The organism is Saccharomonospora iraqiensis subsp. iraqiensis (assembly GCF_000430445.1).
In the GTDB taxonomy this organism is placed as follows: Bacteria; Actinomycetota; Actinomycetes; order Mycobacteriales; family Pseudonocardiaceae; genus Saccharomonospora; species Saccharomonospora iraqiensis.
On record NZ_KE387086.1, the window covers coordinates 72,475 to 130,145 of the forward strand.

48 protein-coding genes (1 of these 48 running past the window's edge) are annotated in these 57,671 nt (G+C 68.0%); 17 read left to right on the forward strand and 31 right to left on the reverse strand.

The features are described from left to right. The 3 genes from ACTIR_RS25005 to ACTIR_RS0111385 all read left to right on the forward strand — a co-directional run. The coding region (locus ACTIR_RS25005) for an Atu4866 domain-containing protein (RefSeq protein WP_199285604.1) at positions 1-439 on the forward strand (439 nt) is incomplete at its 5' end. Next, entirely contained in the window at positions 439-1,836 is a 1,398-nt protein-coding gene (locus ACTIR_RS0111380; RefSeq protein ID WP_034239484.1) for an amidohydrolase family protein, read from the forward strand. The genes ACTIR_RS25005 and ACTIR_RS0111380, both read left to right, overlap by 1 nt. Before the next feature lie 112 nt (positions 1,837-1,948). Further along, complete coding sequence (locus ACTIR_RS0111385; protein WP_026454381.1) at positions 1,949-2,785, forward strand: helix-turn-helix domain-containing protein; 837 nt, start codon at positions 1,949-1,951, stop codon at positions 2,783-2,785. A 39-nt stretch (positions 2,786-2,824) separates the two neighbouring features. Here the strand turns inward: ACTIR_RS0111385 and ACTIR_RS0111390 are convergent, their stop codons facing one another. Next, entirely contained in the window at positions 2,825-3,736 is a 912-nt protein-coding gene (locus ACTIR_RS0111390; protein ID WP_026454382.1) for a helix-turn-helix transcriptional regulator, read from the reverse strand. A 165-nt stretch (positions 3,737-3,901) separates the two neighbouring features. Between ACTIR_RS0111390 and ACTIR_RS0111395 the strand changes: the two genes are divergently transcribed. After that, positions 3,902-4,741 (forward strand): SDR family oxidoreductase, encoded by an 840-nt coding sequence (locus tag ACTIR_RS0111395; RefSeq protein ID WP_026454383.1) that lies wholly within the window; start codon positions 3,902-3,904, stop codon positions 4,739-4,741. Between the two features lie 210 nt (positions 4,742-4,951). On the opposite strand, the gene ACTIR_RS0111400 is transcribed toward ACTIR_RS0111395, so the two are convergent. Further along, positions 4,952-5,584 (reverse strand): peroxiredoxin, encoded by a 633-nt coding sequence (locus ACTIR_RS0111400; RefSeq protein WP_026454384.1) that lies wholly within the window; start codon positions 5,582-5,584, stop codon positions 4,952-4,954. A 301-nt stretch (positions 5,585-5,885) separates the two neighbouring features. Between ACTIR_RS0111400 and ACTIR_RS0111405 the strand changes: the two genes are divergently transcribed. Then, positions 5,886-6,953 carry a DUF2157 domain-containing protein gene (locus ACTIR_RS0111405; protein ID WP_026454385.1) on the forward strand — a complete coding sequence of 356 codons (1,068 nt, stop codon included), beginning with the start codon at positions 5,886-5,888 and terminating at the stop codon, positions 6,951-6,953. 132 nt (positions 6,954-7,085) lie between these two features. Here the strand turns inward: ACTIR_RS0111405 and ACTIR_RS22885 are convergent, their stop codons facing one another. The 5 genes from ACTIR_RS22885 to ACTIR_RS0111430 all read right to left on the reverse strand — a co-directional run bounded on the left by ACTIR_RS22885 (position 7,086) and on the right by ACTIR_RS0111430 (position 12,208). Beyond that, positions 7,086-7,586: a hypothetical protein gene (locus ACTIR_RS22885; protein WP_233345885.1), complete on the reverse strand. Its 501-nt coding sequence runs from the start codon at positions 7,584-7,586 to the stop codon at positions 7,086-7,088. After that, positions 7,583-8,149 carry a dihydrofolate reductase family protein gene (locus tag ACTIR_RS0111415; protein WP_026454386.1) on the reverse strand — a complete coding sequence of 189 codons (567 nt, stop codon included), beginning with the start codon at positions 8,147-8,149 and terminating at the stop codon, positions 7,583-7,585. Before ACTIR_RS0111415 ends, ACTIR_RS22885 begins: the two co-directional genes overlap by 4 nt. Positions 8,150-8,250: 101 nt before the next feature. Next, a complete protein-coding gene (locus ACTIR_RS0111420) occupies positions 8,251-9,831 on the reverse strand; it encodes a glycerol-3-phosphate dehydrogenase/oxidase (protein ID WP_026454387.1) in 1,581 nt (526 codons plus the stop codon). A gap of 22 nt (positions 9,832-9,853) precedes the next feature. Beyond that, the gene (gene glpK, locus ACTIR_RS0111425; RefSeq protein ID WP_026454388.1) at positions 9,854-11,371 is read right to left on the reverse strand and encodes a glycerol kinase GlpK; all 1,518 of its coding nucleotides are present in this window, start codon (positions 11,369-11,371) and stop codon (positions 9,854-9,856) included. 18 nt (positions 11,372-11,389) lie between these two features. Beyond that, entirely contained in the window at positions 11,390-12,208 is an 819-nt protein-coding gene (locus ACTIR_RS0111430; RefSeq protein ID WP_026454389.1) for an MIP/aquaporin family protein, read from the reverse strand. 222 nt (positions 12,209-12,430) lie between these two features. On the opposite strand from ACTIR_RS0111430, the gene ACTIR_RS0111435 reads away from it, so the two are divergent. Together ACTIR_RS0111435 and glpK (ACTIR_RS0111440) are read left to right on the forward strand one after the other, a co-directional pair. After that, positions 12,431-13,198 (forward strand): IclR family transcriptional regulator, encoded by a 768-nt coding sequence (locus tag ACTIR_RS0111435; RefSeq protein ID WP_026454390.1) that lies wholly within the window; start codon positions 12,431-12,433, stop codon positions 13,196-13,198. Between the two features lie 8 nt (positions 13,199-13,206). Then, positions 13,207-14,733 (forward strand): glycerol kinase GlpK, encoded by a 1,527-nt coding sequence (gene glpK / locus ACTIR_RS0111440; RefSeq protein ID WP_026454391.1) that lies wholly within the window; start codon positions 13,207-13,209, stop codon positions 14,731-14,733. Between the two features lie 112 nt (positions 14,734-14,845). On the opposite strand, the gene ACTIR_RS0111445 is transcribed toward glpK (ACTIR_RS0111440), so the two are convergent. After that, entirely contained in the window at positions 14,846-15,481 is a 636-nt protein-coding gene (locus ACTIR_RS0111445; RefSeq protein ID WP_026454392.1) for a TetR/AcrR family transcriptional regulator C-terminal domain-containing protein, read from the reverse strand. Between the two features lie 70 nt (positions 15,482-15,551). Here ACTIR_RS0111445 and ACTIR_RS0111450 point away from each other — a divergent pair, with 70 nt between their 5' ends. The 3 genes from ACTIR_RS0111450 (at position 15,552) to ACTIR_RS0111460 (ending at position 19,386) form a co-directional block, all read left to right on the forward strand. Then, positions 15,552-16,511 carry a quinone oxidoreductase family protein gene (locus ACTIR_RS0111450; RefSeq protein WP_026454393.1) on the forward strand — a complete coding sequence of 320 codons (960 nt, stop codon included), beginning with the start codon at positions 15,552-15,554 and terminating at the stop codon, positions 16,509-16,511. A gap of 34 nt (positions 16,512-16,545) precedes the next feature. Continuing rightward, on the forward strand, positions 16,546-17,736 hold the full coding sequence (locus ACTIR_RS0111455; protein WP_026454394.1) for an FAD-dependent monooxygenase: 1,191 nt from the start codon (positions 16,546-16,548) through the stop codon (positions 17,734-17,736). A gap of 189 nt (positions 17,737-17,925) precedes the next feature. Further along, positions 17,926-19,386 (forward strand): MFS transporter, encoded by a 1,461-nt coding sequence (locus ACTIR_RS0111460; RefSeq protein WP_026454395.1) that lies wholly within the window; start codon positions 17,926-17,928, stop codon positions 19,384-19,386. Positions 19,387-19,471: 85 nt separating this feature from the next. Here the strand turns inward: ACTIR_RS0111460 and ACTIR_RS27180 are convergent, their stop codons facing one another. The 5 genes from ACTIR_RS27180 to ACTIR_RS0111485 form a co-directional block, all read right to left on the reverse strand. After that, entirely contained in the window at positions 19,472-19,693 is a 222-nt protein-coding gene (locus tag ACTIR_RS27180) for a hypothetical protein (RefSeq protein WP_199285605.1), read from the reverse strand. Positions 19,694-20,256: 563 nt separating this feature from the next. After that, a complete protein-coding gene (locus ACTIR_RS0111470) occupies positions 20,257-21,741 on the reverse strand; it encodes an SAVED domain-containing protein (RefSeq protein ID WP_026454396.1) in 1,485 nt (494 codons plus the stop codon). Continuing rightward, the gene (locus tag ACTIR_RS0111475) at positions 21,741-22,661 is read right to left on the reverse strand and encodes an AAA family ATPase (RefSeq protein ID WP_026454397.1); all 921 of its coding nucleotides are present in this window, start codon (positions 22,659-22,661) and stop codon (positions 21,741-21,743) included. Before ACTIR_RS0111475 ends, ACTIR_RS0111470 begins: the two co-directional genes overlap by 1 nt. Before the next feature lie 33 nt (positions 22,662-22,694). Continuing rightward, the gene (locus ACTIR_RS0111480; RefSeq protein ID WP_034239491.1) at positions 22,695-23,210 is read right to left on the reverse strand and encodes an HORMA-1 domain-containing protein; all 516 of its coding nucleotides are present in this window, start codon (positions 23,208-23,210) and stop codon (positions 22,695-22,697) included. Positions 23,211-23,212: 2 nt separating this feature from the next. Then, a complete protein-coding gene (locus ACTIR_RS0111485) occupies positions 23,213-24,211 on the reverse strand; it encodes a CBASS oligonucleotide cyclase (protein WP_026454399.1) in 999 nt (332 codons plus the stop codon). A 457-nt stretch (positions 24,212-24,668) separates the two neighbouring features. Here ACTIR_RS0111485 and ACTIR_RS25430 point away from each other — a divergent pair, with 457 nt between their 5' ends. Continuing rightward, positions 24,669-25,211: an NUDIX domain-containing protein gene (locus tag ACTIR_RS25430; RefSeq protein ID WP_233345892.1), complete on the forward strand. Its 543-nt coding sequence runs from the start codon at positions 24,669-24,671 to the stop codon at positions 25,209-25,211. A gap of 134 nt (positions 25,212-25,345) precedes the next feature. Here the strand turns inward: ACTIR_RS25430 and ACTIR_RS0111495 are convergent, their stop codons facing one another. From ACTIR_RS0111495 to ACTIR_RS24820, 11 genes are all read right to left on the reverse strand, one after another. Continuing rightward, entirely contained in the window at positions 25,346-25,822 is a 477-nt protein-coding gene (locus ACTIR_RS0111495; RefSeq protein WP_026454401.1) for an Imm1 family immunity protein, read from the reverse strand. After that, the gene (locus tag ACTIR_RS25905) at positions 25,819-26,571 is read right to left on the reverse strand and encodes a DddA-like double-stranded DNA deaminase toxin (protein WP_154663725.1); all 753 of its coding nucleotides are present in this window, start codon (positions 26,569-26,571) and stop codon (positions 25,819-25,821) included. Before ACTIR_RS25905 ends, ACTIR_RS0111495 begins: the two co-directional genes overlap by 4 nt. A 6-nt stretch (positions 26,572-26,577) precedes the next feature. Further along, positions 26,578-26,829, reverse strand: coding sequence for a hypothetical protein (locus ACTIR_RS0111505; protein ID WP_026454403.1), 252 nt, complete (start codon positions 26,827-26,829; stop codon positions 26,578-26,580). A gap of 143 nt (positions 26,830-26,972) precedes the next feature. Beyond that, positions 26,973-27,758 carry a hypothetical protein gene (locus tag ACTIR_RS0111510; RefSeq protein WP_026454404.1) on the reverse strand — a complete coding sequence of 262 codons (786 nt, stop codon included), beginning with the start codon at positions 27,756-27,758 and terminating at the stop codon, positions 26,973-26,975. 258 nt (positions 27,759-28,016) lie between these two features. Beyond that, complete coding sequence (locus ACTIR_RS0111515) at positions 28,017-30,122, reverse strand: DEAD/DEAH box helicase (protein ID WP_034239494.1); 2,106 nt, start codon at positions 30,120-30,122, stop codon at positions 28,017-28,019. After that, positions 30,115-31,419, reverse strand: coding sequence for a BREX system ATP-binding protein BrxD (gene brxD / locus ACTIR_RS0111520; protein ID WP_026454406.1), 1,305 nt, complete (start codon positions 31,417-31,419; stop codon positions 30,115-30,117). Before brxD ends, ACTIR_RS0111515 begins: the two co-directional genes overlap by 8 nt. Then, complete coding sequence (gene pglZ / locus ACTIR_RS0111525) at positions 31,416-34,229, reverse strand: BREX-2 system phosphatase PglZ (protein ID WP_026454407.1); 2,814 nt, start codon at positions 34,227-34,229, stop codon at positions 31,416-31,418. Before pglZ ends, brxD begins: the two co-directional genes overlap by 4 nt. Beyond that, on the reverse strand, positions 34,226-37,996 hold the full coding sequence (locus ACTIR_RS0111530; protein WP_026454408.1) for a DUF6079 family protein: 3,771 nt from the start codon (positions 37,994-37,996) through the stop codon (positions 34,226-34,228). Before ACTIR_RS0111530 ends, pglZ begins: the two co-directional genes overlap by 4 nt. Beyond that, a complete protein-coding gene (pglX, locus tag ACTIR_RS0111535) occupies positions 37,993-41,574 on the reverse strand; it encodes a BREX-2 system adenine-specific DNA-methyltransferase PglX (protein ID WP_034239498.1) in 3,582 nt (1,193 codons plus the stop codon). Before pglX ends, ACTIR_RS0111530 begins: the two co-directional genes overlap by 4 nt. A 49-nt stretch (positions 41,575-41,623) precedes the next feature. Further along, the gene (gene pglW, locus ACTIR_RS22890) at positions 41,624-45,949 is read right to left on the reverse strand and encodes a BREX system serine/threonine kinase PglW (RefSeq protein ID WP_065388572.1); all 4,326 of its coding nucleotides are present in this window, start codon (positions 45,947-45,949) and stop codon (positions 41,624-41,626) included. Between the two features lie 205 nt (positions 45,950-46,154). Further along, a complete protein-coding gene (locus tag ACTIR_RS24820) occupies positions 46,155-46,853 on the reverse strand; it encodes a hypothetical protein (RefSeq protein WP_052583841.1) in 699 nt (232 codons plus the stop codon). A 543-nt stretch (positions 46,854-47,396) separates the two neighbouring features. Here ACTIR_RS24820 and ACTIR_RS24825 point away from each other — a divergent pair. Then, entirely contained in the window at positions 47,397-47,918 is a 522-nt protein-coding gene (locus ACTIR_RS24825; protein ID WP_154663727.1) for a hypothetical protein, read from the forward strand. Between the two features lie 219 nt (positions 47,919-48,137). On the opposite strand, the gene ACTIR_RS0111555 is transcribed toward ACTIR_RS24825, so the two are convergent. Then, positions 48,138-49,424: a helix-turn-helix domain-containing protein gene (locus tag ACTIR_RS0111555; protein ID WP_065388573.1), complete on the reverse strand. Its 1,287-nt coding sequence runs from the start codon at positions 49,422-49,424 to the stop codon at positions 48,138-48,140. Positions 49,425-49,834: 410 nt separating this feature from the next. Between ACTIR_RS0111555 and ACTIR_RS0111565 the strand changes: the two genes are divergently transcribed. Further along, positions 49,835-51,013, forward strand: coding sequence for a JmjC domain-containing protein (locus tag ACTIR_RS0111565; protein ID WP_026454411.1), 1,179 nt, complete (start codon positions 49,835-49,837; stop codon positions 51,011-51,013). Then, positions 50,986-51,900, forward strand: coding sequence for an aldo/keto reductase (locus tag ACTIR_RS25435; protein WP_026454412.1), 915 nt, complete (start codon positions 50,986-50,988; stop codon positions 51,898-51,900). Before ACTIR_RS0111565 ends, ACTIR_RS25435 begins: the two co-directional genes overlap by 28 nt. Here ACTIR_RS25435 and ACTIR_RS25910 read toward each other — a convergent pair. The 4 genes from ACTIR_RS25910 to ACTIR_RS0111590 all read right to left on the reverse strand — a co-directional run bounded on the left by ACTIR_RS25910 (position 51,786) and on the right by ACTIR_RS0111590 (position 54,281). After that, a complete protein-coding gene (locus tag ACTIR_RS25910; protein ID WP_154663728.1) occupies positions 51,786-52,364 on the reverse strand; it encodes a hypothetical protein in 579 nt (192 codons plus the stop codon). The two genes, ACTIR_RS25435 and ACTIR_RS25910, sit on opposite strands and share 115 nt — an antisense overlap. 332 nt (positions 52,365-52,696) lie before the next feature. Next, positions 52,697-53,530 (reverse strand): helix-turn-helix domain-containing protein, encoded by an 834-nt coding sequence (locus tag ACTIR_RS0111580; protein ID WP_026454413.1) that lies wholly within the window; start codon positions 53,528-53,530, stop codon positions 52,697-52,699. After that, positions 53,527-54,057, reverse strand: coding sequence for a DUF6879 family protein (locus ACTIR_RS22910; RefSeq protein WP_052583846.1), 531 nt, complete (start codon positions 54,055-54,057; stop codon positions 53,527-53,529). Before ACTIR_RS22910 ends, ACTIR_RS0111580 begins: the two co-directional genes overlap by 4 nt. Further along, the gene (locus tag ACTIR_RS0111590; RefSeq protein ID WP_026454414.1) at positions 54,057-54,281 is read right to left on the reverse strand and encodes a hypothetical protein; all 225 of its coding nucleotides are present in this window, start codon (positions 54,279-54,281) and stop codon (positions 54,057-54,059) included. Before ACTIR_RS0111590 ends, ACTIR_RS22910 begins: the two co-directional genes overlap by 1 nt. Positions 54,282-54,509: 228 nt before the next feature. Here ACTIR_RS0111590 and ACTIR_RS0111595 point away from each other — a divergent pair, with 228 nt between their 5' ends. Beyond that, on the forward strand, positions 54,510-54,734 hold the full coding sequence (locus ACTIR_RS0111595) for a hypothetical protein (RefSeq protein WP_026454415.1): 225 nt from the start codon (positions 54,510-54,512) through the stop codon (positions 54,732-54,734). Then, on the forward strand, positions 54,734-54,964 hold the full coding sequence (locus tag ACTIR_RS0111600; RefSeq protein WP_034239504.1) for a hypothetical protein: 231 nt from the start codon (positions 54,734-54,736) through the stop codon (positions 54,962-54,964). Before ACTIR_RS0111595 ends, ACTIR_RS0111600 begins: the two co-directional genes overlap by 1 nt. Positions 54,965-55,319: 355 nt before the next feature. Here ACTIR_RS0111600 and ACTIR_RS25440 read toward each other — a convergent pair whose 3' ends face one another. Together ACTIR_RS25440 and ACTIR_RS0111610 are read right to left on the reverse strand one after the other, a co-directional pair. Then, positions 55,320-55,712: a DUF397 domain-containing protein gene (locus tag ACTIR_RS25440; RefSeq protein WP_084789439.1), complete on the reverse strand. Its 393-nt coding sequence runs from the start codon at positions 55,710-55,712 to the stop codon at positions 55,320-55,322. Then, positions 55,709-56,584 carry a helix-turn-helix domain-containing protein gene (locus ACTIR_RS0111610; protein WP_026454418.1) on the reverse strand — a complete coding sequence of 292 codons (876 nt, stop codon included), beginning with the start codon at positions 56,582-56,584 and terminating at the stop codon, positions 55,709-55,711. The genes ACTIR_RS25440 and ACTIR_RS0111610 overlap by 4 nt, the downstream gene beginning before the upstream one ends. A gap of 833 nt (positions 56,585-57,417) precedes the next feature. Here ACTIR_RS0111610 and ACTIR_RS24835 point away from each other — a divergent pair. After that, positions 57,418-57,671, forward strand: partial view of a hypothetical protein gene (locus ACTIR_RS24835; protein ID WP_154663729.1) — the 5' portion only. Its footprint extends 229 nt past the window's final position; only the first 254 of its 483 coding nucleotides appear in the window; its start codon is at positions 57,418-57,420; its stop codon lies off the right edge, out of view.

Genomic DNA, 57,671 nt, shown 5'->3' on the forward strand with positions numbered 1-57,671 from the left:
GGCCGGAACGCTCGCGCCGGGCGCCGACGCGGACCTCGTCGTCGTCGACCGGGACGAGGCGGAACCGGCCGCGGCGGTGCGGACCGCTCTCACCCGACCCGATCACGTGCTCGCCGCGCTGCGTGCCGGATCGCCCGTCACCTGGGCCGGCCACGTGGTCGGCGAGCCCGTTCCCTCGTGGGACCCCGACGCCATCGTCGTGGACGCGCACCGGGTCGGGGTATGGACCGACACGGAGGGTTTCCTGCACCAGGAGCTGACCGCCGATGGCCGGTACGACGAGACCCGCGGTGGTCGCGCGCATGCCTTCCAGGGCCGTTACCGGGTGGACGGTGACCGGATCGACTACCTGGACGACCTCGGTTTCTGGGCATTCGGTCGGTTCGACGGCGAGACCCTGCACCACGCCGGCTACACGATGCGCAGGAGGGACGACTGATGGACCACACCGATCGGACTCTCGACGAGCTGCGACGTACGGCGACCGATCCCGGGCGTCTCGTCCTGCTGACCGGTGCGACGGTCGTGACGATGGATCCGGCGCTCGGGACCATCGCCGGCGGAGACGTCCTGGTCAGAGGAGACCGCATTGTCGACGTCGGACGGGGCCTCCCGGCAGACGGCGCCCTCGTCGTCGACGTAGGGGGCAGCATCGTCGCTCCCGGAATGGTCGACACCCATCGTCATGCGTGGCAGACACAGATGCGGCGCACGATCCCCGACGTCGATGACCTGCCGGGCTACCTGCGGTCCACCCTGATGTCCGTCGCCCCCGCCTACACGCCGGACGACGTCCACCTCGGTACGCGCCTGGCCGCGCTGACCGCGCTGGACAGCGGGATCACGACGATGCTCGACTTCGCACACAACTCCCGCAGCGCCGCGCATTCGGACGCCGCGATCACCGCGCTGATCGACTCGGGGATCCGCGGGGTACACGCGTCCATGGCTCCGCACTTCGGCGAGTGGGACGGCCAGTGGCCCCGGGACCTGGAACGGCTGCGTTCGACCCATGTGCCCGACGACGACCGGCTCGTCACGCTGCGCCTGGCGGCGCTGGCCACCCCGGCCATCGCTGAGCACCTCGCCTACGGCCCGGAGCTGGCGCGGATCGCGGCCGATCTCGACATCGGGGTCAGTCTCGATGTGATGTTCGGGCAGGCGGCATCAACGGCCATCCGCAACTGGGAGAAGGAGGGCCTGCTCGGCCCGCACCTGGAGTCGATCCATTCCACGGCGCTGTCCGCCGATGCGTGGGCCGCGATACGCGAGCACGGGATGACGGTGGCGCTCGCCCCGACCTCGGACGCGCAGATCGGGCTGGAGGACGCCGTTCCCCCGGTGGACGAGGCACTCGCGCACGGCATCCGGCCGGGCTTGTCGGTGGACGTGGAGGTCGCCCTGGCCTCGGACATGTTCACGCAGATGCGGGCGTTGCTGACCGTTCAACGGATGCGGGCGGTCAACGCCGTGCACGGCACCGACGAGACGCCGTCCAGGATGACGACCCGCGACGTCCTCGACTTCGCCACCCTGTCCGGTGCTCGCACGCTACGGCTGGACGACCGCACCGGGTCGGTCACCCCCGGCAAACAAGCCGATCTCATCGTCGTGGACGCCGAGGCGCTCAACACCATGCCGCTGCACGATGCGGTCGGCACCCTTGTGCTCGGCGCCGACCGCTCGAACGTCACCTCGGTCTGGGTGGCCGGCCAGGTCCGCAAGTGGGGCGGCGCGCTCGTCGACGTCGACATCGACTCCCTGCGCGATCGGGTCCACGACTCGGTCGCGGCGATCACCGCCCGCGTCGCGGCCGCCCCGGCGGACGGTCGGTGAGACCGTGGCATCACACCGAATTCGTGATGCCCCGCCGAGGAAACGGCACCCCGCGGCAACCAGGACCTGGCACGGCCTGGTTGCCGCGGGCAGGACGCCTTACCGTCGACGCATGCACACCGACCTCGGCCGCTACCTCAAGGCACGGCGCGGACAGGTACGGCCCGGCGACGTCGGGCTGCCGGCGCACACTCCACGCCGCGTGCCCGGATTGCGACGGGAGGAGGTCTCGATGCTCGCCGGCGTCAGCGTGGACTACTACGCACGCCTGGAACAGGGCAGGGAACGCAACCCCTCGCCGTCGGTCCTGGACGCGCTCTCGGGCGTGCTGTGCCTCGACGGCGACCAGCGCGACTACGTCTTCCGGTTGGCAGGCCTGACCCCGGCCCCCGTGGCGACACCCGTTCCCGTGCCGTCACAATCGTTGCGGGACCTCCTGGACGCATGGGCGCAGACACCGGCCATGGTCATCAACCGCTGTCTGGACGTGGTCGCCTTCAACCGGTTGGCCGGTGCGCTCCACACCGACTTCGAACGCGTCGACAACCTGGTGCGCATGACGTTCCTCGACCCTGCCGGACAGCGCTTCTACGCGGACTGGAACAGCGCTGCCGAAGCGTGCGTGGCCACCCTGCGGCTGGCGCTGCCCTACGTGGCCGAGGCCGACGACGTGCGCAAGCTGGTCGCCGAGACGTCGGACGCCAGCGCATCGTTCCAGCGCCTGTGGGGCCGGCACGACGTGCGCGGCAAGACCCGTGACGACAAGGCGTTCCACCACCGGGAGGTAGGGGACCTGGTCCTCGCCTACCACGCGTTCGACGTCAAGGACGCCCCGGGCCACCAGCTCGTCGTTTACCACGCGGCCCCCGGCTCACCCAGCGCGGAGAAGCTGCAGCTGCTGGCGTCGCTGCATGCCGAGTCGGAGCCTGTCCGCGACTCGCGCACCTAGGACGTCGGTGCCGACGAGCGTCGCGGAGGGCCGCGACACTCAGAGTTCGTCCCGACGGTCCGCTCGGCCGGTGGCCGCGGAACGGAACCGGAACCGCCCGCCGCTCGGTCGGGACTGTTCCGCGGCGAGGAGCTGCAGCGCGTGAGCCGAGGGCGACCCGGGTTCGGTGTCGTAGATCATGACGGTCTGGTCGGGGTCGTCGCTGGGGGCCAGAGCCTGGTACGTGATCGTGAGGTCGCCGACGAGTGGGTGGTGGTAGGCCTTGGTGCCGGTGCTGCGCTGGTGCACACGCTGGCGGGCCCACAGGTGCCGGAACTCGGGACACCGGATGGACAGGTCACCGACGAGACTTCCGAGTCCGGGGTCCTCGGGATGTCTGCCGGCATCCATGCGGAGCATGGCGACGGTGTCCGCGGCCACCCGGTCCCAATCCACGTAGAGCTCACGCGCATGCGGGTCGAGAAACACGAAGCGGGCCTGGTTTCGCTCGGCCGCGGGCATGGCCTCGAAATCCGCGATCAGGAGCGCCGCGAGCCGGTTCTGCCCCAGGATGTCCAGGCGGCGCCCCAGGACGAAAGCCGGTCGGGAGACCGTGTCGAGGTCCTCGAGCAGGCTCCGGGTCGCCGGATGTAGCCGTTGCGGCTTCGCTGCCCGGCGACGGTGGGACGGAGCGGGTCGGGCGAGGGTGTGCAGATGCGCGCGCTCTGCGTCGTCGAGCCGCAGGGCGTCGGCGATGACGTCCAGGACCTGCGTCGAGGCGCTCGTGCTGCGCCCCTGTTCCAGCCGGGTGTAGTAGTCGACGCTCACCCCGGCGAGCATCGCCAGTTCCTCACGGCGAAGTCCCTCGACGCGCCGTGGTCCCTCGTCGGTGATACCTGCTTGGTCCGGGGTGATCCGTGCACGCGCGGCACGCAGGAAATCGGCCAGGCGCGGCTTGAGACGGTCGGACATGTCCGTGATTCTCCCGGCTCGACGGGGCATCCGCGAGGGCGCTGGGGTGCCCAAACCGTCCCAGGAATCCCGGGGCCTTCCCGGCCGTCGCGGGCCGCCACACGATGGGTCCAGTCGCACGAAGCGGCATGTCGACGACGAACACTTCCCGGAAGGAACCCTGACATGTCTGTATGGATGATCACCGGCGCCGGCCGCGGCCTCGGCCTGGAGACCGCGCGCGCCGCCCTGGTCGGAGGTGAACGGGTCGCCGTGGCCGCGCGTCGCCCGGAGAGGTTGCCGGAGGATGTGCGTACTCACCCGAACGCCTTGCCGGTGGGGCTGGATGTGACCGACCAGGCGCAGATCGCCTCAGCTGTCACCCAGGTGGTCGATCGGTTCGGCACCATCGAGGTACTCGTCAACAACGCCGGTCGGGGTCTGCTCGGCGCCCTGGAGGAGATCACCGACGCGGAGACACGCTCGCTGTTCGACGTCAACGTCTTCGGCCTGGTCAACACCACCCGCGCCGTGCTGCCGATCATGCGGGCGGCAGGCACCGGCAAGCTCGTCCACATCGGCTCCCGCTCCGGGTTCGAGGGCGAACCCGGCGTGAGCATGTACTCCGCCTCCAAGTTCGCCGTCGCGGGCGTCAGTGAGGCCCTTGCCGCCGAACTGGAGCCCTTCGGCATCCAGAGCATGGTCGTCGAGCCCGGCGTGTTCCGCACCGACTTCCTCGACGCCTCCTCGGTGCAGCTGCCCGACGATCGCATCGCCGCCTACGACGACACCCCGGCACACCTCACCCTCGACTGGGTGGAGAAGGCCAACCACACCCAACTCGGCGACCCGGTCAAGGGAGCCGCGTTCATCTACCAGGTCGCCTCCGGCGAGAAGCTCCCCCTGCACCTGCCCGTGGGCCGGGACGCCCTCGACCGCCGTGCCGTGATGACCGAGCGTATCGAACGCGAGACCACTCCCCTCCGCGAAGCCTCCGCCGCCACCGCGCACGCCGAGGGCGGGTAGACCCGCGCCGAGAACCTTCCGGCCGTGCCGGCTCCACCTCCTCGCCGGCCCGGCCGCTGGGTCAACGGCCGGACGATCGTCACCAACGGCGGCCTGGCCTGACCGGCCGGGGGAAGAGCGGCCCTCAACCCAGGAACCCGGCCGGCCGGACTACCGCGGTGCCGCCCCGTACCGGCGGGCGCACCCGGTAGCCGGTCGGCGTGGCCGGCGTCAGCTCTGCGGGTACGCCGCCCAGCGCAGGTAGGGCTTGGCCTCCTCGACCTGCTCGAACCGCTGCCGGGCCTCGTCGGTCGCCATCGCGGGGGACACGATCACCTGGTCGCCGGGGGTCCAGTCCGCCGGAGTGGACACCGGGTGCGCGTCGGTCAGCTGCAACGCGTCGATCACCCGCAGGATCTCGTCGAAGTTGCGGCCGACGGACTTCGGGTAGGTCAGCGTGAGCCGCACCTTGTTCTGCGGGTCGATGATGAACACCGAGCGCACGGTCGAGGTGTCCCCCTCGCCCGCGTGGATCATGTCGTAGAGCGCGGAGACCCGGCGGTCCGGGTCGGCGATGATGGGGAAGTTCAGGTCGGTGCCACCGACGTCGCGAATGTCCGGTGCCCAACCCCGATGGTCCTCCACCGGGTCCACCGACACCGCGATCGTCTTGACGTCGCGCTTCTCGAACTCGCTGTTGATCGTCGCCGTGCGGCCCAGCTCGGTGGTGCACACCGGGGTGTAGTCGGCGGGGTGGCTGAACAGCACCGCCCACTTGCCGGCCTTCCACTGGTGGAAGTCGATCGAACCCTCGGTGGTCTCGGCGGTGAAGTCGGGGGCTTCGTCGCCCAGGTGAATGCTCAAGAGTGTTCTCCTTTCAGTTCCGGTACGGGGTACTCGCCCCCAAAGTAGATCAGACGGCCCGGGTCAGGGCGCGGAACGTCCGGCCGTGAACATGGCCCTCCACGACCGGAACACGCGTTTCGATTTTCTCCGAACCACTCCGGCTGCGAGACGGGATACCCGGCGACCGCGGGGGCATGCCACCACGGTTCCCGGTACGCTCGGTTCGCACGCGGACCGGACCGAACCGTTTACGTCGTCGGCCGAAGGAGGACCTCGTGTTCCCGACGCCCGCGCGGCCCTGCGCGGCCGGAGCCGTCCGATGATGCGACGTGTGCCGCCCCGGCGCCATGGGGACAACCTGACCGACCGGCTGGACCGCTGGGTCGCGCACGGGTTGCTCACCCGCGAGCAGGCGGACCGCATCCTCGCAGCGGAGAGAGAGTCCACCGAGACCGCCGAGGAGACGGGCCGGACACCGTCACCGGTCGCCGAGGCACTGGGCTATGTCGGCGGCGTGCTCGTCCTCGTCGCCACCGGGCTCGTCGCCGGCCGCTACTGGTCCGAACTGGGTGTCGCGGGCAGGCTCTCGGTCGCCTTCGGCGCGGCCGCCCTGCTCCTCGCGGCGGGAGCGAGCCTCCGGCCGCGCCTGGGTGAGACCGGGCGGCGGCTACGCGCCGTGTGCTGGCTGCTGTCGGCGGCGGCGGTCGCGCTCGGCACCGCCCTGCTCGGCGAGGACGTGCTTGATTTGCCCGGCGAGGTGACGCCGGTGCTGGCCGCCGCGGTCACGGCGTGTTACGCGGCGGCCCTGTGGCCACTCAGCCGGGAGATTCCCCAGCAGGCGGCTGTCGTCGTCGCGCTCGCGGTGACGGCGGGGACGGCGACGGCGCTGCTGCCCGGGTCGACCACCGCGGTCACGGGCCTGGCGGTCTGGGGCGTCGGCACGGCGTGGGTGCTGCTCGGCTGGGGTGGGCTGGTCACGCCCCGCTCCCCCACGTGGGTGCTCGGGGGCGGCGTCGTGATCGTGGGCTCGCTGCTGATGCTCGACCCCGCATGGGGAACCGGCGTCGCCCTCGGCACGGCGGCGGCGCTCGTCGCCGCCGGAGTGTGGCAACGCGACCTGCTGCTGCTCGCCATCGCGGCGGTCGCGACGTTGGTGGCCGTGCCCGCGACCCTGGACCGGTTCTTCCCGGACACGCTGACCGCGCCGCTCGCGCTGCTCGCGACCGGTGCCCTGCTCATCGTGGGCGCCCTGTACACAGCACGCCGCGGGCGTCCGGCGCCGACCCGGTATTCGCGGCGCCCTGCCGACCCGCGACTGGCCGCGGGCCTGGCGGCGGGAGTCGTGACTGCCGTGGCCACCGCCGTCGTCCTGCTCGGCGTGAGCTGACACCGTCGCCCGCGTCGCGGCGCCCATGTCCCGAATTCCTCGCGTCCTGCGGTGCAATCATCCATTTGTGCGGATAACGGGCGCAGGGCGATTCGTCGCGGAGGGCAGACCGGGTGTCCGTGTCGGTACTGTTCAGGCGCGGATCCCGGCCCCGTAAGCATCGGTCTGCTTGTGCACCACCTCGGCGGCGACCGGAGCCGGCCACACCGACAGCAGATACGTCTCGACCACCTCCTCGGGTGCCAGGTCGACGGCGTTGTCACGCCCCCTGGCATGGACGCGAAGACGGTACGGGCCCGGGCCGTGGAACGACAGGGTGAGCAGGTCCGGTGGCGGGTCGGTCATCAGCGGTGTGGCGATCATCCGCCCGTGCGGCGCTTCGAAGGACACCTCGACGACGTCGTCCCACTCCGTGACATCAACGGGAGGTTCGGTGTGGTGTAGCTGCTCGATGACGTTGACGACGCCGGTGTGGATGCCGGTGAGCACCACCACCGCTCCGGGCGCCGTGCCCACCAGCCCATTCCTCCGACCTACGGTGTCCGTCGGAAACTTGACTGGATCATCCAGAAGGAAGAACTGGTGGTGCGACACATCCAGTTCGCCCGTCGCGGTTCTCGGCGGCTCACTCATCCGCGTTCCGCTTCGTAGCGCAGGAGAACCGAGCCCGACTCGAAGGTGCGGTTCTCCACCAGCTTCATCTTCAGCCATTCGTCCAGAGACGGGAAGAACCGTATGCCGCCACCGATCGCGACCGGGGTGACCAGTACGTGGAATTCGTCCACGAGACCGGCCCTGACCAGGGGGGCGGCGAGCGTGGCTCCGCCCACCTCTATCAGGCCGTCGGTCTCGGCTTTCAGCCTTGTCGCCACCTCGACCACGTCACCCCGCTCCAACGTGGAGTTCCAGTCGACCGACTCCAGGGTCCGCGAGAAGACGACCTTCGGCGTCGCGAGCCACAGCCGGGCATACTCGGCCTCCACCGGGGGCACGCCGGGTGCCTGTCCTGCGGTCGGCCAGTGAGCCGCCATCAGCTCATACAGTTTCCGCCCGTACAGCGACAGCGCGACGTCCCTGGTCCGGTCGTTCCAGTACTGATGCAATTCGTCGTCCGGCACGCTCCAACCGAGGTCGCCGTTCGCGTCGGCGATGTAGCCGTCCACCGAGACGTTCATGCCATAGGTCAGCGTTCCCATTCCGGTGAAGCTACCGGAGCGAGGGAGTCATCGCGCGGCAACACGGTATTGTGGCACTGAGATCAACATGTTTGCAGTACATCCGGACGTGTGGACACTTTCTAGAGGTGCGTGACCCGGGAGAGCCCGTCGACACGACCGGCCACCGGGCCGTCGTGCTCGAGCACCGCAGCCACCCGCTCGCGGACATCGGCCGTGTCCAGCCCCCGCACGGTGAGCGTCGTGCGGCGGCGCAGCACGTCGTCGATCGTACAGGCCCACTCGCGCTCCATGGCATACACGACCTGCGCCCAGATGTCGGGGCCGTCCGGATGCACCCGCTCCAGCAGCGCCGGCTCGTCCAGGCCGAGGGCCAGCACCTCGTGGCTCACCGAGCCGTAGTGGCGGGCCAGGTGCGCGGTGACGTCGTGGGGCAGCTCGGGCGCCGCGTTGCCGAGCACGTACTCGACGGCGTCCGGACTGGCCGCGCCGGGCAGCGGGGCGATGCCGGTGTCGGGTCGTGCCTGCGGGAGCGCCGTGGACAGGTGCGCCAGGACCTTGCGTCCGATGTCGCGGAACGTCGTCCACTTCCCGCCCGCGATGCTGACCATGCCGCCACGGCCGACGCTGACGACGGTTTCCCGCTTGGCGTGTTGGGTGTCGCCGTCGCCACCCGGGAGCACCCGCAGACCGGAGAACGAGTAGACCACGTCGCTGCGGCGGAGGTGTTCCTGCCCGATCGACAGCCCCGCCTCGCCGAGGATCTGGTCGACGTCGGCGTCCGAGGGCCGCAGCGCCGCCGGGTCGCCCGTGTACTCCTCGTCGGTGGTGCCCACCAGCAGCTGGTCCTCCCACGGGATCGCGAACGACACCCGGCCGCCGTCGAGCGGGGTGGTCACGGCCGCGTCCCACCGGTCGTGCCTACGCAGGACGAGGTGCGTGCCCTTCGACAGGCGCGTGCTGGGCCGCGCAGCGGGGTCCTCCATGCGCCGCAGGTGGTCGACCCACGGGCCCGCGGCGTTCACGACCACCGCGGCGTCGATCCCGAACTCCGTGCCGTCCGTGCCGTCCCGGACATCCACACCGGACACGGCACCGTGGACGGTGCGTAGGCCGAGCACCTCGGCGTGATTGAGCAGCACGGCGCCGGATTCGGCGGCGGCCCGCGCGGTGGTGACCGCGAGCCTCGCGTCGTTCATCTGGTGGTCGTGATACAGCCCGCACGCCGAGAGACTCCCGGCCCGCAGCGCCGGAACGTACTCGCGTGCGCGTCCCGGCGGGAGCAGCCTGCCGACACCGTCGGCGAACCCGGACAGGGCGGTGTAGGCGAGCATGCCCGCGCCGATGGTCGCGGGTCCGTGCGGGCCGCCGCGACGCAACGCCACCAGGAAGGGCAGCGGCCGCACGTGGTGCGGTGCGACAGTCGTGCCGAGCGCCCGCCGCTCCCGGTGGTTCTCGCGGACCAGCCTGATGTTGCCCCTCGCCAGGTAGCGCAGCCCGCCGTGCACGAGCTTGGACGACGCGCTCGACGTGGCCGAGGCGAAGTCGCCCTTGTCGACCACCGCGACGCGCAGCCCCGCCCTGGCCGCCTCCCACGCGGTGGAAAGGCCGACGATTCCGCCACCGACGACCAGCACGTCGAAGCGGCCGGTGGTGAGCCGGGCCCGCGTGCGGGCCCGCTGCTCGCTGAGTTGTTCGCGCACAGTTACGTTCCTTCGCTTTCGCTCAGTCGACGTCGATCCAGCCGACGGTCCGGGACACCGCCTTCTGCCACCCCGCGTACCCGGTGGCACGCTGCTCGTCCGTCCAGCCCGGTTCCCACCGCCGGTCCTCCTGCCAGTTCCGTTCCAGCTCGTCGGTGGAGTTCCAGAACCCGACCGACAGGCCGGCGGCGTAGGCAGCGCCCAGCGCCGTGGTTTCGGCGACCACCGGACGCGACACCGGGACGCCGAGGATGTCGGCCTGCAGCTGCATGCACAGCCGGTTGCCGGTGACCCCGCCGTCGACGCGCAGCACCCCGAGCTCCACGCCCGAGTCGGCCGTCATGGCCTCGACCACGTCCCTCGTCTGGTAGCAGATCGCCTCCAGGGTCGCCCGCGCGACGTGGGCGTTGGTGCTGTACCGGGACAGGCCGAGCAGGGCTCCCCGCGCGTCGGACCGCCAGTACGGGGCGAACAGCCCGGAGAACGCCGGGACGAAGTAGACCCCGCCGTTGTCGGACACCTGGCCCGCCAGCGACTCGCTCTGCGCGGCGCCGCCGATGATGCCCAGCTGGTCGCGCAGCCACTGCACGGCCGAGCCGGTCACCGCGATGGACCCTTCCAGCGCGTACACGGGCTTCGCGTCACCGAACTGGTAGGCGAGCGTGGTGAGCAGCCCGTGCTCGGAACGGACGGGCTCGTGCCCGGTGTTGAGCAGCAGGAAGTTCCCGGTGCCGTAGGTGTTCTTGGCCTCGCCGGGACGGAAGCACAGCTGGCCGACGGTGGCGGCCTGCTGATCGCCCAGCACGCCCGCCAGCTTCACCTCGCCCCGGAACGGGCCGTCGGCCCGGGTGACCCCGTGAAGCGCGGGATCCCCCGACGGCCGGATCCGCGGCAGCATCCGCCTCGGGATGTCGAAGAACGACAGCAGTTCGTCGTCCCAGTCCAGGGTCTCGAGGTCCATCAGCATGGTGCGGCACGCGTTGGTGACGTCGGTGACGTGCACCCCGCCGTCGACGCCGCCGGTCAGGTGCCACAGCAGCCAGGTGTCCATGGTGCCGAACACCGCGTCGCCCGCCTCGGCCGCGGCACGGACGCCGTCGACGTTGTCGAGGATCCACTGCAGCTTGCCCGCGGAGAAGTACGTCGCCGGAGGCAGACCCGCCTTGCGGCGGATGACGTCACCACGGCCGTCCGCGTCCAGCGCGGCGGCGATCCGGTCGGTCCGGGTGTCCTGCCAGACGAGGGCGTTGCCGTACGGGCGGCCGGTGTGCCGGTTCCACACGACGGTGGTCTCCCGCTGGTTGGTGATGCCCACCGCGGCCAGGTCGGCGGCCCGCAGGCCCGTCTTCGTGAGCGCGGTCTCGATCACCGCGCGGGTGCGTTCCCAGACCTCGGTCGGGTTGTGCTCGACCCAGCCGGGCCGCGGCATGATCTGCTCGTGTTCGAGCTGATGGCACGCGACCTCGTTGCCGTCGTGGTCGAACACCATGAACCGGGTGCTGGTCGTGCCCTGGTCGATCGCGCCGATGTAGCTGCACATGGTCGTCACCCTTCCTGGTCAGACCCGGGCCGCGACGGCGTCGGGAACGGGGGCCGGCCCGGGTTCCGCCGGGGGCAGGAACCGGCCGATGAGCAGCCGGTAGAGCCCGGCGCCGAGCACGCCACCGATGAGCGGGCCGACGAGGGGCACCCAGAAGTACAGGTGGCCGTGCTGGTCCAGCCACGCGGTGTCGTAGCCGGTGAGGAACGAGGCGAGGCGGGGACCGAAGTCGCGGGCGGGGTTGATCGCGTACCCGGCGTTGGTGCCCCAGGCCATGCCGATACCGACGACACAACCGCCCACGAGCAGCGGTGTCATCCACGGCGGCGGGGTCACGTTGCGCGCGTGGGTGATGGCGCACACGACGAACAGCAGGATCGCGGTGCCGAGGATCTGGTCACGCAGGGCGCCGAGATCGCCCACCGGCAGCTCCCCGTTGCCCGGCAACGTGGAGAACACGCCCTGCGTCTCGATCGTGTGCCCGGGGTCGGCCGCGGCGAGGACCTCCGAGTAGTTCCACCGCACCAGCAACGCGCCCACGAACGCGCCCGCGGTCTGCGCGAGCGCGTAGGGCAGGACCTTGCGCCAGGGGAACTCGCGGAACACCGCCAGCGCCACGGTGACGGCGGGGTTGATGTGGCCGCCGCTGATCCGCACGGACACGAGCACGCCGAGAACCACGCCCAGCCCCCAGGCCCAGGCGATACTGTCGTGGTCACCGATCCCCGCCGCGGCCACCTGCGCCACGACCCCGGCCCCGAACAGGATCAGGATCATGGTTCCGGCGAACTCGGCCGCGAGTTCACCGGCGAGCCCGCGTGCCTTGAGACGCTCCATTGCCACCTCCGGAAAATCCGTCGTCCCGCGCCGTCGCGGAACAGCGGTGACGCTAGGAACCGCATCCGGGACCGACAACGCCGACCATTCGACATGGCCGAACGGCATGCCTTCGCCGGGTGTGGTCCGCGGCGGGACGCGCAGGCAGGCGCGGTTCGGGCCGTTCGACAATGCCGAATATCCGGAGTTCCGAGGAAGGTTCCGACCCTCTAGAGTTCCCCCATGCCCGGGTCCATCCAGTCGATCGAGCGCGCCGCCGCGGTCCTGCGGTTGCTGGCACGCGGCTCCGCCCGGATCGCGCTCGCCGACATCGCGACCGGTCTCGGGCTGGCGAAGGCCACGGCCCACGGCCTCCTGCGCACGCTGCAGGGCGTGGGTTTCGTCGAGCAGGACCCCACCACCGGTAAGTACCAGCTCGCGGAAGCCATGCGCGGCCTCGGCCCCGGTTACCTCGACGCGAACGAGCTGCGCTCACGGGCCAGCAACTGGGCCGACGCGCTGGCCGCCTCCAGCGGTGAGGCGGTCCGCCTCGGCGTTCCCGACGAGGACGCCACCGTGCTGGTGGTGCACCATGTTTTCCGCCCCGACGACACGCAGCAGTCGCTCGAGGTGGGTGCGCACCAGCCGATGCACGCCACGGCGCTGGGCAAGGTGCTGCTCGCCTTCGACGCGGACCTGGCCTCCGCCGTGCTGGCCGGCACACCCGAGGCCTATACCCGGCGGACACTCACCACCGCGCAGGCGCTGGCGCCCGAACTGGCCGGGGTCCGGCGGTCGGGGTGGGCCGCCGAGGCGGAGGAGTTCGTGCCGGGTGAGGCCGGGCTCGCCGCGCCGGTCCGGTCGTTCGGCGGTCTCGTGGTCGGTGCGATCAGCGTCGCGGGGGCCGTCGACCGGATCTGCGACACCCGGCGGCGTCCCCGGGACCGACTGGTGCGCACGCTGCGGGAGGCGGCGCTCGCCGTGAGCCGCGACCTCGAGACCGACCGCTAGGAGTACCGATGCCCGCCCAGTACGTGATGGCGATCGACCAGGGCACCACGTCCACCCGGTGCCTGGTGTTCGACCAGCGGGCCAGACTGGTGGCCGTGGTGCAGCGCGAGCACCGCCAGTACTATCCGAAGCCCGGCTGGGTGGAGCACGACCCCACCGAGATCTGGCGCAACGTGGACCGCATCGTGCCGCAGGCACTGCGCGAGGCCGGTGTCACCGCCGAGCAGGTCGCCGGGCTCGGCATCGCGAACCAGCGGGAGACCACGGTGCTGTGGGATCGCCACACCGGCGCTCCCGTCGGTCACGCACTGGTGTGGCAGGACACCAGGACCGACGACCTCGTACGGGAACTGGGCCGGCGCCCCGACGCCGACCAGGTGCGGAGCAGGAGCGGCCTGCCGCTGGCGACCTACTTCTCGGCCCCGCGCATCCGCTGGCTGCTGGACCACACGCCGGGGCTGCGTGAGCGGGCCGAACGCGGCGACGTCCTGTTCGGCACGATGGAGAGCTGGCTGATCTGGAACCTCACCGGCGGCCCCGACGGCGGCACCCACATCACCGACGTCACCAACGCCAGCAGGACCCTGCTGATGAACCTGTCCACCCTGGACTGGGACGACGGGTTGCTGGCGTTCTTCGGGATACCGCGGGCCATGCTGCCCGAGATCCGGCCCTCGGCCGGGATCCACGGCACCACCCGCAGAGTCGTTCCGGGACTGCGGATCGCCGCCGCGCTCGGCGACCAGCAGGCGGCGCTGCTCGGCCAGACCTGCTTCGATCGCGGCGAGGCCAAGTGCACCTACGGCACCGGCGGCTTCCTGCTCATGAACACCGGGACCGAACCGGTCACCTCGGCGCACGGCCTGCTCAGCACCGTGGCCTTCCAGTTCGGCTCCGAGCCGGCGCACTACGCGCTCGAGGGATCCATCGCGGTCACCGGGTCCCTGGTGCAGTGGTTCCGGGACGCGCTCGGGCTGATCCGGACGGCGCCGGAGATCGAGACCCTCGCACGCACCGTCGACGACAACGGCGGGTGCTACATCGTGCCCGCGTTCGCGGGCCTGTTCGCCCCGCACTGGCGCAGCGAGGCGCGGGGCATCGTGGTCGGACTGACCTCGTATGCGGGTAAGGGGCACCTCGCCAGGGCCGTGCTGGAGGCGACGGCGTGGCAGACCCGCGAGGTCGTCGACGCGATGAACGCCGACGCCGGGCTGACCGCCACAGCGCTCAAGGTGGACGGCGGCATGACCGCCGATCACCTCCTCATGCAGCTCATCGCCGACGTACTGGGCGCGCCGGTGATGCGGCCCATGCACGCCGAAACCGTCTCGGTGGGCGCGGCATACGCGGCCGGCCTCACCGTCGGCCTGTGGCCCGACCTGCAGGGGTTGCGGCGCAACTGGCACCGGGCCGCCCAGTGGCTGCCGCAGATGGCGGCGTCGCAGCGCGAGGCCGAGTACGCGAACTGGCAACACGCCGTGCGGCTCAGCATCGAATGGGGCAACCGTGGGACCGCGCCGGGTGAGCAGACCTAGGGAGCCTTGATCCGGTCGATCGCCCCCCAGAAATCACCCGACGACGCCCATGAAGCGTTGGATCGCGAGCATCTCGGCCTGCCCCCGCGCCACGCCGCTGATACAGCCCAATTCAGCGTAGGCCGGCCGCGAGCCCGTCGAGAACGACGTCGAGCTGCCGTTCGAACCTGCGGTCACCGTCGTCGCGGAGGTGCCCCGCGGCTTTGACCAGTTCGGCGCCGTCGCCCAGCCACGCGTCCCGCTCGGTGAGCGAGTAGCGGTTCGGGTCCGTATCGGTCAACGGGTGCCGTTCCTGTTCCTCGATGACGAAGCCGACCACGAACGCGGTGACCAGGTCGAGGGCGTCGTCCGCCGCGTCGAGCGCGAATCCGGCCGCTGTCAAGCGCGCGAGCCAGGGCTCTTTCGCTTTCACCACGTCCGGATCGGAGATCCGCGTGCCGCTGAAGAGGCGCGCCCCGTCCCGGTAAAGCAAGTACTCCGAGCGCAATACGCGAGCGTAGGCGGCTACGTCGTCACGCCAACTCGCCCCGGGAGGGATCCCGGAGAGCGCGTCGGTGACGCGGCGCATGACGAACGTGCTCATCTCGTCGAGCAGTTCCTGCTTGTTACGGACATGCCAGTACAGCGCGGGAGCTGCTACGTCGAGCCGGGAGGCGAGCGCACGGACGGTGAGAGCGTCCATGCCCCTGTCGTTCAGCAGTTCGAGCGCCGCCGCCACGATGCGTTCCCGCGTGATTCCCTTCGCCACGCTTGACACCTTAACAAAGTTCAGTGAAGGTGGGAGCCACTCGTAATTGAACTTAGTTAAGGAGCCTGTCGTGCGTGCTGCAGTCGTCAACACCGCTGGAGAGGCCCCCGTCTGTGCTGACTTCCCGAACCCGGAACCGCGGCCGGGCCGGCGGCCGCTGCGACTCGTCGGTGCGGGTCTGCACCACGTCGTCCGGGCACTGGCCTCCGGCCACCACTACGGCAGCGAACAGGCCTACCCCCTGATACCGGGTGTGGACGCCGTCGCCCGGAACGACGAGGGACGGTTGGTCTACACCGGTCTCGCCGAATCGCCGTGGGGCACGATGGCCGAATGGCTGGCCACCCCGTTCGAGGTGGAGCTGCCCGCCGGGACCGATCCGCTCGCGGTCGCCGCCGGCATGAACGCCGCCATGTCGGGCTGGATGGCGCTGGCCGCTCGGCGCGAGGAGGTGGGCGATCTGGGCACCGTTCTGGTGCTCGGCGCCACCGGCATGTCGGGCGGCTTGGCCGTGCGGGCGGCGCTGTTCCTCGGCGCGGAACGGGTCATCGCGGCCGGGCGAGACCACGAGACGCTGGAACAGCTGCGTGCCTGCGGCGCTGTCACCGTCGCCCTACCGGCCGCCGCCCCCGATACCTGGGCGGTCGCCCTCGGCACGGCCGTCGCCGGGGCGCAACCCGCTCTGGTGCTCGACTTCGTGTGGGGGCCCGTCGCCGAGGCCGCCTTCGCCGCGCTGGGAACGCCGGGCACGGACACCCACAGAGCGGCCATCGACTACGTGCAGATCGGCTCGCTCGCCGGGACCGAGGTGGCGCTGCCCGCGGCGCTGCTGCGCAGCCGGCGAATCAAGATCAGCGGTAGCGGCGCGGGCTCGGTACCGAAGGCACAGATGATCGCCGAGGTTCCCGAGATCATCGCCCGGTTCGCCGACGGCACCTTCGACGCGCCCTACACCCTCTACCCGCTCAGCCGCGTCGGCGAGGCCTGGGCGCACCAGGGACGCACCCGCGCTGTCGTCGTCCCGGACTGACCGGACCGGATACGAGGGGAACAGGGGTGACGTCGTGCCGAAGCATGCGTTGGTCGTCGGGCTGGGGATCGCGGGTATGTCAGCGGCGATCGGGCTGCGGCAGGCCGGCTGGACGCCGGTGATCGTCGAACGGGCCCCGCAGCGCCGAACGGGTGGATATTTCGTCGGCCTGATGGCGGAGGGAAGACGGGCGACCGTCGCCCTCGGTATCGCCGATCATCTCCACACCCGCAATCCGCCTGACGGTGGGAAGGCGTGGTCGCTGACCCGGCGTGGGGATCGTGAGCCGGGCGTGGGATTTCTGCACCAACCGGGCGATCCCGCGGCAGTGGTCCGCGGCGACATCGAGGCCGCTCTCTGGCGGGGCATCAGTGGGGAGGCGACGGGCGAGCCCGTCGACGTGCGGTTCGCGACGACACCCGTCGAGATCGACGACACCGGCAACGATGTGCGGGTGCTGTTGGAGGACGCCGGTACCGGCGCGCAGTACCGCGAAAGCTTCGACCTGGTCGTCGGCGCCGACGGGCTGCGATCGCGCGTGCGCCGCATGGTCTTCGGCCCGCACGAGGATTACATGACGACGTGGGACGCGATGATCTGCGTGTTCCAACTCCGGGAACAGGTACCGTCCTTCGCCGCGGCGGACAGCATCATCAGTGCCCGCGCGGGCCGTGCGGTGTGGGTGTTCGGGTTCGCCGACCGGCCGCCCACCGTCCTGCTGACTTACCGTACCGATGACACGCGGAGGCAACTCACCGGATCCACGATCCAGCGCCTGCGCACGGTGTTTTCCGGAATGGACGATCCAGCGGTGCGGCACACCCTGGCCGCCCTGGAACAGACACCGGAGTTCCTGTTCGACTCCGTGCATCAAGTCAAGATGCCCCGGTGGAGCAGCGGAAGAGTCGCCCTGTCGGGCGACGCGGCGTGGTGCCCGAACCTCTACTCGGGGATGGGAGCCACGGCCGCCCTACGCGGTGGCGCCGAGCTCGGCAGGGCACTGCTGGAGTGCCCGGACGATCCTGACGCCGCCCTGACCGTCTGGGAGTCGCGGTTGCGCCCGTTCATCAGGAAACACCAGCGCAGCGCACGACTGAAACAGCAGATGTTCGTGCCGTCGAGCCGCCCGGTCGAGGCGGTTCGTTCGGTGGTCCTGCGCCTTGCGTGCACAGCGCGGGAGCGGAGGTTGGCGAAAGCTCGTGCCCGGACATCGACAGGGAACTGAACCACGACAACTCCGGACCTCGAAGGGGTGCGGAGCGCGGTCGGGTCGACGAGGACGAATCGCGCCGTCGGCGACAGCGCGCGCCCACCCGCCACTCGGGCTGTGTGGCGGTGCGGCGATGAACGGGCCGTGCGGCTCCGCCCGGACACGCGGCCTCCATACGATTTCAGAAAGGGCCATGAGCGCTCTATGCACACCCACACTATCGACGACAGTCCGCCCGAATCACCGGACGCCGGCAAACACACCCGCTGGAACGCCCGCCTCCTCAGCCAGTTGGCCGCACTGATCGTGGTCAACGCCCTGGCCGACACGGTCATCCTGGCGCCGACACAGGTCCTTCCTCAGATGCTCGAGCACTTCGGCACCGACCAGGCAGCGTGGCTGACCTCCAGCGCGATGCTTGCGGGAGCGATGTGGGCGCCACTCATCGGCAAGTGCGCCGACATCTACGGCAAACGCCGAATGCTCGTGATCTCGCTGCTCATCGCCTGCGTAGGCTCCCTCGTGTGCCTTGCGGCCCCCAGCATCTGGGTGTTCGTCCTCGGACGCCTGATGCAGGGAGCTGCTGTGGCAGCGATGTTCCTCTCGATGGCCATCGTCCGCGATCTCTGCACGCTCCGTATCGCGATGCCCATCGTCGGCCTCGTGGGGACCGGTGCCGGAATTCTCGGCATGGCCACCCCGTTCCTCTACGAAATGCTGGCCGCGGAGTTCGGCTACCCGGTCGTGTTCGTCGCAGCAGCGCTGATCGCGGTCCTCGCGGTGATCGGCGTGCGAGCCCTCATACCCAGGTCCACGAACAGGACACCGGGCACCGTCGACGTCGCCGGAGCCGTTCTGCTCGGTGGCGGTCTGGCAGCGGTGCTCAGCTACATCAGCCTCGGGCCGGGGTTCGGCTGGCTCTCCGGCGGACCGCTCATGGTTCTCGGCGGCGGCGCCGCGGCACTCGCTCGGTGGTTCCTGGTCTCGAGCCGCAAGCCCGAGCCGGTGATCGACATCAGAAACCTGAACCTACCGCTGATACTCAACCTCCTCGTGCTCGTCCTCGGAGCCGGGGCGGTCCGCGCGATCGACCCGATCGTCAGCATCATCGCGCACGCCTCGCCGGATGAGCAGCTCGGCTACGGGCTCGCCGGCCCGACAGGCACCGTCGGCCTGCTGTTCGCCCTACCGGGGGTCGGGATGATGATCGCGGGGCCGCTGGCCGGATGGATCGCCACTCGCGTGGGACCGCCCGTGACACTGGCGGCCGGCGCAACTCTCGGCACGGTGGGTACGACCGGCATGTTCCTGGGGGCCACCAACCTCTACGCCGCGCTCTTCTTCTCCTTCCTGATGGCCCTCTCGACGGGAGCGCTCATGACGTCCGGGTTCAGCATGGTGGCAATCCATGCACGCGAAGAACAGCAGGCCGTCATGTCCAGCCTGGTGATGGTCATGATGGCGATCAGTTCAGTGGTCATGACGTTCGTGGTCTCGGCGGTGCTCTCCGCTACCGACACGGTCATCGCCGGAGAGAACGTGCAATCGGCGACAGGGGTGCTCGCCAGCATCGGAGTCCTCGCCGGTTTCTCCGTGCTCGCCGCCGTGGCCGCCGGCGTCCTGGTGCGGAGGTTGGGCATCACGTCGGCCCACCACGTCCAATAATAAGGAGCCTTGATCTGGTAAATCGCCCCCGGAAGATCACCCGACGACGCCCATGAACCGTTGGATGGCGAGCATCTCGACCTTGTCACCGGGTCGTCCGTTCTCCGCGGCGCTGCGCCCGGGAGTTGCGCCGCACCACGGCGGTGGCCTTGACCTTCTCCTCCGGGGTGCGGATGTCGTCGGCCGACACCTCGTCCAACAGGCGCCCCAGGCCTCCTCGGCCCGGGTCCAGTAGGACGGTTAAACCCACGCGGTACTGGGCGAGACAGCCGGTCACGTCCGGCAACCACTCTGCCAGCGTCGTCACCGGCCGTTCCGACGAGCCGGTGGTCGACGCGAACAGGTCGGCCGAATTGGGGCCAGCAGCAGCCGCACCAACTCCCCCACCTGTGGAGTTTCATGACCGCATCTTCGCTCTTCAGGCAGCACGGGTGCTCACGAACTGTTGAGTGAGATCTGCCAAAGACTGGTGTCCGAGGGGGGACTTCGGATTCCACGAACAGCAGATCTCCAGAGCGACGAGAGACCATATCTCAGACGATATATGCTCCTCCGCCACGACCGGCTCACCGTCCTCCGCGCGTCGCCAGCGATTCTCATCGACCGACCAGTAGTTTCCAGCCGTTGCGGGTCAGCGGACGGTGGTGATGCGTGAGCAAGGTAGGTTCCGAGAACGCGCTACATCAGCCTCCCGGTATGTTCGCAGTCGGCCAACTGAGCCATGTAGTCGCGCCGGATCGAAGCCCTTGTCGATGTCAGTCCCGGAATCGGAGCTTCGGCCCCCCGCCGGACGTGCTCTCCGCCAGTTCTCCTGACAACAGCATCACCCAGACTTCTACACTGACTCCAGCGCTCTTCAGGGCGGGTATTCTATGCCTCCACGGTGAATGCCGGTTCGTATCCGTCGTCGATCTTGATGTCCTCGTACACGACCGTTTGACAAAGCCGGTTCCACCGGTTGCCCAGTAGAACAGCGAGTCCCATGGGGCAGGCGAGGAAGAGGTGCATGCGCCGGACTCGGCGGGCGGAGCGGCGGAGGTGGTCGCGGATGCCGACGGCCAGGGCATTGGCGGCGGTACCGTCGGGGATAGAGCCATCGTTCGCTGTGCCGCTCGGCGGGGTGAGCACGATAAGTTTGCTGACGGGGAGGTTCTGCTCGCGAAGGTACTCCAGGACATCCTCAGTAGGGTCCGTCGCGATGGCGAGGGCGACAGCGACCTCGTCTCCTTGACTGATCGCGTGCTCGATCACTTTCGGGACCGAGGGAGTGTCAAATGGGTCGTTGGTGGACCAGAGCTGGCTGCCGGCCCTCCCCCGCTGCACTGCAGCAAGGTCGGTGCCGGTGACCATACGAAAAATGGTGCCGACCAAAAAAGCCGGCGCGAGACGGATACTGCCCGTGACAGAGACGGCGGTGGTCCCGGCAGGCAGGTATCCCGGCGCGGCTTCGATGTCTGCCTGTAGTTGGGCCCAGGTGTTCGGCTTCAGGGGGCGACGCTTGGTATAGGGAGAGTCGCCGTCGAAGCGGTCGACCCAGTCGATCGCATGGTCGGCGTCCGACGCCAACGGATCTGGTTGGAGAGCGGCAACCGATAAGACGGCGCGGGCGGGGCCCGCCCTCAGGCCACACTCGGCGATGGCAGCCTCGATCATCACCAGTGTAAGTTCACGGCGGCCCTCGCGGACCATCCTGGCGACCCAGCTGGCTCCCTCCTCAAGCGCCCACTGATCGTGGCGAAGCCCCGTCACGGTCATCAGAAGTAAAAGGTACTCCTGGTACCACGCCATGTCCCGGGCCAGATCGAAGCGCAGCACCGACAAGAGATTGATGAGCTCGGCCTCGGTCAGACCTGCCTCTTGCGCCCACCGGGCACGAGCTTTACCTCGAGCAGACTTGGCTGTTCCGAGGGCAGCTTTGGGCAGCAAAAGTCCTGTTCGGGCGTCACGGCCTGCGATCAGGTCGTCCTCGGGGTCGGCCGCCCGGTTCGTGACAAGGCGCAAGTCGATGCTGCCGCCGTCCGCAGTCAACTCCTTCCACGTGCTTGCGATCTTCCTGAGGAGCGGCGGACCGCCGTTGGCGCCGGACTTGGTCAAGTATTTCTCGTTTACCGGCGTAGCGCTGTCTACCGCGTACTTCACCTGCTTATAGGTGTTCGGAGGAGCGTCGCGCAACAGGACGACGTCGTCGAGGTTTCCCACGCCATCGAGTTCGACGCCGACTGCACGCACAGGGTTGCGCGAGCGGGCGGTGGTCTCGCGGAGGAGGGTGAGGCAAGCCTCCCAAACGACGAGCCACTGGTAGTAGTCGCCGGTGGTGCGAACGCTGGTAGGGCCTGGGGCGGGAAGATGGGCCATCAGCTCTCCTCGGCGAAGACGGGGGTGGGCACCAGTTTCTCGGCGACCGCGACGAGGTCGTCGTCGGTGACCGGCCGGTCGGGAAAGGCGCGGAAGACGGCGGCTGGAATCAGGCGCTGGGTGAGGTCGGAGAATGTGTAGCCGGGCCGGTCGCCGGTGGGGCCGGTGAGCTCGACGAGCTTGCGTTCGGTCTCTGGTCGGATGCCGAGCCCATCGAGCGCCTGGGTGAGGACCGCTTGGCGTTGCTCCTCACCGGGACGGGTGAAGGTGAAGGTGGCCGCTGAGCGGCGCATGACGGCCGGGTCGAGGGCACCGCGCCGGTTGGTGCATAGCACGACGATAACGGGGAGCCGGGAACCGGTCAGACTGTCGATGCCGGCTAGGAACGCGTCAACGCCAGCCCGGTCTTCATGGTGCATCTGCTGGGCCTCGCGGGACTGTATCAAGGCATCGGCCTCGTCGACCACGAGGATCTGCACGGCGCGCGCACCTTGAGGACCGGACACGCGCATTCCCATCGTGTGCATGTGGGCGAAGGCGTCGCCGACTAGTGAGGTCATCTCGCCTACCAGGCCGCTGCCGCGAGTGGCGAGTTTCAGTCGGTACAAGTAGACGGGCACACTCAGGAAGTCGGCGAGGTCGCAGCCGAAGGACTCGGCCAGAACGGTCTTGCCGGAGCCGATGTCGCCGGCGAAGACGAACAGCGGCGCCCGATCGGTGAAGAGGGTGAGAGCGGCGACAGCACCGCCGTGGTGGGTGGTGGCCCAAGCGTGAAGCCGGTGCGGGTCCGCGAGGAGCGCGGCTTCCTTGCGGAGGCGGGCTTTTATGTCGTCCAGACCGACCAGGCGGTCGTAGCGGGCACGGTGGGTGGGCTCGGGCAGTTCGATGACGGGGTGGAACAGGTTATCCTGGCTGGTCACGCGTGCGATCCTTTCGACGGGCATGCTGGCTGGCTAGTAGGCGACGTAGATGTCGCGAGAGACACCAGCGCCGTTGCGGGCGTAGCCGTGCCCCGTGTTTATGGTGCCCGCGAGGGCGCTCGGCGCGGTGCCGGTCGTCCGAGAGACCGGGAGGTTCTTCTTGACCGAATCCTGTTCACTGCTGGTCAGGTGCCAGAAAGCGGAGCTGTAGGACAGGAAGCTGTGGAAGCCATAGTCGGTGAGGTCGACCAGGTCCGGGAAGCTGCCCGGTCGTGAATCGGTGAGTTGACCGCCGGCCGTGGCCTTGTAGCGCAGGCGGAACTTCCAGGTGTTGGCTCTCGTGTCGCGGAAGCCGTAGTCGACGGTGTCGAGGAATCCGCGGTTCAGGAGGATCGCGACCTCTTCGGCGTAGTCCTCGATGCTGTCGAGGGCGGGTTTGCCGTAGAGATTGTGCAGGAGGCGCAGGTCGGCGCCGACCCTGCCTCCGACGTAGCGGGCGTCGGTGATGGTGAATGAGGCAGAGGCGGATCTAGTGTACGAGCCGGTCATGGTCATTCTCCCGGGAAGGTGGGACCGAATACCTTGCGCCAAGCGTCGAGCGCCTCGCCCTTGGTGGCTGCATAGGCGGCCAGCGAAATGGTGTCCAGGGTGGTACTGGCGTGGTCCACCAGCCGCTGTCGATCTTGCTCGGTGTAGCCACGCGCGACGTTATTCTCCGGGTTGACCGGGTCCCAGACCTGGATCGGGTCCGCCGCCGCGTTGACCTCCCCGGCCGTGTAGTAGTCGGTGAAGACAATCGGCGTCGTCAGGCCGGTGCGGACGATGTAGGAGAGGACCTGCTCGATCGCGGCCGGGTAGTCGTCTACCTGAAGCGGTTGGCCGTTCCAGCCGACGTCCCACAGGTGGGCCACCAGGAGTTCGAGTAAGAACGACTTGCACCGCAGCTCTGGGTTGACCTCCTTACTTTCGCGGATCCATGCCTTCAGCAGGCGGATAACAGCCCGGTATCCGTCGCCAGCCTCGTGCTTGCGCGTCTTGATGAACTGCAGGTGCAACGTGACCGAAGTGGGCACCTTGGTGCCGTCAGTGGTGACCAGGTACCCCCGGTCGTCCGGTTCGCCGGTATAGAGCACCGGCACAACGTCGATCTTCAGACCACTGCTCCTCATGGTGATACCGACGGCATGATCCGACGGCTGGAAGTCGCCCTCGTCCTTCGTTGCGCCATAGACCTTGATGCAGCAGTCTCGCAGCCACGTCCGCATCGTCGTGACGTCGATGTCCGTGTCCGTGGTGCGCAGGTAGGCGGCAACGTCCGCATCGGACCCCGTGCCGCTCCTGCGTCGGATCGCGGTGTGCTTCGCCGTGCTACCAGACGCGCGGAGCTTCACCAGGTCGAAGTCCGGCTCGGCAGCGATGTAGTCCTCCAGCCGCTCCCTCAGGTAGTTCACCTGTCTGCGGCGTTCTTTCGCCTCCTCCCTCGGCACGTTCACTCTGCTCTGCACGAATGCTTCGAGGACCGTGTGGTCGACGTAGCGCTCTCCCGCCATATACCCGTCCCTCACATGAAAAGTTGTCAGCAGAGGAACAGACATACCACCCACCACTGACAAACTGGTCGGGTCCGGGCAGTTCGGCAGCGTCCTGCGCCGAGCTCGGTGCGGGAACCACTCGCAGTGGTATTTCGGATGATGCTGGCACCAACAATCGTCTACGCCTCCGACCGCGAGACGACGCCAACGACGAAGTAGACCTGGTCTGGGCGATGGCGAGCTCACCTACCGCACACTGGGTCGGAGTGCGCCGCGTCCGCGGCCGGTGGGTCACCGTGGGCGATCCTGACCACGGCGTGGACACGGTGAACACCTAACGCCCACTCCCTACCCGAAAGACACCGTCATGACCGTGATCGACATCTTTACCGACGGTTACGACCACCTCGGAACCGCGGACAAGCACGAGGCCCACCGGTAGGGCCTATGGCACCGCACGTTCTCCGCACTCGGACTGAACCCGGCCCGTCGCACCGTCTACCTACAGAAGAAGACCCCCGGCCGGTACGTATTCGACCGCCTCGACTACGCCGACATCACCGTCGGCGGCCACTACCACGCCGGCGAAGACATCCCCGCCGGGGTCCGCGAGGTCCATGAAGAACTCGGCCTTCACGTCGACTACGCTGACCTGCACCCCCTCGGGATACGCCAAACGGCGATCACCCTCGCCCCGGAGTACCTCGAACGGGAGTTCCAGCATTGGCACCTGCTCCCCTTCGATGCGGACCTTGAGGACATCCCTTTCGCCGACGCCGAAGTCGCCGGACTCGTCGAACTCACTCTCGACGACGCGATCCGGCTCGCCGACGCCGAAACCACCACCACACCCGCCCGCTACGCCACCCGCACCGACGGCGGCCTCCGCTACTCGGACGGCCACCTGTCCCGCCACGAGCTGATCCCCAACTATCTGTCCCTCGACCAGCTCTACCTGCGCCTGTTCACCGCCGCAGACCGCTTCTGCTCGGGACAACGACGTCACCTGTTTTGGTAGCAGGAAGGACTGTCATGCGCACCGCCCTCGTGCTCGGCACTCGCCCGAAGCGACCGCTTCTCGCTGTCACACGATGTTGTCAGCGCTTCGAGCATCTGGTGTCGCCAGCTGATCGACCGGCTACCGGGGAACACTTAGCTCAGCACCGAAGCGTCGCCTGACTGCCAAGTGATGTTCAAGGGCCGGCTGCCGGTTTCGAGGAACTCGGTCAGAGCTTCCGCGATGGTCTCCGCCGGGATTTCGCAGTACGGCGGGAACTCGTCGGTCTCGTAGAGAACCGGTTGTTCGGGGCCGTCACCATGGCTGTAGAGATGGACCGGCTCGGTGCCAAGTCCGTCGTCGCCACGATACGAGAGCGCACCGCGCTCGCCGTGAATACCTGCGATGACCGAGTGATCCGGCATCGTGAGGTAGTGACCAGGGCGTTCGTCATCGGGGATCGCCGTGTCGACACGAGGGCGAGTGGTGTGGGTTAGGATCGCATCGCTCACCGTCTCCGCAGCGAGCGTCGCCACGAACGCGCGGACCTCGTCGCCGGTCGTCAGCTCGGCGACCTTCTCGACCGGCGGTTGGCCGGGTTCGTGGAGCCAGTACTGCACTTGGAGCGTCACGATGTGCGCTTCCCTTCGTATCGGTACGGAGGCCCTGTCGGACCGTAGATGATGAGTGTGGCATCGGGCGGCAGGAAGTGCCTCAAGAACCGGTGACAGCTGACGTTGGTCACCGGGTCGATGCCGCACGGGTCCTTGCCGATCACGATCGTGCGCGTCTCACCAGTGCTCATGGTGGAGGCTTCCTTGACCTCGATGTGACGCGCGATGTCCGGCACGAAACCACCGCGTGCGAGACCGAGCGTGGTGGCCCGTTCCACTGCCGCGGTGTAGGCGGGGTCCGTCTGGCCTGACGCCAGCCGCGTGCCGCTGGACAGTTCCGTGTCGCCGCCCTCTTGTGTGCTCAGTCGCCAACCACGAAGCGGTTTGCCGTAGGGCCACGGGTGGTCGAGCTTGGTGCGGTACCCCGACACGCGCTTCGCGAGGTCGCTTGCACGCTCCGGTGGGGCTGCTGAACCGGTTCTCGGGGAGGGTGGCTCCGGTGCCGCTTCACCATGTTCGGCGAGCCATTCACCGGTGCTCGCTTGGGCAGACTCGAGTAATTGCTCCGCGCGTTTAAGCCTGAGCGAGACAGCTCGCAGCGTCGCTTGTGCGGTGACCAGGTCTTGGCTCGCTGTCCCCTTCGTGAGCTCTTCGAGCGCGGGTATCAACCTGTCGACAAGCCGTGCATGTGCCTCTTGCAACGCGCCTGATGGCAAGCGCTCCAACACACTGCGTATGCGCGCGACGACCTCTCCCAGCGTGGTCATGGCGACCTAAAGCTCACGCATGTACGAGGCGATCCCGACCTGGACTTCTTCGAGACCAGCTGCCGCCTTCTCCAGCTCGTCCAGCGCGGTGCGCACCGCGGCAGGTGCCGCCTCGGCAGCGGAATGCTCGCTCCCGCGCCACGCCTCCACCATGTCGGCCAACGCGGCCTCCATACTCCCGCATGCTCCGCTGATCTCTTCCGTCGGCAAGAGCTCGATGAGGTCCGTCAACCCGGCTCGCAATTCAGCAACTGACATGCCAACAGAGTGCAAGCCACCACCGACAGGAATGATGAGGACACGCTCGGCCGCTGTGGCTCTATCGGTTGCGGACGAGGCATTCGCTGGTGTCATGCAGCGTGCGTCGTACGACTGTCCTGCGGGCCCGCGGGATAGGTCGGTCAGCCGGTCATGGGCGGTCGCTCGTCGACTCCAGGTACCCGGGTGATGTCGACCGACCGCAACACCCGTCGGCGCACCTCGTTGTCGACGGCCGGGCGCACCTGCGGCTGCAGGACGATCTCGGTGGGTACAAGGTTCCAGATCGCGAACGGATTCCATCCGGGCAGAGCGTCGAGCAGCAACAATGTGGCCACATCCGTGGTTCCGCGTTGGGTGAACTCCCCGGCCATCCACACAGCCACATACCACCGGGCCGGACAGCATCCGGTCGTGGTGAACAGCCGCTCGGCCACCGCGAACTGGTGGCGGTTGTGCGCGGCGCTGTACAGCCGCTCGCGCTCGTCCGCGGTCAGTTCCTGCGGGGGACGGTCAGCCAGCTCCTGGTCCCGGCGTTTGAACGGCAGTGCGGCCTGCCCCCAGTAGTGGCCGGGGAGTAGTTCAAACGGGGCGCGGCGCGATCGTTCCGCGATCATCCACGCGAGATGCCTACCGAAGACCGTCCCGACGGGCACACGCGCCGACACGGCGGTGAGGGTCGGCACCGGATCCTCACCACGCCACTCCGCCGGAGCCAGGAGCGCAGCGGTGAAGGGGAGGCGACACTGGTACAGCGTGGTCGGCCGGTCGGCGAAGTCGACCAGGATCCACTCGGCGAGCTGCTGGGCCTCCGTAAAGCGGTCATGCCACCACAACAGCTCGATCGCCGCGGCCGCCGCAGGCCACACCTCATCAGCAGGTCTGTCCCGGCGCTGCGCGACCGTCAGGAGGCTTGTCAACTCAGTCACGACCTGTGGCTTCCTTTCGCCCCGGCCAATAACTCGCCACCCCGGTCAGAGATCCCTTGCAGCCCTTCGCGTCGGTTGAGGTCCGCGTTGGCTTTGCCGACGACTCCCGTCCACGGACGAGGAAACACGCTCGCTTCAACCCACAGCGCTGGCCGTTGTCTACCGCGGCTCGATGTGACCAGCACGAACTGCCTGGCTCCTCCAGTGAACGGTGGCCCTCGCCGCGGCGGACGAGCGCACGCCAGCGCGGAACCGCCCTTACCCGCGCAGGATTCGCCGGGGTTCTGTGATGACGTGCCGGGCGTGTGGCTGGTCGCCGAGTCGGGTAGCCAGCGTGTCCGCGGCGAGCTCGGGCGGCAGGGCTGCGGAGAACTTGAGTCCGCTGACGGCTCCGGCGTTCACCGTGGGGTTCCGTATGGTTGGCTCGTTCAGCGCGGCGCTGATGGCGCTGCTGGTCAGGTCGGGAAGCAGGCGCAGTGAGCGGTCGTTGATGCGTTGGCGTGGATCGATGATTTCCGGGAGTGAGGCGTGCAGGGTCCGGTTGACCGCGCTGCCTGCCCATGTCCACCATCGCAGTTCTCCGCTGTCGGTCTCGCGCAGCAGCAACCTCTCCGGGTCGACGTGGTCGGCGTGGGTGTCGCGGAGATCGTCGAGGGTCTTCTTCGCTCGGTGGGTCAGCGTTACCCCGTCCGGGTCTGTTCCGAGCAGCACCGTGCGCATGCCGCGGGTCACGGCGAAGGACAGTCCCCCGCCACCGCTGCTCCACTTCGCGCGCCCGGACAGCTCACTGGGTTCGACCCAGCAGCGGCGTCGCGCCCAGTCAATGTGGTTGACCTGCCATGCGCGCCCCGCCAACAGCAACACGCGGGGCCCGTCGGTTTCCTCCACCAAGAGCTCGTCGCCGATGGTGCCCACTTCCTCGCGTCCGTGCAGCACGGTGAACTCGGGTGGGGCGCTGAACACCGCGGTGAGGTCGGAGAAGTAGCGGCGTCCGAATCTGCGTTCCGCTTCCGGGCCGAGGAACAGGAAGTCCCCGTCGGTCTCGAAGTAGCCCTCGGCGCGGAGAAAGTTTACGATCTCTGCGGCGTGGTCGTCGAACAGTGGGAGTCCACCCCACCATTCAGGCCAGGTTTGCATGCCGAGGCGGTGTTCCTGCAGGCACAGCGCCAGCAGCTGTTGAGCGGCGATGTGCCGCGGGGACGGTGGCGGGGTGATGGGTTCGACCCACCCCGCTGCCCAGCGTTCCAACAGTCCCGCGGCCTGCAGCAGAGATTCCTCCTCCAGGCACAGGAACAGGCAGTTGCGGTGTGTGCCGGCGCGTCGGCCGGTGCGGCCGAGGCGTTGCAGGAACGACGCCACGGTGCCGGGAGAGTCGAGCTGGATCACTCGGTCCAGGTCACCGACGTCAACGCCGAGTTCGAGGGTGGAGGTCGCCACGATCACGGTGCCGCTGGATTCCGCGAAGGCCGTTTCCGAGCGTCGCCGTTCGGCGGCAGACAGCGAGGAGTGTGACAGGAAGGTGGTCACCCCGAGCGCGCGCAGCGCCGCTCCCAGCTCTTCGGCGCGGCGCCTGCTGTCGACGAATACCAGCCGTTTCTCCCCGTCGTGCAGCGAGGCGATGACCTTCGCAGCGTTGGGCACGCTGCCGACGTAGTCGAGGGTGATCTCGGTGTCGGGTGCCGCTGGGGCCGCGGCCGGCTGCACCACGTGCCGCGGCCGGGACTGCTCGGTGCCTTGTAGCCAGCTGATCAGTTCGTGGGGGTTGCCGACGGTCGCTGACAGTCCGATGCGCTCCAGTGGGCGGCCGACGATTCGGGACAGCCGTTCGCACAGGGCCAGTAGGTGCCAGCCGCGGTCGTCCCCGGCGAAGGCGTGTACCTCGTCGACCACCACGGCCCGCAGTCCGTCGAACAGCACGCGCGGGTCCACCTTGGTCGACACCAGCATGGCCTCGACGGACTCGGGTGTGGTCAGCAGGATGTCGGGGCGGTCCCGCAGCACACGGGCGCGTGCGGACTGGCCGATGTCGCCGTGCCACAGTGCCACGGATCGGCCCAGCCAGGCCGCGTAGGACGACAGGCGGGGGTGCAGGTTGTTCAGTAGGGCGCGCAGCGGGCAGAGGTAGAGCACGGAGGTGCCCTGCCAGTTCTCGTCGGCCATGCGGGTGAGCAGTGGCAAGGCGGCCGCTTCGGTCTTGCCGCCGGCGGTGGGGGCCAGCAGCAGGCAGTCGGCGCCGGACAGCACTGGCTGCACCGCTTCGGCCTGCAGTGGGCGCAGCCCGGGCCACCGCAGTGTGTTGGCCAGGTGGTGTTGCACCACCGGGTGGAGGGCGCTGACGGGGTCGAACGCGGTGTGCTCAGACATCGAGTTCGATGTCGTCGGCTGAGCGGGTGTGGGCGGCTTCGCGTTCGGCGTCGTTGAGTTCCGCGGGAGAGATGGTGATCTCGTAGTCGCTGCGCGGGTCGAAGTCGGGGTGCAGTTCGATGGTGTCGAGCACGTCGACCAGTTTGCGCAGGAACAGCCGGGGTGCGGTGCCGACACGCCCGCCGAGTCCGCCGGCCACCGAGGAGGCGAAGTCGCGCAGGAACGTGTCGTCGGCGGTGCGCAACACCCGTTCGGCGTCGTCCAGGGTGGAGGTGAACAGTTCCCGCACGCGGGTGCCGAGTTCGACGAGTTTGTCCAGGTCGAATCCGGTCAGCCGCAGTTGTGGGGCGCGGGGATTGTCGAACCGGGGGTGGCGGGAGAAGTCGGCGTGCAGCCGGTCGGCCAGCGGGGGCAGCAACTGGATGCCCTGGCGTCCTTCGAAGAACGCGGGCGTTCCGGTGATCAGCAGGTACAGTCCTGGGAAGTGGCCGTTGTGGATCTCGTCGATGAGCTGTCGCAGGGCGTTGAGCGCTTTGGCGCGCGCGTCGCTGCGGACTCGTTGCAGTGTTTCGACTTCGTCGAGCACCAGCAGCAGTCCCGGATGGCCGGCGTCGCGCAGGATGGCCAGGAGTCCTTTGAGGAAGCCCAGTGCCAGGAAGTGGTCGAGGTCGCCCTTGATTCCGGCGGTGCGTTTGACACTCGCGGCGACGTGCGGTTGGCCACCGAGCCAGGCCACCAGCCCGTCGGCGGCGTCATGGTCGCCGGCTTCCGCGAGGCGCCGGTAGGCGCGGATGGCCATCGGGAACACCGGGGCTCGGGCGGCGACGTCGGACAGTCGCTGCTCCAGCAGTGTTTCCACGGCTGCGTCGGATACCTCGCCGTCGTCTCCGGCGGCGTCGGATTCCACGGTGAACAGCCAGGAGTCCAGGATGGGGCGTAGCGCGCTGGGCGGCACGGTGTCGGTGCGCAGCGACTCGATGGTGCGCCGGTAGACCGTTTCGAGCCGGTGCAGCGGTGTGTCGATCTCGTTGATCTGCACCTCGGCGGCCGCGAAGCCCTTCTTCAGGGCCCGTTCCGCCAGCCAACGCGAGAAGAACGTCTTGCCTGCGCCGTATTCGCCGCGCACCGCCTTGAAGACCGCACCGCCTCCGGCGACGGCGGTCAGTTCGGCGTCCAGTTCGCGCTCGAAGGCTTCCAGTCCGACGGCCAACTGGTCGAATCCGTTGGTCGGGACGGTGCCGCGGCGCAGCGCGTCGAGCACCTCCCGCCGCCTCCGCGGGGAGATCGCCGCGCTCATGTGCGGACCCCGAACTGTTCGCGCAACATCGCCTCGTCGAGTATGACGTCGCCGGATTCCTGCTCGTAGCTCAGCACCACGTAGCCCTCGACGTCGAGCACCCGTTTGATCAGCGGCAGCGCACCGCGGAGCCGGTTCGCGGCGATGCCCAGTTCCTCGGCGGCCTGTTGGGCGGAGATCCGCCGGTTCGGGTTGCTCAGCAGCGCGGTGAGCAGGGTGGTGATCTTCTCGTCGGACACGGGCACCCGCCCGGCGATGGCGCGCTGTTGGGTGAAGGTCTTCGAGCTGGTCACGGCCTTGGCGAGCTTGGCCGCGGCGGCTTCGGCCGCGGAACTCGCCGGTGTGGGCTGTGCCGGTTCGGCCTCGGCCGGGGTGTCGAGCTCGAAGAGTCCCTGGCCCATCACGGTCTGATCGCGTTCCGCAGCAGGAGGTTTCGGCGCTTGCTGCGGGGCGGTGCCGGTGGCGGTGCTGCTCGGTTCTTCGGCCGGGGCCGGATGCCACCAGGCGGGTTCGGTGGCGCCGATGACGGTCAGGTCCGCGTTGCCCGGCACGTCACCGGCGTGCAACACCAGCAGGGGCGTCACCACTTCGGCCGGGGATCCCCCACCGTGGTAGCCGGCGTTGAGCGGTCCGTAGCGCACGCGTTCGTTGACCGCGAGCACCGCGGTTCCGTCGCCGGTGAGCACTCTGGGGCTGCGGACGTGCACTTCCTCATCGGTGACCGGGTCGCCGGTGGCACGGGCCCGCGAGCCGTAGGTGGCGTCGTGTTTGCGCAGCTGGCCGTCGCGGCGTTCGATGACATGGCCGTGGTCGGAGGTGATCACGACGGTGCGGCCGGCACGGCGGGCGGCTTCCAGCAACGGGGCGAGGTGCCGGATGGTGTACAGGGTCCAGTCGGTGCCGCCGGGGTCGGTGTGGTGCAGCGTGTCGTCGACGGTGTTGAGTACCGCGGCCACCAGGTGCCGGTTGTGTGTGTCGGCGATGGCGGTTTGGATGTCTGGGGCGAGAGCTTGGCCAGGCGGAGCCGTGTCGAGTTGCTTCTTGTGGAACAGCGGCACCTCGACCTGCCCAGCGACCTCCGCGGGCGCGCCGAGTTGCTGTTTCATCAGCTCGGCAAAACCGCGCCGCTCGGCGTCTTCGGAGCCTTTCCCCAACTGTCCGGACAGCAGCGAGTAGCGGCTGAACTCGGTGAGGGTCGGCAGCACGGCCAGCGCCCCGGCCCGGCCGCGGTGTCCCGGCGCGGCGTATTCGGCCCACCCGGTGCGGGAGGCGTCGCTGACCAGGTCGTTCGCGATCGCGACGCTGAGCCCGTCGAGCACCAGCAGCAGCACCGGCTGCTGTCGGGCCAGGGGGATCACAACCTCGGGCAGTACCTGCTCCACACCGAGGTGGTCGGGGTCGTCGTCGGCGGCGAGCGCGGCACCGAACGCGTGATCGTGCCGGTCGCGACGCAGCCGCACCAGCTCCAGCACCGAGCCCAACACCCCGGCCAGGGCGGGCTCGGCCGAACCGCGCATCACGTCGTTGACGGCCGCGTCCACCCAGGAGTCGGCGGTGACGTGCCGCTCGACGAGGGCGGAGAGCCCGCCCGGTGTGGTCACGTCCCGGGCGAGCCATCGCACGAGGCGGACGGCGGCGGCGAAGGCGCGCACGGTGTCGTCCGTGCCGGCCAGGTGGTGTTCGGTGACCCGCTTCCACGTCGTTTCCACCTCGGCCAACTCGGCGGTGACCAGTGGCTTGTCGAGTGCGGTGGCGTGCTTGCCGGTGCCGGCCACCTCATCACGGTGCGGCAGGATGGTGCGGATCTGCCCAGCCAGGTCGGTAAGCCGGGCGTGCAGCCCTGCCGGCAGCACGTCGGAAGTGGTCGCGAGTTCGCTGATGTCGAGTTCGCCCAGTCGTCGCGTGGCCGTGTCCAGCACGCGCCGCTTCGTCTCCGGGGGCAGCATCTGGGTGGTCATCCCGAATGCTTCGTCGTGCCAGGCGTTGAGGACGTCCGGGTGCAGCCGGCCGAGTCGGTAGGTTCCTTCGAAGTGCCCCACGGCGCGGGCTGCGGCGGGGTCGTCACCCGTGAGGAGACCGGCGATCAGGCCCAGCGGCACGAGGTCGGAGGGGCGTCCCTGCCGCAGCAGCGTCGCCACCGGCCCGGTCACCAGGCCGCACCGGCCGGCCAGCCAGTCGATCATCGAGTCGGTCAGCGGGTCACCGACGGTGGCCCGCAACTCGGCCAGCGCCGAGGGGGCGGAGGGCTGCAGGCTCCATTCCAGCACGGCGGTGATGTCGATCTCGACGCCGTGTTCGACGAGCTGGAGCTGGGCCCGCACCACGGACTCGAGAGCGTGGTCGCGGGTGAGTACCCCGCCGGGCGCGGGTGGCCAGCCGTCCTGGGGCATCGCCGCGAGCAGCCCGGCCGCCACCATGCGGTGCTCGGCGTGCTGGTAGAGCGCGGGGTCGAGGTTGGCGGCGGCGAACCGTTGCTGCACGGCCTGCCAGGGGTCGGGGGTGCGGAGCCGGTTCCACACCAGATGGCTCAGCGCGCCCCCTCCGAGGTCGGCGGCGTCGCAGGGGGTCAGCACCACCAGCCACCCCTCGCCGCCGCGTTCGCGCAACGCTTCCCACACCGCGAGGGTGGACGGGCAGACAGCCACCCGTACCGGTTGTCCGGCGTGGGTGAATAGTTCGGGGCCTTCCCACTTCGCGTCGGCCTGCACACCGAGCACGCCGCCCTCATAGCCTTTGGCCCGGGCCTCGTCCAGCAGGGCGCGCACCACGGGTTGGCTGGCGTGGGTGCGTCTCTCGGTCGTCGCCGTCACTCTACCCACCATTGCACGTGCACGCGGCCGTTGCGGTGCTTGGCCAACAGTCGCTTCAGTTCGCTTTCGACGGTGGACACATCACGGTTCGAGGTCAGGATGACCTGGTCGTGGACGGTTGCGGGGGGCGGCTGCTCGCTACCCTCATCCTCGTCCTTCCCTGTGCCGGTATGCCCGGACGGGGTCTCAGGACCAGGGGTCGGATCCGGTTTGGGGGTGGCATACCTACCGAGCCACTCGAACGTCTCGTCCTCGGCCCGGCTCAGCGCCGCGGGCAGCTCCGCGGCTTGTTCGTTCTTGAAGAGCACCTCGCGGAGGCGGCGCAGAATGTCCCGGGCTTCCTTCGCGCGTTCGTCACCACCGGTCTCGGCCGTCAGCACCGGGTTGAGCCGTTCCCACTGGAACCTGTGCAGTGCGTCACTGACGCGGCGGGCCTCGGCCAGCGAGGACGCCACCACCTGTGGTGAGGCGCTGAAACGCGCCCGGGCGGTACTTTCGATCAACCGCACCCGGTCGGAAGTGCCGGAGACGTCGGTGACGAACCGGGCGGACTCCTCAGCAGTGGTCAGCCGGTCGTCGGTGGCTCGCTCCAGACTGAGCCGCCGGTAGGCCTTGGTCAACTCGGTGACGAGGGACTCCGCCGCGGTAGCACAGTCACCGGCCGCCTGGCGCACCTTCTCGCTGAACTCGCCGACGTTGCCACCGGTCAGGTAGGGGTTCACGGCGATAGCGAACAGATGCCCGGCCTTGTCCAGGGCCGCCTTCCAGTCGTCCTGCGTGGGGAGCGGCTCCGGCCGCAGCTCGTGGTGGTCCTTGAGTTTCCCCAACGCCGGCATCTTGATCGCGGTGTTGGCCTCATACCAGGCTCGTTTGCGCAGCAGGGCCCACGCGCTGATCACGAGGTCGCACACGTCGGTGCGCAATCCCCACCGCGGTTCGAGATCGTCCACGCAACGGCGCAGCTGCTGCACCGTGACCGGCGCGTGCGCCTCGAACCCGGCTTTGGCGATCCCCCGGTCGAGCGACGTGGCCCAGAAGTCGAAGGTGTCGTCACCGAACAGGTAGTGGGTCTCGGTGGCCTTGCCCAGCTTCAGCGGACCGGTGATCCGGCGCAACGTCTGCCGGTCGGCCGGATTCACCGGCACCCGCCCGTCGGGATCGGTGGCGGCCTGCTCCACGTAGGAGCGCACTGTTTCGAGCTGTTTGGTGGTGATCTCGACGTTCGACGGTTCAAAGTCCGGATGCGCGGGGTAGCTGGCGCGGTACGCCTGGTCAATGAGATTGTCAAAGGCTGTGCCCAGGTCCGTTCCCACCGGCTCGGCCGGGTCGAACTCGCGGTTGAGCGAGAACAACACTCGGTTGTGTCCGGCTTCCTGCACGAGGTTGCCCGGCTCGGCAGCCGCCGCGCCGTAGGCTTGTTGCAACACCCGCGTGATCCGGTTCTTCAGGCTCGTGTACTGATTTTCCAGGATGATGCGGGCCTGGGCGCGGTCGTTCTCGGACAGGTGGTCGGCGTTGTTCTGCCAACGCTCGCCCGGGCCGGTGAACAGCCAGTGCAGCTTGACGAGGCGAACGAGGTCGCGCTGTACCTCGTCGGTGAGGAAGTACGGCAACCACACCACGGTGCTGGCATACTTGCCGGCCTGCAGCATCCGTTCGACCCGTTCGATGTCTTCCGCGGCCGAGCGGCCTTCCTCGTCGAACGGATAGTCGATGACGAAACGCCAGGTCCCGGGACGTTCCCGGAAGTGTTCATCGGACAGCCAGGCAGTGTCGCGGACGTTGCCGAAGACCACGTCGACTTCGCGGCGGGATCCCTTCCAGGTCACCGTGCGGGTGGCAGCCGCCCCGAGGTCGCTGCGGTTCAGATCCACCCCGAGTTCCTCGTGCACGATCTCTTTGACGAGCTGGCGACGACGGCCGGGATTGTCCTCGCTCTTGACCCGCTCCACGATCGACTCGTAGTTGACCTCGGCCAGCTGAACCCGGATGACCGGGTTGGTGGCATCCCCGGAGGTCTGAATCTCGGGGACTTCCTTCTGCCAGGTGTTGATCGCCGCCATCACCACCCGGGCCTCGTTGCCGGGCAACGGAGAGAGGATCGAGCCGTGGTTCAGCGAGGCCAGTCGGGAGGCGGTGAGTTCCTTGAGCGCGGGAACTCCGGGGGCGACCGCCGACAACAGCAGCGTCTTGGCCAGCCGTTCCTGGCTGCGGAAACCCTGTGGCACCGACGTCGGATCCTCGTCGAGCCGCTGCTGGGTGATCTTGTGCTCGCGTAGCAGCAGCGGTTTGAGCTTGTCCTCATACAGTCTGGTCGCAGCGCCGAACAGGTTCGCCACGTGGGTGTCCAGGGCCTGTTTGCCATTGACGATGTAGTCGAAGGCATCGCCGACGGGGATGACGTCGTCCACGGTGAGCACGTCACGGCGGTCCACCAGCATCTGCTGCATGACCTTGAGCGCGGTGCGTTCGCGCTGCATCACGCTGGCCAGTGACCGCAGTGTGGACACCAGTGCCGGGGAGAACGGGTAGGTCAGCCGGAACTCGGCCTCCGAGGCACCCCGGTGCTGCTCACTGGTGTTGACCCCGTCCAGCAGCACATCCCAGACCTCAGGGCGGCGGTCCAGCCCGTTGAAGGCGTCGTGGAGCTCATCCGCAGCCCGCTCGTCGACGGGCCGCAGCAGCCGCTGGTGCGCCACCTGCGGCAGGTTGTCGTCGCCGAGCTCGATGGTGCTGAACCGACCGTCCTGGTGGCGGAACGCCCGGTCGAGAGCTTCCTGCTCCGAACCGGAGGCTCCCGCGTCGGCGAACCACTTGCGCAGATCCATCTGGCGGGAGACGAACGAGACGATCGGAGCCTCCCGCACGGCGGCAGAGGACTCGACCAGCTTGGTGATCTTCTGGGTTTCCTTGCGGAAGAACTCGGTGTCCCGCACGGAGAACGCCAGCCAGAGCACCAACTCGTCGAGGAACAGCACGACCCCGTCATAGCCGAGCGCCTTCGCGTGTCGCGAGATCGCCGACAGCCCGGTGTCGAGATCGACGTAGGTGGCGTGCTGGGTGTAGGCGCGGAAGTAGCTCTGCGTCAGCGCGGTGACCAGTTTCTGCCGCTGCTCAGTGTCGGGCCCAGCGGCGCGGGCCGCCTCGTAGGATTCGGTGTTCCACTCGCCCTCCCCCAGCAGCGCCGACCACGCATCACCGGAACCACCGGACTCGCCCCCGTTGAGCCCAGCAAAGAACGCCTCATCCCCGAGTTGACTTCGATACCCCTCCGCGTCGGCGAGCAGCTCGTCGCTGGTGTGCACCGCAGGAATGGGTGCATCGGGGTGCAGCGCGCCGATCTGGCCGAGGTAGCCGCCGAGAATCGCCTCCTCCAGCGAGTTGGCCCCGAGCAAGTGGTAGGTCAACCTCAGGACGTTCTTGTCCCGCAGCACCGCGTCGTGGCGGGCGATGACCGGCTGCAGTTCGGTCACCTCGCGGGCGGCGGGTTCGTGGCCCAGCAGGGCGTGCAGTACGGCCATGAAGTGGCTCTTGCCGGATCCGAACGAGCCGGTTAGGAACGCGCCCTTGCTCTGCTGCTGGTTCAGCGCATCGGAGACCAGGCCCAACGCGGAGTCGAAGTTCGCGGCCAGCGAGTCGGTGACGACGTAGTTCGCCAAGGTCTGGCGGATGTGCGAGGCTTCGGTGCTCTCGGCGAGCCGGAGCACGTAGTCCTCGCTGCCGGCGCGTTCCGGGATACCGATGACATCGCGGAGCAGCGTGCTCATGCTGTCTCCCCCTGAGTGGTCTGCGCCTGCTTGGTGGCCTTCTTCTTGCGCCCGCGGACCGGAGCCTCGGGCCGCCAGGCCGCGAGCTCGTCAAGGGTCTTGCCGGCGCGCTGCCTGCGGGATTCGAGTTCTTCGTCGACGATGGCAGCCAGACTGACACCGTAGGTCGGGTCGATATCGCTGTGCCACTGCCGCACCCATGGCTGCAGCTCGGCCAACCCGGCAATCAGCGGCACCATGCCCTCATCGGACCAGCCTTCCTGCTCCCGCTCGTTCATGATCGTGGCCAAGGCCAAGGCCTGTTGGGCGTAATCCCAGCCCGCCCATCCGAGCAGCGGCGTCGCATCGGTCTCCCGGCCCGCCTCCGGGTAAAGGATGAATCGTTCCTTGGGCACGTCGAGCTTGCCCCGATGCTGCCAATAGTGCGGTTTGGCGAAGTCAACCGAGGTGTACTTGGGCGGCACCGGGATCGGCTTGTCCAGCTTCTCCCCGGCATCCTCCTTGCGCTGCAACCGCCAGGTCCCCTCCCAATCCGCGCGCTTACGCAGGCCGGACTCCTTGTAACGGTAAGCAGCCAGGAACGGCACAGACTGGTCCGCCAACAGTTGCTGCAGGCTGGTGGCCATCGGCACGTCGGGGCTACCTACCCACAGCTCCAGCACGCCGGTGAACTCCTGGTCGCGCCCGAGCGAGTCGGCCAGTTGCACCACGCTCTGTGGACGCGGCCGACCCTGCCGGTCGAACCACAGGGAGCGCTCCTCCAGCTTGTCTAACAGCCAGTCCTTTAATGCTGCCTGGACCCGCTTGTCCCATGAGTCAATTAGCCAACGACGCTTATGCTCAGGCCTTTCCAATAGCCGGATGTTGCGGTCGCCTGCAATCACGTCGAGCCGGCGCTGCACGAGCTTGCGATAGTCCTCCGGCCAGTGCTCGGGAATCTCGGTGATCGGGGTGGAACCGTGCCGATCGAACCAGGCGGTTTCCTCGCCGTCGCGCATCGCCCGGGCCAGCACAATCTCAAAAGCCCGCTCGCCCAACGCCAGACCGGGAAGCTCACCGAAGTAGGTCAGGTCCTCATTGAGGAGCCCGTAGAGCCGATAGACCTCCCAGTCCAACTCCTCTTGCACGGTGATCATACGCGCCCTGATCCGCTCGTGCTCGGCATACGCGGCATCCAGCGCTTCGCGGGTCGGTGCGCCGACCTCGGCTACTGCCTGCGGTGTGTACCGGGTGAGCTCCTGAGCCAGCTCGTCAATCCGGCGAGCGCGGTCGAGCGGACATTCTTCAGGGAGCGGAAAGTTCTTGAGCGTCGTTCCGTTGAACTGATAGAAATCCTCCCATGGGGCAAGCGTTGTGCGCGCTCCCGCCGTATCGGTTGTACTTCCCTTGTTAAAGCAGTTTTGCCGCATCCAAAAGCAAGCCACCGATGAATTCAGCACACCCACGAGCTCTAAGTGCTGATCCTCCGTCGCCCCTTCCGGCAGTTTAATAACCGGAGCAGTCTGCTTGAACACCTTCCCGCCACGATCCAACACAAAGTGATTATGCGTAGCCACTTCTGCAAACGTAATCAGAAGCCCAACTAAAGATAGTTCTTTATGCAGGTGGCCATACTCAGACCAATGCTGACCCCGCTTGTCTTTATTTTTTCCGAACCAAAGATAGTTCCTAACGACTGTTCTACTTCGCCATAAAACGGGCTCATCGTCAGCACGCTCGTCTACTGAAACCTTCCCCTTGGAGATAATATAGGGCCAATACCTCCGATATCCAGAAACAGAATAATCGCGCACGAGATCGCCATCGACTGAAAGGCGACTCGGAGCGTCGATCCAGCGAGGAAGAACATAAGCTTCTTCCTCGCCTAGCACAGCATAAACTCCAATCAAGGACGACCTTCCCAATGACGTTGCTGCCCCCGCTTCAAGCTGGGCTACGAGCTCAACAGCACCACCCCCAGACAAGCTCCACGGGTGCTGGCCGAGCATGCCACGATCCAAGTCTGTAACAGTAATCCATTCGTTCTCGAAGTCTGGCTCAGCAACATGGTCAACGATGCTGCTCCACACGATTCCCTTGGCCGCAACTTCGGGACGACCGGGCTCACCACGGACGCCGAGCACAGCGCGCACGGTCTCGTCGATCTTGCCCTGGTTCCGCCCCACCAGGATCACAGTGGGTGTTCCATGGCCGGGAATGTAAGCACCTGACGTGTCAATGACCGCACGCAAATCCTTGTATTTTAAAAACTTCTCGATCAGCGGTGCACCGAACTCACGCTTCATGAATGAGTTCGAGGTGATCTGGCCAACCCACCCCGGGCGACTGCCCCCATGAGCAAGCCCGAAGAATAACTCCATGAACGGTACCGTAAGCGCGTACTTGCCCTTGCAGTAGTTATACTGCGCACGGTAAACCGCATTCAACGCCTTGTCTTTGGCGGTAATGTAGGGCGGATTGCCCACCACCACATCGTGTTCACGCTGCAGGATCGCTTTCAGCAGGCTGACGTCTTCCAGCGAGTAGGAGAAAACCTCCTGGTCGACGTTGAGTAGGTCGTTCTCGAGGGCCTGCTCGCGAGCTCCGAAGATCAGTGCATCCCCTGCAGCGATCTTCAACTGGAAGTCCGGCACGTTCTCCAGGGAGAGTTCCCCGATTGCTTGCAGCGCTGCGATGACGAGCCGGAAGCGGGCGATGGCCACGGCGAAGGGGTTGACATCCACGCCGTGCACCCCATCGAGGGCCTTCTGCACCAGCGCGCGGGAGTCCATATTGGGGGCGTGCTTACTCCAGCGGTCCAGCAGCCGGTGGAAGGCCCCCAGCAGGAAGTGCCCGGAGCCGCAGGTGGGGTCGATGACGCTGAAGCCCTCCAGCGGCCGCTCCTTGATCGCGGGCTCAAAGGTCTGGTCGAGGATGAACTCCTCGACGAACTCCGGGGTTTGCAACAGCGCGTAGGTCTTCTGCGCGAACTCGGAGAGGTCCTGGTAGAGGTCGCCGAGGAACCGGGTGTCCAGGTCGGGGTTGTTCTCGGGGCCGAAGGTGCGCAGCAGCTCGCCCTTGGAGTCCTGTTCCCACCAGAACTCCAGTAGTTTCCGCGCCGCGTCACCGGAAGGTGCGACCTGGTGCAGCGGCGAGTAGTCGTCCACCAGTCCGGCGGTGGCGCCAAACTTCCGGAAGTGCTCCACAATCCGGCTCAGCCAGTCCCGGTCGTTGTGTGCCGGGTTGGTCTGAAAGTAGGCGCGGCGGGCGTCCAGGGCTTCCTGCCTGCGCTGCTTCGACAGTCCGGCAATCCAGACGACCGAGACGAGCTCGTTGTCCTCGCAGAACCGGGCGAACACGGTCAGCAGCACCCAGGCCACGGCGGCCTGAGTGACCCGCTCGTCCCGCCACTCCTGCCAGGAAGCCGCCGTGCGCTCGGCCTTCAGCGCGGCTTCGTGCTCGGCGTGCCAGCGTTCGGCGATACCCTCCTGCCGGGCGAACTCCTCGGAGCCGTCCACCCGCGCGCGCAAGTCCTTCTCCAGTTGCGTGACCTGCTTGCGCAGCTCGCCGGTCAGCCTGGTCACCTTAACCACAGCCACACCCTCCTCGTTAGAAAGACTTGGTCCGCACGCCCGTCTTCGTGCAAGGTCACCGCGCAAACCGCGATCGTCCGCCCGCGCCGGCCTCGGCAATGTTCGAGCTAGTGCCGTCCGCTTCGGCGTTGTCCGTCTCGGCATCAGCCTCGGCTTCCTTCGTGGCGAGCCAGTCGGCATCCAGCTCCACGAACTGCCCGTTCGAACCGAGTTGCACCGGCTTGCTGTCCACCAGGGCACCACGCATCCACGACAACTGCGGCAGCACCACCCAGACCGCGCGTGAGCGCCGCGCGGCCAGGTCACTCCAGCGGGCGACCATCTTCAACTGCCCGTAGCGCGCCAACGGTGAGAGCTCGGTCAGGATCAGTGGCCCTGCAGCCACACGGTCTTCAGCGAATACCTCGGCGTCGAGCCGCTCACTAATTGTCGGCAACGCCTTGCTCAACAGCGCCTGCAAGCCCTGCGCATCTCGGCTGCCCTCCTGAGCAGCATCCGCACCGCGCACCAGGTCCCACGGCAACCCGGCCTCTTCGGCCACTGCTCTCATCTCGTCGACGAGCATGCCCGTGACGTCCAGCACCTTGCCCCCGTGCCGCCGCGCCAGCACACGAGCGGCACGGTCGACCTCGGTCGAGCGGCGCACCGCCACTCCCAACGCGAGGAATGAGCGCGCCGAGATACTCTCGGCCAGCGTCGCCCCCAGATAGTCGCCACGGCTCAGTGTTGCCTCGGTCGGCGCTGGCACGTTTGTGGACTCCCGCGACGGCAAGCCCGTGGTTGTCCGCGCGGCCCGAGGGGAACGGTAGACACCCTCGTCGAAGCGCAGGCCCACGCCGGAACGCTCCACCACCGCATCCAGCTCCGGACGGTCCGGGAGCGCTTCGAGCTGCGGGAACCGGGCCCGCACCCGCGCGGCCAGCTCGGCCGGAGACAACTCGACAGTCTCGGCCAGCCCCGCTAGGGCCAGCTGCACCGCCGTGGCCGCAGGCAGGTCGGTCGCGTGTAGTTCCCCCCGCGCAGACAGCGCCGCACCTCGGGAGGTCTGTGCCGCCAGCCGCACCAGCCGCAGGTCGGTGATCGCGGGCGGGCCGGCGTCGGCGTCGCTCGAGCCGGTGGCGAAGGCGCGGGTGAACGGGGTGCGGATCTCCCGCGCGGCCCGCTGCTGACTGACCAGGTAGTCTCCGGAGGTGATGGCCTGCGCGACGAGCTCGTCGGCTCGCCGGGCCGCGGCTTCGGCAGCATCCAGTAGAACCGGTTCCTTGGCCAGTAGCGCCAGCCTGCCGCTGTGCCGTCGCTTGGCGAGTGGCTCGGCGGTCTCGGCGATCTCATGTTCGTTGTAGCGGTCCAGCGCCAGCCGCAACAGCCCGGCCGCCGCCCGCTCGCCCTGCTCGGTCGACTCCTGCGGCAGCTCCGGTAAGGCGGCGAGGATCTCGCTGGTCAAGGTCTGCACGGTGGCGACCCCACCCAGCGAGTTCAGCGTGCGGCTGAGCAGGCCCACCAGCTGGTCCAGCAGGGTGCGCGGGGCGTCCTGCTTGGACCAGGTGTCCTGCAGTTCCTTGATGAGCTGATGACCGCGCGGGGCGGACTTGCCGACCGCCTTGGCCACTTCCTGCTGCGCGGCGAACGGGTCGAGCCCCTCCTCCAGTCCGAGGATCAGGCAGGCCGCCTTCTCCCGGCTGGCGGCCCGCCGCGGGTGGTTCACCGATGTCGCCAGCATCTCGGCGGCGGCGATCGGGTCGGCCAGGCTGGTCGGCTCGTCGCGGCGTTTGCCGGACAGTTGCCGGCCGAACTGCTTGCGCCAGGCGCGGGCGCGTTTGCGGATCTCCTCGGTGGTGGATTTCGTTTCCTTGGCCAAAAGCCGATTGAGCTGCACCGAATCCAGCGAAAGCAGATCGGCGACCGTGCCCACGCTGGCCGGTTCCAACGCGGAAATCGCGCGTGCGGACAGGCCCGCCTCGGCCAGGGTGGTTTCCAGGGTGGCCGCGGCGACCTTGTCCTCGGTGTCATCGGCGTGCCGACCGAGCTTGCGGAAGATAACTGCCCAGTCGCGGCGCATGTCCTCGGCTGTATCCGGCCGCAGGGCGACATCGCGGGACAGCGCCCTGCGGAAGAACGCCTCCAGTTCCTCACGCACCGCCGCATCGAAAGCCGCCCCGTCGACCGTGACGTCCTCAGACACGCTCGCCGGGTTCGCTTCCGGGTCGGACCCGTACTGCGGCAGCTTGCCCGCTGCCATCTCGTAAAGCACCACGGCCGCGCCGTACAGTTCGGCGGCGCTGTCATAGCTGGTGCGATCGCCCTCGCCGAGGAACGGGTCCAGGTACGGCGGGGTGCCCGCGGTCAGCGCGCGGGACTCGGTGCCGGCCATCGAAAAGTCGAACAGCACCAGCCGGGTCTCGGTCTTGCCGACCTTACGGACACCGAGATTGGACGGCTTGATGTCGCGGTGCGTGATCCCGACGCGGTCCAGCGCCACCAACGCATCCAGCAGGTCGGTTCCCCAGCGTTCCAGCAGGTCCAGTGACAGCCTGCCGCGCTTGGTGGCCAGCTCATCGGCCAGGGTCGAATCGCCCGCGTGTTGCAGCACCAGTGCGGCGCGGTTGCCGATGCTGGTCAGGTAGTTCAGTTGGGCGATGCGCTCGTGGTTGAGCTTGCCGAGCACCTTCGCCTCGGCTTCCAGGCGCTCGGCTGCGGCGTCGTCCTTGGCGACCTTGAGCACCCGTAACGCGTCGCCGGCGGTGGCGTCGCGGACCAGGATGCCCACCGCTGTCGAGCCGGAACCGAGCTTGCGCACGTACTCGAACTTCCCCGCCAGTTCCGTGCCGGGCCCGGCCTCCAGCGGATCCTCCTCGACCGGCGTCGAGGTGGTCAGCGCGGCCGCAGCCTGTTCGAGCTGCTCCAGGAACGCCGTTACCGTCGGGGTCCGTTCGGAGGGGCGTGGGTCGGTGGCGCGCAGCACCAGAGTGCGCAAGGTGGAGGGGATTTGCGGCAACTCGGCCGACAGGTCCAGCCCGGAGTCCCGGCGGAGCCGCTCGACCAGGCTGCCCCGGTCCTGGGCGGGCAGGCCCTGGTTGGTCAACACGTAGAAGGCCAGCATACCCAGCGCAAACACGTCCAGGCGGATCCGGTCAGCATCGGCCGACCAGCGGCCCTCCGGGGCCTCGAAGAGTTGTTCTTCGTCGGTGAGCTCCGGGCCCAGCGGGCTCACCGACAGTTCCATGTCCGGGACGGCGGTGTGGCTGGAGTTCGTCTGGCCCGCCGCGGAGGTGCGGCCTACCGCGTCCCAGTTGGCCACCACGATCGCGAGGTCGCCGTCGCTGCGCTGCCGCAGCGACACTGCCGAAGGGGTGAGTCCGCGGTGCACCACCCGGTGCCGGTGGGCGTAGTGGAGCGCTTCGGAGACCTGGCGGATGAGGTCGAGCTGCTGATCGAGCGTCAGGCTCACACCGTGTTCGGCCAGCCACAGGTCCAGCCGGGCCAGGCGCTGGTCGTCCTCATAGACCAGGCCCACGCCCAGCTCGTCCTTGATGATGTCGCGTGGGGTGAGCAGGCTGTCGTGCCGCAGGCGGGACAGCAACCGGTGTTCATGCTCGATCCGGCGTTCCAGTTGGCGCTGCTCGGCGGAGCTGCTGCCCGGCTTGGGCATATAGAACCGGATGCGGTACCGGTCGGTGGTGGCCACCCGGTGGAAGGCAGGCCAGTCCTGCCAACCGTCCCCATCGCCGAGGGGCTGGTCGTCAATCACCCACGACCCGACCTCACGCTGGCGACGCTGCACTAGGCCGATCTGCTGCATCAGCGCGGCCAGGATCCCCGAGTTCTTCGCCGAGATGGGCTTGTGCTTGGCCGGGGCCAGCAGCAGCTCGGAGATCGGTGCCAGGCCCGAACTCGCCTCGTGACCGTCCAGCCCGTACAACCCCTGGCGGGAATGAGCCGGGAGGTCGCAACGCAGGTTCGGGTGGTGCAGGAACACCGCCTCCTGCACGAACGGAACGTAGTCGCGCACATCGACGTGGTACTCGCCGCGCTCCCGTAGGTACTCCTGCAACCGGGTCTTGAGCAGGCTCGCGAAGTACTGGGCTTTACGGCGGGCCAGCTTCAGCGGCGAGTCCTCGGCACGGTGACCGTCGCGTAACCAACGGTGGTCGTCTCCACGCAGCTGGCCGTTGTAGTACTTCAGTTCGACCAGGTGCAGCGTGTCACGACCGAGTACCAGCAGGTCGACCTCGTGCCAGCGGCCGTGGGTGTCCCGGAACTCGAAGTTCGACCAGGCGCGGAAGGGCTCCACGTCTGGCAGCAACTCCTGGACCAGGCGCAACCCCTCGGCTTCGTGGGTGAACTGTGACGGGCTCACCTGGACCCAGCGACCGGACTGCACTCACGCTCCCTTCGAACTCTCCGCGAGTGCCTACGATGCCACGTCACTTTACAAGTGTCCGCCACGCCCAACGGCAGATGAGCGCAAGTCGTTACCAGTGGTACGAGCGTCACGGTACGCCAATGACATGGGACCAGGGGAACACACTGGGTCACCAACTCCATAGGGGGAACGGCTGGTTCCCGCCTCTCCTTCGCTGACGTGGTCAACATAGATGTGTGCGTACCGTGTCGAGAATCTGCGCGGCGATGTTCTCACCGAAGCCTTCAGGGTGCTCTGGGCTGGTGAAGCGTTCGTTGGTGATCCGCACCAGCTCCGTCTCGTCGTGCCCGTTGGCGACGCTGCTGCACTGGTTGAGGCCCCGGTCGATGGCCTTCTCGTCCTTGCCGTGGACGATGTTCGGGTCAATCACCTCAAGGTCGGCGATATAGGCGGCAGCGGTGTCCTCGTCAGGATCGGGTGGGAGTCCGGCTTCGGCGCGGATGCTGGAACGTTCGGCAGGGCTGAGCGGTGGCTCATCGGGGCAGCTGGCGTTGTCGACCGTGTCGAACTCGGTTTGCCCGTCGCGGAGTCCGGTGACAAGCTCGGCGTCACCGCCGAGGGCGTAGCGCCCGTTGGCGAGTCGGTTGTCCGCCGAACCGGTGCCGCCAGTGGTGCAGTTAATCCGTACGTAGTAGCCAGCTTCATCGTCGAGACCAGCGACCACATCGTCGAACACCGCTCGAAGATCCTCGTCGCTTCCGACCTCGATGGTGATGGTTCTCTGCTGGCCGCTGGTGTCCTGGCTGGTGACGGTGTAGTCGGGTGCCTGACCTCCGACCAGGTGGCCCAGGAGGACCATGAGCACGAGAAGTCCGGCGAGGCTTCCCCCGATCGTGAGGGTGATGCGCGCGGTCCTGGTCATAGCGGGCACCCCGGCAGCACCGTCGCGGCAGAGGGAGACGTGAACCCATGGGGCGCCGAGTGGCTGTTCTCGCCGCGAACTCGAAGATGATCACGGCGAACGTTCGTCTTGGTCGCTGGTCGCACCCCGTATGAGGGGTCGTTGCGGCATGCCACAGTCGTCGGCGAACACTTCTGACCGGTCATGACGTTCGTCTCCTCCTTCTTTGGCACCACACCAGTGGTGAGGTGCGGCCCTGCCCGACGAGGGTTCACCCGCCGCGCCTTGGTTGGGAGGCAGGCCGACCCTCGTGAGCCGGGAAACTCTGTGGGTAGCCCCTGTGGCTCGAATCGCTCGGCCCCAAGTCGGGCGGATCTGCACCTCCGTTACACCGGTCAACAACCTGTGCAGGATCTCTTCGACTCAATGGCCGGGACTGCTCGGAGCGGGACGGGGTGTTTGCTCCGAGCAGGAGCGTCGGAAAGCGGACCGATGCCCTCCGTGGCGTAACGGGCACGTCCCCGATGAAGACGACATCGCGAACATCCGACGCCTGGAGGACCCATGACCAATCCAACCGGTACCCCACGACAGCCCGCGCCACGGAAACGGATGTGGGCCGGTCTCACCTTCGGCGCTGTCGCCTGTGTTGGCCTCGGCCTCGGCATCGGCCTGGCCATCGCCCCGAGCGGCGAGTCCCCGACCGACCACTCATCCGGTAGCGACCCCACCACCCCTGCGGCCAACGAACCCGCCGGGCCAGCCGAGAGCTACGACTTCGGCGGAACGGAACCACTCCCCACACCCGAGGATTTCGAACTCGCGGTGAAGGTGCAGGAGAAGAAGTGCTTCGGCTCGGCCGGATGCACCCTCACCTACCGGATCGAACCCACCTACGTCGGCACCTCCGACCTCACCGAGATCGACCAGACGTTGACCGTGACCTACGAGGTCACCGGCGGCGAACAGGAACAGATCAACAGCTTCACCCTGCACGGGGAACAGGTACGCCAGGACTCCCACCAGGACATCCAAACCGCCTCGGAAGATGACGAACTGGCGGCAACCGTCACGGACGTGTACTGACACCAGAGCGTCCTGGCCTGGGCACGAGGTCCACCGTGGTCGACCGTGTTATGGAACGGCGCCGTTATCGGAGGCGGCAGCGAGCATTGTCCGCGCCTGGCCACCCTCGACAGCTCTCGTGTCTATGCAGCTCTCCCCTACCCGGGAAAGCTGCCGCACCGCGCAGAGCAGGACCGATCAGAGAGGCCTGGGGTTGACTGCCGTGTATCGGTCCCGTCCCTACAGGGTGACGTGTGCGCGCCGGGCAAGTCCCCCCAGTTCGGGCATGCCACCACGCTGGGGCGAGGCGGCCAGTGAGCTGATCAGCCGTCGCGCCGAGCTGCGTGTGTGAACTTCGCCGGCAGCGTGGTGCTCAGCGAGCAGGAGAGCTTGATGAGCCCGATCGTCGCGGCCATGCTGCTGCCACACCATCGCGAGGTCGACCAGGTAGCGGCCCTTGCGTTCGGTCGTGGGCAGCGCGTCGAGGCGAACTTGGCGGGCCGCCTCCAGCGCGGTGGCGGAATCACCCAACTTGTAGGCGCTGCTGATTTGGTGCGCCAGGGCGTAGTCGCGCGCCCGCTGTAGCTGGTGATGGTCGCTGATCTGGGCAGCCACGGTGGCTGCTTCCCGGTAGCACTCCACCGAGCGGTCCCGGTGACCTCGGATGGCTGCTGCGTATCCCGCCACGCACCACAGCTCGACTGCGTGCCGCCATGTGGCCGGATGATCCTGTCGGGTGAGCGGGAGAGCCTCGATCGCGCGGATGCCGACCCGTTCGGCCTGCTCGTAATCACCGATGCGGCGTGCCGCGGTGGACAACACCCGCCGGGCCTGGGCGAGCACCAGGGGATCGTCGGCCTGGTGCGCTCGGTGGACGGCACGGTCGGCTGCCATCGGCTGCAATCCGGAGACCAGCAGTTTCGCCAGGGCGTGCGCGGCGAGCTGGTAGCTGGTTGAGGTCAGCGCGGCGGTTTCTGCCGTCGGTGCGGCGGCCATGCTCGCCTCAGCGGTGAAGATCAGCCGCGGGAGTTCGTCGGAGAGCCACACGTAGCGGCACGCGTTGTATCCGGCTTGCGCCCGTTCGAGTCGTGCCCGCAAGTCGGCCGTCGGCATCGGTGCGGTATTGGTTCCGGTGGTGACGAACAGGCAGGTGGAGATCCGTTTTTCCAGCAGCGCTGCTGGGTCCGGCTCGTCAGCCGCAGCAGGTCGGGTAAACGCGGCCGCGACACCGAACGCGCTGGCCGCGCCGAGGAATGCACGACGGTCCACCGGATCCTCCGAGTTGCGGTTGTGCAGGTTGGAACCAACGGCAGGCGGTTGGTCATCCAGTCCGAACATCGATGGTGCCACGCCGAGGACCTCAGCGAGCTGACGCAGAACAGCGACGTCTCGGATCGGTTGCGCCCCGGTTTCTGCCCTTGAGACCCGCGTCTTGGTATAGCCGAGGCGTTGCCCCAGCTCGTGTTGAGTCCAGCCTTTCGCCCGTCGGGCCTGCCTGATCAGTTTCCCGCTGTCCGCCTGCTGCATGTGCGCCTCCAGTAACCGATTACAACTCAACGTAGCGGCCCTGGAGGCAGATCAAGCCGAGATTCCTGATCGGCAACTGAAGTGCGTAGTCGGCACAGCAGGCTCCGGCACCACCCAACGTGCGGTTACCTGGAACACGTCATCAGTCGGGCATCACGGAGAAGGACGAAGGAGGTGATCAGCGATGGAGGACGACCTGCTGTTGAGCGTGGAGCGGTTGCACCAGGCGCAGAACCGCGACCGTATGGCGATGGCTTCGGACGGCAACGATTCCGGCGAGACCAGGGATCCGGCCTGAGCCACTGCCTCCCAGGCAGGGTGCGGGCTCCTGGATCGGTCGCCGCTTTCCGGTCTCGGGCCCGCACCCTGTCACCGCACCGCTTACCGCTTCTTTTCGTGTGGAGGGTTTCGTGGATCTTCGTTTCGTTCGCGATCTCGAGCAGGCATTGGCCTGGGACAACGCCGGCGAACTCGGGCGGACCTTCGCTCGAGGCGCCCTGCCGGATCCTGAGGTGGCCGCGCGGCTGCTCACCCCGCATCGGCTGCTGGACCTGCTGTCGTGGCGGTCGGTGGACTTCCCGCAGATCCGCGTGTTGCAGGACGGCGTCGATGTGCACACCCGGAGCTATCTGACCAGCCGCACCAGCCGCCGAGGCCAGTCGGTGCCCATCGCGGACACCGAGAAACTGGGTGTTCTGCTGGGGGACGGGGCACAGGTCGTCGTCGACGCCCTCAACCACCTCGACCCGGCGCTGGAAACGGCGTGTCGGGCATTGCAGTGGTGGTGCGGTATGCCCGTGCAGGTCAACACGTATCTGACCACCGGGGACGCCGCCGGGTTCGATGTGCACTGGGATGACCACCCGACCGTGATCGTGCAGGTCGCCGGCTCGAAATGGTGGGAAGTGCGTGGACCGTCGCGGGCGGCCCCGTTGTACCGGGACACCGACCCCAACGTCGAACCCCCGGATGCAGTCGTGTGGTCCGGTGTGCTGCGGGCCGGTGACGTCATCCGCATTCCGCGCGGCTGGTGGCACAGCGCCACCCGCACCGGCCACGACGACGACCGGCTCTCACTGCACCTCACGTTCGGCATGACGCCGCACACCGGCATCGACTGGATCTCCTGGCTGGGCGACCTGGCCCGCGACGACGAACGATTCCGCCACGACCTCGGGCCCGACACCGACCACGCCACACTCGCCGCGGCACTGGCCGAACTGGCCCGTGAGCACAGCCCCAGGGACTACCTCGTCCACCGACGGCAGACCGATGTCCGGCCCCGGCGCAGCGTGACCGGCGGCGCGTTCGGCCCACCGGAAAAGCTGATGTGCACGACTCCCTTCCCTCCGGACATCGTCGAAACCAACGAGGCCGTGACCGTGATCGCGGCAGGTCGGCATCTGCGATTCGCCCGCACCGCGGCCCAGTGCGCGCGGCTGCTGCTGTCCGGCCGCCCTGTCGATCTCGCCGACGTCGCTGCCACCACCGGCGTGGACGCTCACAAACTCGGCGCCGTACTCCTGGAGGAGGGACTGTGCACGGAGGCCACCCCCGCCTTGTGCTCGGCCTACACCGCACTCGACTGACCCCCGACCTGCTGCGTGCGGCGCTCACCTTCGGCGTGACCACGGTGGACACCGCGCCGCACTACCAGCGCGGCACTGCCCACCGGCAACTCGTCCACACCGCCGGAAGCCTTCTTGATCGCTTCGCGGTGTGCACGAAGGTCGGCTACCACCACAACACCGCAACCGGCGAGAACGTGCACAGTCTGGCCACGCAGCAGCTCCGCATCGCCGCTTCGACCGCGGTGCGGAGCCTGCACCAGCCGCCAGCGGTGTTGTGGCTGCACAACCCCGAACGCAGCCTGACCGGCCTGCCGGTGCAGTCCGCCGCCGAGCGGCTGGCCCAGGCCGCGGAGATGCTCGCCCACGCGGTGGAACGAGGATGGTGCCGCAGCTGGGGCATCGCCACCTGGAACCCGGAACAGGTCCTCCCCGCAGTCGCCGCGATCCGCGGTGACTGGCCTAGACCGAAGCTCGTCATGGCCCGCTCGGGGCTGCTCGCACCAGCAGCGGTCCTCACCGCGGCCGAACACCTCGCAGCGCACTGCCAGGCCAGACTGTGGGGGATGAGCCCGTTCGGCGGCGACACCCAAGATCCCGTCTGGCGCGAGGTCAACCCACGCCGGTTCCTCGCCCCAGGACAGGACTCCACCCGATGGCAAGCCGCGTTGCGCCTCGCGCTCGCCGTACCGGACCGAGTGGAACGGATCGCCGTCGGGACCAGCACCCCTTCCCACCTCGCCGAACTGCTCACCGCCCCCGACCTCGCCGTGAACGCCCAGCGGGTGACGTCCTATCGGACGTTGCTGGAGCGGCGCAGCGCGGCGGAAACCTCGTCGGCGGCGTGTTCGGCCGGTGCCCGCAGCGGCTCACCGTCTGGAAGCGCCAACAGCGGGACCAGGCTGTAGGCCCTGCACAGCAGCCCCTGCCTGCTGTGCAGGTAGGGAGCGAACTCGACCAGGCACCGCTGCGCCACGTCGGGCGCGGCCAGGGAATCGGCCCACAGCCGGGCGTGATCCACCCCCACGGGTCCGGCACCGAAGTCCTCCCAATCCAACAGGACCAGTTCCGGAGCCGTGAGGTTCGCGAAACCCATGTCGCCGTGGAGCCCGCCCCAGGAGCTCACCGTGGTATCCACCCCACCGCCGAACACGGCGGTGATCCGTTCGGTGAACCCCTGCTGGTCGACCTTCTGCTGCGGCAACGGCACCGCCGTGGTCGCCACCCCGTGCAACGCCCGAACCAGGCCATTCCACCACCGGTCGGACAATCCAGGGTCGGTGCGCAATGTTCCGGCCGGGATCACCGTGCGCTCGGTGACCAGCTCAAGTTCGTCGGCCCGCCACACCAGCCCCTCGGCCTCCCAGCGCACACCGCGATACCACCCGGGCCGCGGAACGCCCGTCAACGCGGACGCGGCCACCACACCAGGCACCCGCGCCACCGCGGGATCACCAGCCGGCCACAGTTGAAGCCGTATCCACGTCCCCGTGTCCGACGGCGCCCCCCACATCCGACGCTTCACCACCGCCCGCGAGGTGTCCAGCCGTATCCCCAGCTCGGCCTCCGCCCGTGCCACGGCACCAGGGCATCCCACCCGCCGCAGATCCGGCACCATAACCCCAGTCCCCTTGTTATTCATGTGGCTGTCCTCCAGGCCGATGTCGTTTAGGTCTGGGCAAGCGTCCGCCGCTGTCGGCCGGGCTATGGAGCGACGCCGTGGTCGGAAGAGGCGGCGAGGAGGGTCCGCGCCTGGTCGCCTTCGACAGCGACATCCCAGAGCAGGTCAGTGGCCGTGTAATAAGTGTCGACCTCTCCTGGATCGGTGATACGGCGTTCCCCGCTGAGGTCCTCGACCAGGACGACCTCGTCGAGGATCCAGTAGCCGTGCATCGGCGCGATCGGCACGCGGGTACGGGCGGGCACGATGCCGAGCCGCACGTTGGGTGTGCCGATGGAGGCGATCAGGCGGTGGATCTGCGCGGCCATCACCTCGGGTGGTGCGACCGGATGCCACAGGGCGGCCTCGGCGAGGAGGAACTCGAAGGTCTTGCCGGGTTCGTAGAGCACCTGCTGGCGGCGCATCCGTTCGCGGACGGCGTCGGTGATGTCGTTGGCGCCGCCGTGCAGGGAACGCGCGGTGGTAAGCACCGCGGCGGCGTAGTCGGCGGTCTGGAGCAGACCGGGAACGACACTGAACTCCACGGCCCGCACCGTCGTGGCGTTGGCCTCCAAATCCTGGGCTTCCTGCTGGCGCGCCCGGTATCCGGCGCGGACGCGTTGCCGCCACACCACCCGTGCGTCCTCGATGGCGGAACGCTCGGCGCGCAGCTCTTCCGCGGTGTTGTCGGCCACGCCCAGCAGGTGCAGCAACCGGGCGAGTTCGTCCTCGGTGGGTAACTGCTTGCCGTTCTCGATCTTGGACTGTTTGTGTGCGGGCCAGCCTGCGTCCGCGGCGAGCGTCTTGGCGTTGAGCTCTCCTCGAAGTTGGCGCAGACGCTCGCCGAACGCGGTCTTGCGGCGCTCGAAGCTGGTCACAGGCTCCTCAGCAGTGCCGGATGATCTCGGAACGGGCGTGCGTACCGCAGGGCGCGGTCGCGGAGGTGACGGTAACGCTCCACTGTGCTCGGCTCTTGCTCGACTGTGGCTCCGCGGAAGCCGTCGGCGTCGAAGTGCATTACCGCGACGGTGTCGTCGTCGAACAGCCAGAAGTCGTGGTCGCCGAGGTCGAGTGCGGCGGCCTGGTCCGCGTCGAGCACGCGGATGTCCTCTCCGGCGGCCTCGTTGTGCTCGGCGATGGCCATCTCGAACCGCAAATAGTCGGTGAGCGGAGCGGTGAGGACCCGCACGCGGCCGATGGTCTTGCCTGCCGCGACAGCAGAACGGATGCCGTCGAGCCAGGGGGTCATGTAGCTCAGGTCGCAGGACTCACCGGCGAGGAACTGGCGTAGCGGCTCGGCCTCGTCCGGCTCGTGGTACTCGCCCTGACACTCGTAGCGCCAGGCCGAGCTGCGGTAGTGGGTAAGCAGGTCTGCCCATGCTTGCCCGGTGACGAATTCCGACATCAGCTGGTGGTCTCCTGGTGCTCGCGCACGTACGTCATCAACGCGGCGGGCACTTCGACCACGGTCTCGTGATCGGGAATGCCGTTGCCGTGTTCGCGGAGTTCGGCGAGGGCTTCGGGGTCGGTGACGATCTCGCCCTGGATCAGGTACGTGCCGCGGTCAGTGGCGTAGGCGGTGGGGCACTGGCCGGTACTGGAGGTCGTGCCCAGGTAGGTGACCTTCATAGACGTAGTCCCTCCCTGCAGGTAGTTGCGAGCAACCCTGATCCAAGTGCATGGCTCGTACCGCCGCACTCCCCTGATCGAGCGACGATCCTACATTATTGCTCGCAAGTATTGATAGTTGCGAGCAATCTTGCCATCGTGTCCCATGAGCTGGCGGCAAGGCCTGCGCGGCACGGTCTTCGACGACGGTGACGACAAGATCCCCGGAACGAGGAGAGCGGGAACCGGATGATCGAGCGCGACCGCGCACTGCTCGCCCGCCTGGCGAGGGTGAACCGCAATCTCGGCGAAGTCGTCATCGACCTCATGCACCATCAAGACGGCGGCGAACTCCCCGCCACAAAGCTGCACAACGTGGCCACCGCTCTGCACCAGCTCGCCGACGACATGCTGACCCGAGCCGGCGAGCTGGGGCACCATGCACTCGACCAAACCAGCGAGAAGAGCCGCTGATGTCCCATCACGAGCTGCTCGACGGCTCCACCCCTCCCGAGACCACGCTGCGAAGGGCACCCATCGACGAGGAGACCGCGATACTGGAGGGGCTTCCCACCATCGTCCGCTGGCCCGCCGTCGACCCCGACGAGGTCGCCAAACAGGCACGCCACGCGCTGTACCAGCGCCAGCAACCATCGATCGAGCTGCTGGAACACGTACTCACCGGGCTACGCACACTCACCTGAGGCTCGACAGGCGGCCGGGGTGACCTCTCGGGGAGTGATCCCCTGCCCGTGGACACCTGCCCGCGATTGGGTCGGGTGATGACGTTACGCGTTGTGAGGCGACTACGGCCTCATCCGCCATCAGATGCTTGAGGAGCGGACTCGAAGCCGCCCTTGGCGGTTAACCCGCGCCCTCGGTTGTCTCTACACGAGTGGACTTGCCAGTGCCGATTTCGCGATCAGGGACGTCACCGGCGCTGACAAGTCCACCTCACCGGGTTCCCGTAGCCACTCTCCACCGCAGGCAGGTGAACGGGTAGCGCCCGGTTTCGGCTCCTGCACCCGGGCGGGCGCAAAGCATCGCACGCCTCCGCTCCTACGCAGCGTTGATGCGTGCGAGTGCCGCCGCGGTCTCGGGACGATCGAATTCGCCGTCCACAGCGCCAGCAACAAAGGCTGCCCACTCAGACCTGGTGTAGGCGAGGATGACGTGGCTGTCGAGTGCCTGGACCCGGACGCTGCCGTCGTCACCGACCTCGATCCGTACTGCGCTATTGCTGCCGGCCTCGGCGTGCCCAAGCGCTTCGGCGAGCACACCGGGCCAGTGTTCAGCACCAATCGTGATCTTCGGCCCGACTCCGTGATCCTTGCTGTCACGGATGTGAACGCGATCACTATCAAAGTTGATCTCTACGCACTCCTGTGACGGGTTGCTGAACGAGCTCTTGAACCAGCCTGTCGCTGGGTGGCGGGAAGAAGCGTTGCTCACGTCTGCGTCTCCATCTCTCTGCGGACCTCGTGGATGATCTCAAGCGAGGCGTCGAGGTCGAGCGCGCGGTCGATGGCCTCGTCGAGGCTGGCGCTCAGTTCGCGGACGACATGTGGTTTGTCGATCAGCGAACCGGTGGTGACGGCCTCCTGCCAAACCATGTCCGGCAGGAGTTGCGAGTGGAAGGACAGGATGGTCAGGCCGCCGCCGATGACCGGGTGGGCGCCGGCACTGTAGGGCATGACGTGGATCTTGATGTGGTCGCGACGCTCTTCGCCGAGCTTGGCCAGACGTGCCAGCTGATGGATCATGACCTCGCGGCTGCCGACTTCCTGCCGGAGGGCCGTCTGCCCGATCACCACGGTGAGGTCGATCGGGTCCGGCTCGTCGAGACGTGCCTGTCGGGCGAGTCGGGATTCGATCCGCGGGCCGACATCGACAGGCTTGATGTAGGGCGAGCCACCGCGGATCATCGCTCGCGCGTAGTCAGCGGTCTGCAGCAGGCCCGGAATGGTCTCGGCCGCGTACTGACGGAAGGCGCGGGCGCCGGCCTCCAACCCGATGAACCGCAGGAACTCCTCGGAGTAGAGCCGGGCGTAGTCGTCCCACCATTCCCGTTGCTCAGCCTGCCTGCGCAGCGCCTCAAGCTCGTCGAGCTGCCCTGTGGACAGCTCGTAGACCCGCGCCAGCTCTACCAGCTTGGTCGCGGTGAGCTTGCGTTTCGCAATCTCGATCGACGACAAGTTGTTGCCGCCGATACCGGTCTGCTTGCCGACCGCGTTCAGCGTCAAACCCAGCTGCTCACGGCGTTCGCGTAGTCGTAGGCCCAGCTCCAGCGCTTGAACCGTGCTCGATTCCGGCGCGTTTCCCATCAGCGGCGCTCCCCACCTGTCCTGAGTACGCAGTGCGTTGGTCTCAGTATCACAGTCTCGCACCGACAAGTACACACGATTGGAGTATACCTTCATAAGTGTTCTCGCCTTACATTGATAGTACTCATGAGGTTCCTGACTGAACTGCGAGTGTTCGCATTGACGGTTGAGGTGATCTCGAGGTGCTCGGCGCGTCCCAGCCGGTGCCTATGACGGCACTGCCCTCGGTCGGCCCGCTACTCGCGACACGGGTCGATGAACGGCGCCAGATCGCCCGAGCACGTCGTGCCGACCTCACCGAAGTCGCTGAGTTGCTGGTCCCAACACGCTCGGCCATGTCGTCCTACTGGGACGGTCGGCCGAGTTGCCGGCGGCGGGTGGCGCTGCGTCGAGAGTCCCTTCCCGCACACGACGACTCCGCGCGCCGCCCGCCGCCCTCTCTCCGTCGTACGGATACGGCACTTCGATCGTCATGCCGGATCCGTTTCCTCCACAGCAGTCCCCTGGGCGGATCCGCCAGGAGACGATTAAGGCGACACCACCGGAGCTCGACCTCGACACAGCCGCTGCGCTGGCCACGACCACCGGTGGGCAGGCGTTGACCCCGACCTCCGCCTGCCCACCGGGTTCCACTGCAGATGCGAACTCGGCACCCGTCTGAGGCTGTGCACGCAGATGCGCATGACGCCACGAAACCACCACGCCCGATGGCGTACTGACACCTACCGAACCGAGAGTGACTCACGCCGGATCGTGGTACAGAGCGATGCTCGCCGCGGCGCTCGAGTCGCTCGCCTTCCCCCACCAGTTAACCAAGGAATCGGAGTATCGCCATGGCGACGACGATGCATCGGGACGACCCGACATCACCCCCGACGCCACCTCCCGCCGAAGCGTTCGACCTCGCCGCAGGCATGGGATTCTTCCGGGGCCTGGGATGGCCGACCAGCATCGACACCCGCCGACGACGGCTTGTGGTGCATACCGGCGATGCTCTCGATGCACTGATCGTGCCCAGGGACCTGGCCAACGCCGTCGCCATGACGCTGAGCACGAGCCTCATGAGCGGCCCCGTCAGCACTGACAG

What these genes read in the sequence shown, in the direction of transcription:
- ACTIR_RS0111380 (WP_034239484.1), top strand. Translation starts at nt 439, where the DNA reads ATGGACCACACCGATCGGACTCTCGACGAGCTGCGACGTACGGCGACC.
- ACTIR_RS0111385 (WP_026454381.1), top strand. Translation starts at nt 1,949, where the DNA reads ATGCACACCGACCTCGGCCGCTACCTCAAGGCACGGCGCGGACAGGTA.
- ACTIR_RS0111390 (WP_026454382.1), bottom strand. Translation starts at nt 3,736, where the DNA reads ATGTCCGACCGTCTCAAGCCGCGCCTGGCCGATTTCCTGCGTGCCGCG.
- ACTIR_RS0111395 (WP_026454383.1), top strand. Translation starts at nt 3,902, where the DNA reads ATGTCTGTATGGATGATCACCGGCGCCGGCCGCGGCCTCGGCCTGGAG.
- ACTIR_RS0111405 (WP_026454385.1), top strand. Translation starts at nt 5,886, where the DNA reads ATGATGCGACGTGTGCCGCCCCGGCGCCATGGGGACAACCTGACCGAC.
- ACTIR_RS22885 (WP_233345885.1), bottom strand. Translation starts at nt 7,586, where the DNA reads ATGAGTGAGCCGCCGAGAACCGCGACGGGCGAACTGGATGTGTCGCAC.
- ACTIR_RS0111415 (WP_026454386.1), bottom strand. Translation starts at nt 8,149, where the DNA reads ATGGGAACGCTGACCTATGGCATGAACGTCTCGGTGGACGGCTACATC.
- glpK (WP_026454388.1), bottom strand. Translation starts at nt 11,371, where the DNA reads ATGTGCAGCTACATCGGCGCGATCGACCAGGGCACGACCAGCACCCGG.
- ACTIR_RS0111430 (WP_026454389.1), bottom strand. Translation starts at nt 12,208, where the DNA reads ATGGAGCGTCTCAAGGCACGCGGGCTCGCCGGTGAACTCGCGGCCGAG.
- ACTIR_RS0111435 (WP_026454390.1), top strand. Translation starts at nt 12,431, where the DNA reads ATGCCCGGGTCCATCCAGTCGATCGAGCGCGCCGCCGCGGTCCTGCGG.
- glpK (WP_026454391.1), top strand. Translation starts at nt 13,207, where the DNA reads ATGCCCGCCCAGTACGTGATGGCGATCGACCAGGGCACCACGTCCACC.
- ACTIR_RS0111460 (WP_026454395.1), top strand. Translation starts at nt 17,926, where the DNA reads ATGCACACCCACACTATCGACGACAGTCCGCCCGAATCACCGGACGCC.
- ACTIR_RS0111470 (WP_026454396.1), bottom strand. Translation starts at nt 21,741, where the DNA reads ATGGCCCATCTTCCCGCCCCAGGCCCTACCAGCGTTCGCACCACCGGC.
- ACTIR_RS0111480 (WP_034239491.1), bottom strand. Translation starts at nt 23,210, where the DNA reads ATGACCGGCTCGTACACTAGATCCGCCTCTGCCTCATTCACCATCACC.
- ACTIR_RS0111485 (WP_026454399.1), bottom strand. Translation starts at nt 24,211, where the DNA reads ATGGCGGGAGAGCGCTACGTCGACCACACGGTCCTCGAAGCATTCGTG.
- ACTIR_RS25905 (WP_154663725.1), bottom strand. Translation starts at nt 26,571, where the DNA reads ATGACCACGCTGGGAGAGGTCGTCGCGCGCATACGCAGTGTGTTGGAG.
- ACTIR_RS0111505 (WP_026454403.1), bottom strand. Translation starts at nt 26,829, where the DNA reads ATGTCAGTTGCTGAATTGCGAGCCGGGTTGACGGACCTCATCGAGCTC.
- ACTIR_RS0111515 (WP_034239494.1), bottom strand. Translation starts at nt 30,122, where the DNA reads ATGTCTGAGCACACCGCGTTCGACCCCGTCAGCGCCCTCCACCCGGTG.
- brxD (WP_026454406.1), bottom strand. Translation starts at nt 31,419, where the DNA reads ATGAGCGCGGCGATCTCCCCGCGGAGGCGGCGGGAGGTGCTCGACGCG.
- ACTIR_RS0111530 (WP_026454408.1), bottom strand. Translation starts at nt 37,996, where the DNA reads ATGAGCACGCTGCTCCGCGATGTCATCGGTATCCCGGAACGCGCCGGC.
- ACTIR_RS24820 (WP_052583841.1), bottom strand. Translation starts at nt 46,853, where the DNA reads ATGACCAGGACCGCGCGCATCACCCTCACGATCGGGGGAAGCCTCGCC.
- ACTIR_RS24825 (WP_154663727.1), top strand. Translation starts at nt 47,397, where the DNA reads ATGACCAATCCAACCGGTACCCCACGACAGCCCGCGCCACGGAAACGG.
- ACTIR_RS0111555 (WP_065388573.1), bottom strand. Translation starts at nt 49,424, where the DNA reads ATGCAGCAGGCGGACAGCGGGAAACTGATCAGGCAGGCCCGACGGGCG.
- ACTIR_RS22910 (WP_052583846.1), bottom strand. Translation starts at nt 54,057, where the DNA reads ATGTCGGAATTCGTCACCGGGCAAGCATGGGCAGACCTGCTTACCCAC.
- ACTIR_RS0111590 (WP_026454414.1), bottom strand. Translation starts at nt 54,281, where the DNA reads ATGAAGGTCACCTACCTGGGCACGACCTCCAGTACCGGCCAGTGCCCC.
- ACTIR_RS0111595 (WP_026454415.1), top strand. Translation starts at nt 54,510, where the DNA reads ATGATCGAGCGCGACCGCGCACTGCTCGCCCGCCTGGCGAGGGTGAAC.
- ACTIR_RS0111600 (WP_034239504.1), top strand. Translation starts at nt 54,734, where the DNA reads ATGTCCCATCACGAGCTGCTCGACGGCTCCACCCCTCCCGAGACCACG.
- ACTIR_RS0111610 (WP_026454418.1), bottom strand. Translation starts at nt 56,584, where the DNA reads ATGGGAAACGCGCCGGAATCGAGCACGGTTCAAGCGCTGGAGCTGGGC.